Annotated in this window: 54 protein-coding genes and 1 pseudogene (2 of these 55 running past the window's edge); 30 read left to right on the top strand and 25 right to left on the bottom strand. The window is 66.4% G+C overall.

Translation table 11 applies throughout. From position 1 onward, the window contains the following. The 6 genes in view from AC5Y49_RS00815 to bfr are tightly spaced (at most 29 nt apart) and all read right to left on the bottom strand, a layout consistent with a single transcriptional unit that may run on beyond the window. Positions 1 to 469, bottom strand: partial view of a lysophospholipid acyltransferase family protein gene (locus AC5Y49_RS00815; protein ID WP_499883949.1) — the 5' portion only. It extends 365 nt beyond the left edge of the window; the window shows 469 of its 834 coding nt (coding positions 1–469); its start codon is at positions 467 to 469; the stop codon falls past the left edge of the window. A 29-nt stretch (positions 470 to 498) separates the two neighbouring features. Continuing rightward, entirely contained in the window at positions 499 to 1632 is a 1134-nt protein-coding gene (locus tag AC5Y49_RS00810; protein ID WP_499883948.1) for an amidohydrolase family protein, read from the bottom strand. A gap of 2 nt (positions 1633 to 1634) precedes the next feature. After that, entirely contained in the window at positions 1635 to 2987 is a 1353-nt protein-coding gene (locus tag AC5Y49_RS00805; protein WP_499884598.1) for a type I glutamate--ammonia ligase, read from the bottom strand. Positions 2988 to 2995: 8 nt separating this feature from the next. Continuing rightward, positions 2996 to 3490 (bottom strand): carboxymuconolactone decarboxylase family protein, encoded by a 495-nt coding sequence (locus AC5Y49_RS00800; protein WP_499883947.1) that lies wholly within the window; start codon positions 3488 to 3490, stop codon positions 2996 to 2998. Next, positions 3487 to 5547, bottom strand: a complete 2061-nt coding sequence (locus AC5Y49_RS00795; RefSeq protein WP_499883946.1) for an MDR family MFS transporter — start codon at positions 5545 to 5547, stop codon at positions 3487 to 3489. The genes AC5Y49_RS00800 and AC5Y49_RS00795 overlap by 4 nt, the downstream gene beginning before the upstream one ends. A gap of 15 nt (positions 5548 to 5562) precedes the next feature. Beyond that, the gene (gene bfr, locus AC5Y49_RS00790; RefSeq protein ID WP_499883945.1) at positions 5563 to 6045 is read right to left on the bottom strand and encodes a bacterioferritin; all 483 of its coding nucleotides are present in this window, start codon (positions 6043 to 6045) and stop codon (positions 5563 to 5565) included. A 302-nt stretch (positions 6046 to 6347) separates the two neighbouring features. Between bfr and AC5Y49_RS00785 the strand changes: the two genes are divergently transcribed. Next, positions 6348 to 6533, top strand: coding sequence for a (2Fe-2S)-binding protein (locus AC5Y49_RS00785; protein ID WP_499883944.1), 186 nt, complete (start codon positions 6348 to 6350; stop codon positions 6531 to 6533). A gap of 1 nt (position 6534) precedes the next feature. Here AC5Y49_RS00785 and AC5Y49_RS00780 read toward each other — a convergent pair whose 3' ends face one another. The 4 genes from AC5Y49_RS00780 to AC5Y49_RS00765 form a co-directional block, all read right to left on the bottom strand. Continuing rightward, entirely contained in the window at positions 6535 to 7293 is a 759-nt protein-coding gene (locus AC5Y49_RS00780; protein WP_499883943.1) for an enoyl-CoA hydratase/isomerase family protein, read from the bottom strand. An 88-nt stretch (positions 7294 to 7381) separates the two neighbouring features. Next, positions 7382 to 8077, bottom strand: coding sequence for an EthD domain-containing protein (locus AC5Y49_RS00775; RefSeq protein WP_499883942.1), 696 nt, complete (start codon positions 8075 to 8077; stop codon positions 7382 to 7384). Between the two features lie 2 nt (positions 8078 to 8079). Beyond that, positions 8080 to 8706 (bottom strand): PaaI family thioesterase, encoded by a 627-nt coding sequence (locus AC5Y49_RS00770; protein WP_499883941.1) that lies wholly within the window; start codon positions 8704 to 8706, stop codon positions 8080 to 8082. 24 nt (positions 8707 to 8730) lie between these two features. Next, a complete protein-coding gene (locus tag AC5Y49_RS00765; RefSeq protein WP_499883940.1) occupies positions 8731 to 9684 on the bottom strand; it encodes a hydrogen peroxide-inducible genes activator in 954 nt (317 codons plus the stop codon). A 115-nt stretch (positions 9685 to 9799) separates the two neighbouring features. Here AC5Y49_RS00765 and AC5Y49_RS00760 point away from each other — a divergent pair, with 115 nt between their 5' ends. The 3 genes from AC5Y49_RS00760 to AC5Y49_RS00750 are packed head-to-tail and all read left to right on the top strand — an operon-like array spanning position 9800 to position 12192. After that, positions 9800 to 10387 (top strand): peroxiredoxin, encoded by a 588-nt coding sequence (locus AC5Y49_RS00760; RefSeq protein ID WP_499883939.1) that lies wholly within the window; start codon positions 9800 to 9802, stop codon positions 10385 to 10387. Positions 10388 to 10397: 10 nt separating this feature from the next. After that, on the top strand, positions 10398 to 10934 hold the full coding sequence (locus AC5Y49_RS00755) for an alkyl hydroperoxide reductase (RefSeq protein ID WP_499883938.1): 537 nt from the start codon (positions 10398 to 10400) through the stop codon (positions 10932 to 10934). A 10-nt stretch (positions 10935 to 10944) separates the two neighbouring features. Beyond that, positions 10945 to 12192, top strand: a complete 1248-nt coding sequence (locus AC5Y49_RS00750; RefSeq protein ID WP_499883937.1) for an alpha-amylase family protein — start codon at positions 10945 to 10947, stop codon at positions 12190 to 12192. On the opposite strand, the gene AC5Y49_RS00745 is transcribed toward AC5Y49_RS00750, so the two are convergent. Continuing rightward, a complete protein-coding gene (locus AC5Y49_RS00745; protein ID WP_499883936.1) occupies positions 12185 to 12616 on the bottom strand; it encodes a DUF1810 domain-containing protein in 432 nt (143 codons plus the stop codon). The two genes, AC5Y49_RS00750 and AC5Y49_RS00745, sit on opposite strands and share 8 nt — an antisense overlap. Between AC5Y49_RS00745 and AC5Y49_RS00740 the strand changes: the two genes are divergently transcribed. Both AC5Y49_RS00740 and AC5Y49_RS00735 read left to right on the top strand, forming a co-directional pair. After that, on the top strand, positions 12604 to 13881 hold the full coding sequence (locus AC5Y49_RS00740; protein ID WP_499883935.1) for an alpha-hydroxy acid oxidase: 1278 nt from the start codon (positions 12604 to 12606) through the stop codon (positions 13879 to 13881). The genes AC5Y49_RS00745 and AC5Y49_RS00740 overlap by 13 nt on opposite strands. An 18-nt stretch (positions 13882 to 13899) precedes the next feature. Beyond that, a complete protein-coding gene (locus AC5Y49_RS00735; RefSeq protein WP_499883934.1) occupies positions 13900 to 15411 on the top strand; it encodes an HNH endonuclease signature motif containing protein in 1512 nt (503 codons plus the stop codon). Positions 15412 to 15429: 18 nt separating this feature from the next. Here the strand turns inward: AC5Y49_RS00735 and AC5Y49_RS00730 are convergent, their stop codons facing one another. Further along, the gene (locus AC5Y49_RS00730; RefSeq protein WP_499883933.1) at positions 15430 to 15786 is read right to left on the bottom strand and encodes a hypothetical protein; all 357 of its coding nucleotides are present in this window, start codon (positions 15784 to 15786) and stop codon (positions 15430 to 15432) included. A 164-nt stretch (positions 15787 to 15950) separates the two neighbouring features. Here AC5Y49_RS00730 and lon point away from each other — a divergent pair, with 164 nt between their 5' ends. Both lon and AC5Y49_RS00720 read left to right on the top strand, forming a co-directional pair. Continuing rightward, positions 15951 to 18272, top strand: coding sequence for an endopeptidase La (lon, locus tag AC5Y49_RS00725; protein ID WP_499883932.1), 2322 nt, complete (start codon positions 15951 to 15953; stop codon positions 18270 to 18272). 11 nt (positions 18273 to 18283) lie between these two features. Further along, entirely contained in the window at positions 18284 to 18664 is a 381-nt protein-coding gene (locus AC5Y49_RS00720) for a nitroreductase family deazaflavin-dependent oxidoreductase (RefSeq protein WP_499883931.1), read from the top strand. A gap of 20 nt (positions 18665 to 18684) precedes the next feature. Here AC5Y49_RS00720 and AC5Y49_RS00715 read toward each other — a convergent pair whose 3' ends face one another. Further along, a complete protein-coding gene (locus AC5Y49_RS00715; protein ID WP_499883930.1) occupies positions 18685 to 19470 on the bottom strand; it encodes a CHAP domain-containing protein in 786 nt (261 codons plus the stop codon). A gap of 191 nt (positions 19471 to 19661) precedes the next feature. Here AC5Y49_RS00715 and AC5Y49_RS00710 point away from each other — a divergent pair. The 3 genes and pseudogenes from AC5Y49_RS00710 to AC5Y49_RS00700 all read left to right on the top strand — a co-directional run bounded on the left by AC5Y49_RS00710 (position 19662) and on the right by AC5Y49_RS00700 (position 22286). Continuing rightward, a pseudogene (locus AC5Y49_RS00710) lies at positions 19662 to 20298 on the top strand (HhH-GDP family DNA glycosylase). 6 nt (positions 20299 to 20304) lie between these two features. Further along, the gene (locus tag AC5Y49_RS00705; RefSeq protein ID WP_499883929.1) at positions 20305 to 21030 is read left to right on the top strand and encodes a DUF72 domain-containing protein; all 726 of its coding nucleotides are present in this window, start codon (positions 20305 to 20307) and stop codon (positions 21028 to 21030) included. Between the two features lie 23 nt (positions 21031 to 21053). Then, positions 21054 to 22286, top strand: a complete 1233-nt coding sequence (locus AC5Y49_RS00700; RefSeq protein WP_499883928.1) for an NAD(P)/FAD-dependent oxidoreductase — start codon at positions 21054 to 21056, stop codon at positions 22284 to 22286. A gap of 6 nt (positions 22287 to 22292) precedes the next feature. Here AC5Y49_RS00700 and AC5Y49_RS00695 read toward each other — a convergent pair whose 3' ends face one another. The 3 genes from AC5Y49_RS00695 to AC5Y49_RS00685 all read right to left on the bottom strand — a co-directional run bounded on the left by AC5Y49_RS00695 (position 22293) and on the right by AC5Y49_RS00685 (position 28347). After that, positions 22293 to 24383, bottom strand: a complete 2091-nt coding sequence (locus AC5Y49_RS00695; protein WP_499883927.1) for an NAD-dependent epimerase/dehydratase family protein — start codon at positions 24381 to 24383, stop codon at positions 22293 to 22295. Positions 24384 to 24475: 92 nt separating this feature from the next. Further along, positions 24476 to 25951 carry an acetyl-CoA acetyltransferase gene (locus AC5Y49_RS00690; RefSeq protein WP_499883926.1) on the bottom strand — a complete coding sequence of 492 codons (1476 nt, stop codon included), beginning with the start codon at positions 25949 to 25951 and terminating at the stop codon, positions 24476 to 24478. Between the two features lie 29 nt (positions 25952 to 25980). Next, positions 25981 to 28347, bottom strand: a complete 2367-nt coding sequence (locus AC5Y49_RS00685; RefSeq protein WP_499883925.1) for a CoA transferase — start codon at positions 28345 to 28347, stop codon at positions 25981 to 25983. Between the two features lie 89 nt (positions 28348 to 28436). Here AC5Y49_RS00685 and AC5Y49_RS00680 point away from each other — a divergent pair, with 89 nt between their 5' ends. From AC5Y49_RS00680 to AC5Y49_RS00665, 4 genes are read left to right on the top strand one after another with little or no spacing between them, the layout of a single operon-like run. Further along, positions 28437 to 29126, top strand: a complete 690-nt coding sequence (locus AC5Y49_RS00680; protein WP_499883924.1) for an Abi-alpha family protein — start codon at positions 28437 to 28439, stop codon at positions 29124 to 29126. Continuing rightward, a complete protein-coding gene (locus AC5Y49_RS00675) occupies positions 29123 to 30388 on the top strand; it encodes a DUF445 domain-containing protein (RefSeq protein WP_499883923.1) in 1266 nt (421 codons plus the stop codon). Before AC5Y49_RS00680 ends, AC5Y49_RS00675 begins: the two co-directional genes overlap by 4 nt. 27 nt (positions 30389 to 30415) lie before the next feature. Beyond that, the gene (locus AC5Y49_RS00670; RefSeq protein ID WP_499883922.1) at positions 30416 to 32791 is read left to right on the top strand and encodes a phosphoketolase family protein; all 2376 of its coding nucleotides are present in this window, start codon (positions 30416 to 30418) and stop codon (positions 32789 to 32791) included. 9 nt (positions 32792 to 32800) lie between these two features. Continuing rightward, positions 32801 to 33562: a CPBP family intramembrane glutamic endopeptidase gene (locus tag AC5Y49_RS00665; RefSeq protein WP_499883921.1), complete on the top strand. Its 762-nt coding sequence runs from the start codon at positions 32801 to 32803 to the stop codon at positions 33560 to 33562. 7 nt (positions 33563 to 33569) lie between these two features. Here the strand turns inward: AC5Y49_RS00665 and AC5Y49_RS00660 are convergent, their stop codons facing one another. The 6 genes from AC5Y49_RS00660 to modA form a co-directional block, all read right to left on the bottom strand. Then, a complete protein-coding gene (locus AC5Y49_RS00660; RefSeq protein ID WP_499883920.1) occupies positions 33570 to 34571 on the bottom strand; it encodes a zinc-binding alcohol dehydrogenase family protein in 1002 nt (333 codons plus the stop codon). 48 nt (positions 34572 to 34619) lie between these two features. After that, entirely contained in the window at positions 34620 to 34922 is a 303-nt protein-coding gene (locus AC5Y49_RS00655) for a GlsB/YeaQ/YmgE family stress response membrane protein (RefSeq protein WP_499883919.1), read from the bottom strand. A 133-nt stretch (positions 34923 to 35055) separates the two neighbouring features. After that, a complete protein-coding gene (locus AC5Y49_RS00650; protein WP_499883918.1) occupies positions 35056 to 36132 on the bottom strand; it encodes an alanine and proline-rich secreted protein Apa in 1077 nt (358 codons plus the stop codon). Between the two features lie 72 nt (positions 36133 to 36204). Continuing rightward, on the bottom strand, positions 36205 to 37314 hold the full coding sequence (locus AC5Y49_RS00645; RefSeq protein WP_499883917.1) for a sulfate/molybdate ABC transporter ATP-binding protein: 1110 nt from the start codon (positions 37312 to 37314) through the stop codon (positions 36205 to 36207). A gap of 6 nt (positions 37315 to 37320) precedes the next feature. Further along, the gene (locus tag AC5Y49_RS00640; protein ID WP_499883916.1) at positions 37321 to 38115 is read right to left on the bottom strand and encodes an ABC transporter permease; all 795 of its coding nucleotides are present in this window, start codon (positions 38113 to 38115) and stop codon (positions 37321 to 37323) included. Between the two features lie 9 nt (positions 38116 to 38124). Beyond that, complete coding sequence (gene modA / locus AC5Y49_RS00635) at positions 38125 to 38919, bottom strand: molybdate ABC transporter substrate-binding protein (RefSeq protein WP_499883915.1); 795 nt, start codon at positions 38917 to 38919, stop codon at positions 38125 to 38127. Between the two features lie 187 nt (positions 38920 to 39106). On the opposite strand from modA, the gene AC5Y49_RS00630 reads away from it, so the two are divergent. After that, positions 39107 to 39784, top strand: a complete 678-nt coding sequence (locus tag AC5Y49_RS00630; RefSeq protein WP_499883914.1) for an SDR family oxidoreductase — start codon at positions 39107 to 39109, stop codon at positions 39782 to 39784. Positions 39785 to 39799: 15 nt separating this feature from the next. On the opposite strand, the gene AC5Y49_RS00625 is transcribed toward AC5Y49_RS00630, so the two are convergent. Beyond that, positions 39800 to 40033 carry a DUF7218 family protein gene (locus AC5Y49_RS00625; RefSeq protein ID WP_499883913.1) on the bottom strand — a complete coding sequence of 78 codons (234 nt, stop codon included), beginning with the start codon at positions 40031 to 40033 and terminating at the stop codon, positions 39800 to 39802. Positions 40034 to 40231: 198 nt separating this feature from the next. Here AC5Y49_RS00625 and AC5Y49_RS00620 point away from each other — a divergent pair, with 198 nt between their 5' ends. From AC5Y49_RS00620 to AC5Y49_RS00600, 5 genes are all read left to right on the top strand, one after another. Then, positions 40232 to 41620 (top strand): NAD(P)/FAD-dependent oxidoreductase, encoded by a 1389-nt coding sequence (locus AC5Y49_RS00620; protein WP_499884597.1) that lies wholly within the window; start codon positions 40232 to 40234, stop codon positions 41618 to 41620. Positions 41621 to 42112: 492 nt separating this feature from the next. Beyond that, positions 42113 to 42412, top strand: coding sequence for a PE family protein (locus AC5Y49_RS00615; RefSeq protein WP_499883912.1), 300 nt, complete (start codon positions 42113 to 42115; stop codon positions 42410 to 42412). 18 nt (positions 42413 to 42430) lie between these two features. Beyond that, a complete protein-coding gene (locus AC5Y49_RS00610; RefSeq protein ID WP_499883911.1) occupies positions 42431 to 43573 on the top strand; it encodes a PPE family protein in 1143 nt (380 codons plus the stop codon). 51 nt (positions 43574 to 43624) lie between these two features. Then, positions 43625 to 43921, top strand: a complete 297-nt coding sequence (locus AC5Y49_RS00605) for a WXG100 family type VII secretion target (RefSeq protein ID WP_499883910.1) — start codon at positions 43625 to 43627, stop codon at positions 43919 to 43921. An 11-nt stretch (positions 43922 to 43932) separates the two neighbouring features. Continuing rightward, on the top strand, positions 43933 to 44217 hold the full coding sequence (locus AC5Y49_RS00600; protein WP_499883909.1) for a WXG100 family type VII secretion target: 285 nt from the start codon (positions 43933 to 43935) through the stop codon (positions 44215 to 44217). 20 nt (positions 44218 to 44237) lie between these two features. On the opposite strand, the gene AC5Y49_RS00595 is transcribed toward AC5Y49_RS00600, so the two are convergent. Together AC5Y49_RS00595 and AC5Y49_RS00590 are read right to left on the bottom strand one after the other, a co-directional pair. After that, positions 44238 to 44651 carry a PaaI family thioesterase gene (locus AC5Y49_RS00595; RefSeq protein WP_499883908.1) on the bottom strand — a complete coding sequence of 138 codons (414 nt, stop codon included), beginning with the start codon at positions 44649 to 44651 and terminating at the stop codon, positions 44238 to 44240. Between the two features lie 142 nt (positions 44652 to 44793). Then, complete coding sequence (locus AC5Y49_RS00590) at positions 44794 to 45576, bottom strand: iron reductase (protein WP_499883907.1); 783 nt, start codon at positions 45574 to 45576, stop codon at positions 44794 to 44796. Between the two features lie 237 nt (positions 45577 to 45813). On the opposite strand from AC5Y49_RS00590, the gene AC5Y49_RS00585 reads away from it, so the two are divergent. The 9 genes from AC5Y49_RS00585 to AC5Y49_RS00545 form a co-directional block, all read left to right on the top strand. Then, entirely contained in the window at positions 45814 to 46242 is a 429-nt protein-coding gene (locus AC5Y49_RS00585) for a BlaI/MecI/CopY family transcriptional regulator (RefSeq protein WP_499883906.1), read from the top strand. Between the two features lie 14 nt (positions 46243 to 46256). Further along, positions 46257 to 47204, top strand: coding sequence for a M56 family metallopeptidase (locus AC5Y49_RS00580; RefSeq protein WP_499883905.1), 948 nt, complete (start codon positions 46257 to 46259; stop codon positions 47202 to 47204). Between the two features lie 105 nt (positions 47205 to 47309). Beyond that, positions 47310 to 48767: an NADP-dependent phosphogluconate dehydrogenase gene (gnd, locus tag AC5Y49_RS00575; RefSeq protein ID WP_499883904.1), complete on the top strand. Its 1458-nt coding sequence runs from the start codon at positions 47310 to 47312 to the stop codon at positions 48765 to 48767. 17 nt (positions 48768 to 48784) lie between these two features. Next, the gene (locus AC5Y49_RS00570) at positions 48785 to 50221 is read left to right on the top strand and encodes a GuaB1 family IMP dehydrogenase-related protein (RefSeq protein ID WP_499883903.1); all 1437 of its coding nucleotides are present in this window, start codon (positions 48785 to 48787) and stop codon (positions 50219 to 50221) included. Between the two features lie 193 nt (positions 50222 to 50414). After that, positions 50415 to 51791 (top strand): hemolysin family protein, encoded by a 1377-nt coding sequence (locus AC5Y49_RS00565; RefSeq protein WP_499883902.1) that lies wholly within the window; start codon positions 50415 to 50417, stop codon positions 51789 to 51791. Beyond that, positions 51784 to 52836, top strand: coding sequence for a hemolysin family protein (locus tag AC5Y49_RS00560; RefSeq protein ID WP_499883901.1), 1053 nt, complete (start codon positions 51784 to 51786; stop codon positions 52834 to 52836). The genes AC5Y49_RS00565 and AC5Y49_RS00560 overlap by 8 nt, the downstream gene beginning before the upstream one ends. Further along, positions 52829 to 53701: a 3-methyladenine DNA glycosylase gene (locus AC5Y49_RS00555; protein ID WP_499883900.1), complete on the top strand. Its 873-nt coding sequence runs from the start codon at positions 52829 to 52831 to the stop codon at positions 53699 to 53701. Before AC5Y49_RS00560 ends, AC5Y49_RS00555 begins: the two co-directional genes overlap by 8 nt. Before the next feature lie 59 nt (positions 53702 to 53760). Beyond that, positions 53761 to 55950, top strand: a complete 2190-nt coding sequence (locus AC5Y49_RS00550) for a malate synthase G (protein ID WP_499883899.1) — start codon at positions 53761 to 53763, stop codon at positions 55948 to 55950. After that, positions 55950 to 56526 carry the 5' end (the start) of a substrate-binding domain-containing protein gene (locus AC5Y49_RS00545; RefSeq protein ID WP_499883898.1) on the top strand. It continues 1412 nt past the right edge of the window, so 577 of the gene's 1989 nt are visible here — the first part of the coding sequence; it begins with the start codon at positions 55950 to 55952; its stop codon lies off the right edge, out of view. Before AC5Y49_RS00550 ends, AC5Y49_RS00545 begins: the two co-directional genes overlap by 1 nt.

Here is a 56526-nt window from a genome sequence, read left to right as displayed (position 1 = left end):
AATCGACGCTGTGCCGCTCCCACGACGGTCGGAAGACCTCGTAGTCGCCACCGGGATAGACCAACAGCGCCGCGCCAGTTTCCAAGGCCAGTCGCGCGTTTTCGTGATTGGCGGCGACGGTGCCGAACTTGCGCAGCCAACCCAACGGGGGCGCGGAAACGACGAGGTTGTGCGCCAGCTGGTAAAACGGCCGCTCGACGCCGAAGTAGGAGCAAAACGCCAGGGTGAACACGAACGTGTCGGGTGGCACGTTGCCGCCGCTGTGATTGCCGACCAGCAGCACCGGTCCCTCCGCGGGAATCCGATCCAGGCCCCGCACGTCGGCGCGAAAGTACAGCGATGCCAGCAGCCACGTCCCGGGCAGCTGGTCGCGGATGTAATCAGGGTCGCGCTGGTCGAGGTCGGCCTTGGGCACCCGCGACGCCACTTGCGTGCGGGCCCACTCCAGCACCTCGCCTAGGCCGGCCACCTCGGGTTTATACCCCGGGTCGCGGATTCTTATACCTCGACAGGATCAAGCTGGTAGATGCGGGCGGCGTTGGCGTGTGCGATCACATCGACCACCCGGGTGGCATCGGACTCGCTCCAGTCGTCGTCGGATACAAAACGGCTGAGTACCCGATGAATACCGTTGCGCCACAGCATCGCGCCGAGAAAATGCAGCTCTGCCGGCCCGAAGGCATCCGAGGAATAGACGATCTTGCGGAATGGCGCCAACTCCAGCAGCCGGGCGATGAACGCCGGGCCCCGGGCACCCAGATGATTGATGCTCAGCCCGCCGTCGAGGTACACGTTGTTGAAGGCCTGTGCGAGATAGCCGGCTTCTCGCTCGTAGGGATAGCAGTGCAGCAGCACGACCGGTGTGTCACCGGACTGGCGGAGGAAGTCGAGCAGATACAGCGGATTGGCTTTGTGCAGATCACAGTCGCGGTCGCCGAGGCCGACGTGGAACTGCAACGGCTTACCCAGCCGCAGCGCCTGGTGCAGCCCGAAGCGCAGCAGCACCCGGTCAGACAGCCGAACACCGCCGCTGTCCCGCCACCGGGCGGCGGCCTCGGCGACCTGTGCCGCCGTCGGCTCAGTCAGGTCCCCGTCGAATCCGCCGCGGTAAGCCAGCACGGACTTGGTGCCGACGGCGTTCGCTGCGCGTCGAAGCAGAATCTCCTCGAATGCCGTCGCATAGTCACCCGGTGCCTGCGCTGCCTGCTCGGCTACCTGCTCGAGGCGAACCACCTCACGTGCGCGACCCGCGGACAGCTCGGCGAGTTCCTCGACGCCGGCTACTCCCCGATCCAACCCGGTGTCTACCAGCCAGTGGGTGACCCCGGCGGCGGGTAGGAAAAGCCGGGCCAGGTCGAGTTCGCCGAAGCGGCTGCGGCGCCGCCAATAGTCTTCTGCCTCAGCATGTTTGGCCAAGCCAAGAAGCGGCGCGCAGTGGGCGCGGACAGCAAATCCGAGTTGCGAGTCGAATCCCGAATCGAACTCGGCAAGCGGTTCGGTGTTGGCCTCGTTGAGACCGTTCTCAAATCGCCGCCGGTCCCCTGCCGCCAGCCAGCAGCCATGGACATGCTGATCGATCAACGGCACCTCGGCGATATGACGTGCCAGCGCAGAGTCGCCGGCAGCTGGCATTGTCAGACGCTCCAGGCCATGCGGAACTTGGCCGTCAGCTCTTCGGGACCCAGGTCGGCGTAGCGTTGGTCCTCCAAGCGGCGCACCGCAACAATCAGGTCCACGGCCAGATCGCCGAGAATTTTCCGTAAGCGAGATGAACTATCAAGTGCTGCAATCGCTTCCGTCTGTGATTCGGGCAGCCGAACGATACCCGCGTGGTCGCGGTACGCCTCGGACAGCGTCGCCGGGTCCACGGTCGTTTCCGCCGGCAGTGCAGCCTTTTTTCTGATTCCGTTCAGTGCCAACCCGAGGATCGCGGCCGAGGCAAAGTACGGGTTGGCCGACGGGTCGACGACCTTCACCTCCACGTTGCCGCCGGACGGGTTGGCCGGGCCGCCGCTGATGAATCGAACAGCCGCTTCCCGGTTCTCGGCGCCCCAGCACGCGTACGCGCCGGCCCAGTTCCCTGGCCGCATCCGCAGCCCGGACACGATCGATCCGCACAGGATGGCCTGGGCATCCGGTAGGCCACGAAGCAGGCCTGCCAACGCGTTTTCGCCCGTCGGCGTCATGCCGTGGGCAGCAGAACCGTCGGAGAACAGCGGCCCGTCGGAGTTGGTTAACGAGAAATGTTGGTGGGCACCAGATCCCACGCTGTCGGCGAATGGTGCCGGCGACAGGCTGACCCGAAGTCCGTGTCGGCGCGCCACCCGGCCAATGATGATGCGGCACAGCGCCAGTTGGTCGGCCGCTTCCACCGGCGATTGCGGAGCCAGCGAAATCTCGAACTGGTTCACCCCGTACTCGGGGTGAAACTGCTCGATTCCGACACCGGCCGTCGTCGCGGTCGCGATGACGTCGTGAACGAATGCCTCGAACTCGAGCACACCGGCAAGCCCGTACTGTGCCCACAGCGTCGACGGCAGCCGGTTGCCGTCGGGCGTGACCAGAACGAATTCGATTTCATGGCCCACGGCCGCCTCGATACCGGCCTCGGCAAGCGCGGCCTCGACCCGGCCCAGCGTGCCGCGGCTGCACCCGGGAAACGGTGTGCCGTCCTGCTCGAAAAACCCCGCGGGTGCCCACGCCAACCCGTCGCCGATGACGCGTAAGGCGGAGAGGTCGATTCTGACGCGGTGATCACCGACCACCCCGATGTTTTCGCTGAATGCGATGCCGCTGTGGTCGATAGCGAATGCATGCCAGACCAGGCTGGCGCCCAAGCCAGGGTCGGCGAAGGCGTTGGACCGCCGGATCGGCACCGCCTTGGCCTGCATCAGCCCGGCCGGGTTGACGGCGGTGCCGATCACGACGTCCACCCCTTTGGCCTCCAATTGGGCGATCGCCGCGGCGGCAAGCGGGGTGGTGGGCACGTCTTGGGTCAAGCCCGACTGGGCAAGGTGAACTTGCAAGTCTGGCCGATGTCCAAGGTGCGCAGCACCCGTCCCATACCGACCCACAGCGCGCACGACAGCGCCAGGTCGGCCAGCAGCTCCTCGGAGAAGTGCTCGCTGGCGCGGGCCCAGAAGTCTTCGTCGTCGCGCAGCACGGTGTGCTCGGTGGCGAATCGGTGCGCGAATTCGGCCGCCAGTCGCTCCTGTTCGCTGTAGCCCGGCCAGGTGCGCCACTCCAGCGCGTGGTCGTAGAGCTCTTCGTCCACACCGGCGGTCGGCCCGTCGCCGTCGCGGGTGTTGAGGCACACCGCGCATTCGTTGTCATGGGCGATCACGACGCGCGCGAGCTCGCGGGTGCGCATGGGCAGGCGATTGCGGTTGTAGACAGCGTCGCTGAACGCGCCGATGGCGCCGCCGAGTTCGGGGGATTTCACGAACCAGCCGGCCAGGTCGTCGTCAGCGAATTCTCCGATTCGGCTCATGGCGAGATCCTAGCGCCAATAGCGGGCTGCCCCCGACCTTCGTGCCAATCACGTTGAGCGACAACCCAGTGGGTGATCCGGTCGAGGGCCGCCTCGACCTGGGCCCGGTCGGGTCGGCCCTGGAACCCGGGAGCCCGGGTCAGTTTGTCGATGATCCAGTCGCGGATCAGATTGGACACGAAGTCGACCTGCCGGACACCAGACGCGGTCAGCCACAAGCGGTCGATGTTGCGCGCCGCGTAGCCGGCGCGGACCACACCGTCGAAGACGGGTTCGAGGACTTCGTATGGCACCCCCACGTCGTCGCCGATATCGGTCAACCGTGCCGACCCGAACAGTCGCGTGTAGCGGTGGATCCGCAGCACGGCCCACAGCCCGGCCGCATCCAGCGGGCAATCGGGCCGCATGGCGATGCTGCGCAGTCGCATTCCGGGAGCGCCCTGCAGCATGCGCCCGATGGCTGCCTCCAGTAGCTCGTCGGGTGACTGCGCGGTCGGCATCGCAAAGCCGTCGCCGAGGTCGGCGGCGTTATTTCCGATGTCCCGCAACGGAATCTCACGTAGGAAAAGCGCCAGCACAAACCCCACCACCGCGACCGGCGCCGCCCACAAAAAGACCATGGACAGTGAATCGGAATAGGCCGCCACGATCGGCGCAGCGACCTCAGGCGGCAGACGATGCAGAACCTCCGGGGAACTGGCCGCCACAGCGGGTGCCCCGCTCGCCGCCAGCGCCGGGCCTAACCGGCTGTCCAGGAAGTTCATGAACAGCGAGCCGAAGATGGCAGCGCCGAACGAACTGCCGATCGTGCGGAAGAATGTCACACCCGAGGTGGCGACGCCGAGGTCGTCGAAACTCGAGGTGTTCTGCACGATGAGCGTCAGCACCTGCATACACAATCCGATACCGGCTCCCAGGATGACCAGGTAAAGCGACTGCAGCAGAGTCGATGTCGACGGGCCCATCCGGGACAGCAACACGAATGCCACCGCCATCACCGCCGTGCCGGCGATCGGAAACACCTTGTACCGCCCGGTGCGGCCGACCAGGATGCCGCTGGTCATCGACGTGGTCAACATGCCTACCACCATCGGCAGCGTACGAAGCCCCGATTCCGTCGCGGAGACGCCGTTCACGAACTGCATATAAGTAGGAAGGAAGGTCAGCGCGCCCAGCATCGCGAACCCGACGACGAACGACAGGATGCAGCACACCGTGAAGACCGGACTGGCGAAGAGCCGGGCCGGCAGGATCGGCGCGGCGGTCCGGCTTTCCACCCACACGAAAACGCCCAGCGCGACCGCGGAGCCAACGAACAGGCCGATGATCGTCGCGGACCCCCACGGGTAAGTGGTGCCGCCCCAACTGGTGGCCAGCGTCAACCCCGCGGCGCCGAGACCGACGAAAACGATGCCGATGTAGTCGATAACGGGTTTGGCGCGTTCGACCAGCGCGGGGATGGTTGCGGCTGCCACGAAGAACACCACCACCGATACCGGCACGTTGATCCAAAATGCCCATCGCCAGGTCAGGTGGTCGGTGAAATAGCCGCCGAGCAACGGTCCGACGACGGTGGTGACACCGAATACCGCCCCCAGTGCGCCCTGGTAGCGGCCGCGTTCGCGCAGCGGGATGACTTCACCGATGAGCGCGGTGGCGGTGACGGTCAGACCGCCGCCCCCGATGCCCTGCAGCGCCCTTGAGAGCACCAGCATCACCATCGTGTGCGACAGGCCGCACAACACCGAGCCGACGACGAAAAACACCACGGCGGCTTGGAACACCGCTTTGCGGCCGAACAGGTCGCCCAGTTTGCCCACCAGCGCGGTGACGATGGTGGAGGCCAGCAGATAGCTGGTGACCACCCACGACTGGTGGCCGGCTCCGCCGAGATCGGCGACGATAGTCGGCAGCGCGGTCGCCACGATGGTCTGGTCGAGCGCTGCCAGCAGCATCCCGAGCACGATCGCCAAAAAGATCAGATTGCGTCGTTGCGGGCTGATCAGACTGCTGCCCTGCGCCGCTTCCGCGGCCGGCGTCGCCGTCGCTGCGGTCATACCCGCTTTCTTACCTCAGGTGGTGGGCGGGCGGGCGACGCACTGCGCGGCGTAAAGCGCCTCGCCGAGCTTATCCATCAACTCCAGCTGCGTTTGCAGGTAGTCGATGTGGTCTTCTTCGTCGGCGACGATCTTCTCCAGAATTTGCGCGCTGGTGCTGTCTTGACGCTCGCGGCACATGATGATGCCCGGCTTGAGACGGTTCAGCACATCGAATTCGATTGCCAAGTCACTCTCGAATTGCTCGCGCAGCGTCTGGCCGACCCGCAGCGACCCGATGCGCTGGTAGTTCGGTAAACCGTCGAGCAGCAGAATGCGATCCGTCACCATTTCCGCATGGCGCATTTCGTCGAACGACTCTTCGCGGGTGTGGGCCGCCAGCTCGGTAAAGCCCCAGTTTTCCTGCATCTTCGAATGCAGAAAGTACTGGTTTATCGCGGTGAGCTCACTGGTCAATTGTTCGTTGAGCAGGCGCAAAACGTCGGGATCACCTTGCATGATCGCTCCTCATTTCAAGCTGTCAGGTGTCGGACTGCGGGATGCTGTCAGGGGTTGGGCTGTAACCCCCGACGTGTCATGCCGGATTCAATCTAATGCAGCGCGGAGCCGCCGGTGCGATGATTCGTCCGGCGTCGGCGCGTCGCGGTGGGCCACCGGCGGCGACGGCGTTTCCGGGGGCAAAAGCGCAGCTCAACACGCCTGCAGGTTAGGTTAGACTCCACTAACCAAGTTAGGTTAGACTTCACTAACATGAGGCCTGTTCAGTCCGGTCCTTCCGTCGGTTCGGCGGGGGTTGGTTGATGTACGTGTGCCTGTGCGTCGGGGCCACCAGCCAAACCGTGGCCGACGCCGTCGCGTGCGGCGCGTCGACCTCCAAAGAAGTTGCCGCCGCCTGCGGGGCCGGCGCGGACTGCGGGCGTTGCCGACACAACTTACGGGCGATCATCGAGTCCGCCACGCAGTTCGAAACCAGCGCCGCGCGGTAACTCAGCCGCTTCGGCGACCGGTGAAATCCGCCAGCGCCGCGGCGTTGGCCTGGGTACCCATCAGCTCGGCGAAGTGAGCGTTCTCCCGGGCGCTTGCCGCTGCGATCTCCGGACGGACCGGTTCGACGATGGTGTGCTTGACCGCCATCAGACTCGAAATCGGCCGCGACGCAAGGATTTGCGCGTGCCGACGCGCATCCGCGAGCAGATCTGACGGCTCGCACACTTTCCAGACCAGGCCCATCCGCAGCGCCTCCTGGGCGTCCACCCATTCCGAGGACATCAGTAGCCAGGCCGCGTTCTGCCGGCCGACCAACTGCGGCAGCAGATACGACGAGGCGGCCTCTGGTGCCACGCCTAGGCTGGTGAACGGGCATTTCAGCCGCGCAGTTGAGGACATGAACGCCAGGTCGGCGTAGCCCAGGATGGTGGCGCCGATCCCGACCCCGACGCCGTTGACCGCGCAGATCAGTGGTTTGGGGAACGCGCTCAGCGCGTCGATCAGCCCGGTGAAGCCGTGCTTTCCCGGCACGAAGTCCGGGTCGGTGACCCGTGCCTGCATCTCCCCCAGATCGGTCCCGGCGCTGAAGGCGCGCCCCACCCCGGTCAGCAGAACCACCGCGACTTCCGGGTCGTCGGCGGCGGCTAACAGCGCCTCGGCAGTGGCGTCGTAGAGCGCCTCGTTGAAGGCGTTGAGCGCCTCGGGCCGGTTCAAGGTCAGCGTGCGGACCTTGTTCTCGTCGTCGATCTGCAATGTCACGGCTGCAGCGTAACCGGGGAGCATCCGCGAGACAGAAGCCATGGTTGTGGCATCGCCGTCGGCGACAGCCCTGGCTTCTGTTTCGCGGTCAAACAAATGGCGATCGGAGCACATACCGACTCGTCGGCACGGTGTCGATGTTCTCGTTGGCCCCGAACGCCGAGGTGCTGGCGATCATCCGGGTCAACCGGTCCTGCAAATCGCTGTCATCGACGGCGCCGAAGAAGGCCGTCAGATCGGTGACCGCCTCGATCGGGAACAACTCCTCGACGATGCCCGAGATGGGCGGCGCGTCTGGGGTCAGGGCACGCACCACCGCATTCTGGGTATAGCCGAAAGTGGCCTGCGTCTCGATCGCGACCGGTGTGTGGTCGCGCTGCCAGCGAGCCAGCCAGCTGTCCTGATCCAGCCCGGCCGGTCTGCGCAGTAGCGCAAGGTTGGCCAAACCCGTTGTGCGAGAGCCGAGCTCCAGTGGCGACGCCAACGGGACCGACTCGGTGACCAGATACCCGGCAAGCTCTTCACATTCGGCCTCCAGCCGCGCCAGCGCGGCGGTGATCTGGTCGCCGTAGCACTGCTGGGCCCAGATGCTCACGACTGCGGCCACCGGCGGGTCGAATGTCGTGAGCGTCATCAGTGAGTCACGCACCACGCTGTCCCGCACATTGACGGCCAGACCGGCAACACCAAGACCCAGGATGGCGTCAGCGACCGATCCCCGCTGCCGGGCGCACCAGTCGTCGTCGCGATCGGCAGCCCGCAGCACCGCCACTACCTTTTCCATCGCTACGACTCCTGCGCCCACCGCGGCTGGATGAACACACCCTCGGCTTGCACGGTGACACCCTCGTCGTCGGCGAGGAAGCCCGCCGCGAAAGTCTTGACACCCTCTACGCGGGTGGCGGTCGCCTCGGCGTGCAATCGGCCCAGCCGGGTGGCCCGCACATAGCGCAAGGTGATGGTCCCGGTGAGCCGCGGGTTGGTGCCGTCGCTGGCGGCTTCGCCCAAAACATGATCGAGAACCAGGGCCGCGACGCCGCCGTGTACATGGCCGGGCGGCCCCTCGTAGGCGGCGCCGAGATCGAAGTCGCACCACGCCCGACCCGACGGGTCGTGCTGGATCTGCAGTGGCGGGGCGATCGGGTTGCGCGTCCCGATGACGACGTTTCCCCACGCCATCTGCTCACCGCTGGACAGGTAGCGCACACCGAAGGGGCCGTCCACCTGTTTGCTACGTAAACGCGCGGTGGCCGAATCGATTTCGTCCTTCGCCGCGGCGACGGCATCGGCGTCGACTTCGGTGCGGATAGTGGCGTCGATCAGCTCCCGTACCGACTGGGTCAGCGGCTCATAGATTGCCCGCAGCCGTTCGAGGTCCTCGACGCTGATGTTCTCCAGGGTGAAGTCCAGCATGACTGCAACTAGAACATGTTCCTGCTACGTCGTGGCGGCGGGGTGCCGAACGAGACGCACCGCGCTGTCGGCGCTGACCAACTCCCCGATGACCTGAGCCAGCTGCCGGTAGGGCGCTTCGCGACCGCTGGACGACCGGAACACCAGCCCGATCCGCCGTCCCGGGCGGGGATTTGCGAACTGTGCCAGTCCGAGCTGACTGCGGCTGGCCTCGACCGACACCGCGCTCTGCGGGATCAGAGTCACGCCCAATCCGCCGGTTACACACTGCACTGCCGTGGCCAGCGACGCGGCGCGGGTATTGGCCAACTCAGCGCGCACTCCGGCTTTGCGGCATACGTCGAGGGCCTGGTCACGCAGGCAGTGGCCCTCGTCGAGGAGCAGCAGCGGCAGTTGCGCCAGCGCCGTGGGCGGCACCCGCCGCTTGCCCGCCAACGGGTGACTCGGCGGCAGGGCGAGCACGAAGTCCTCGTCGTAGATTGGGATTTCGGTGACACCGCTGGTCTCGGCCGGCAACGCGATCAGCGCCGCATCCAGTGCGCCCTCGCGCAGTGACATCAGCAGTCGCTCGGTCTGGTCCTCGATCACTCGCAGGGACAGCGCGGGCAACCGCTCGGTCAATCCGGCCAGCACCGTCGGCAGCACGTACGGTGCCACCGTGGGGATCAGGCCCAGGCGCATGGTGCCCTGCAGCGGATCCACGGTGCCTGCCGCCGCTGCAGTGAACGCGGTCACCGCTTCGATCACGCTTTGAGCTTGCGGCAGCAGGTGCCGGCCCTCGGTTGTCAAGAAGACACGGCGGGTTGATCGCTCGACCAGCTGGACGCCGAGGCCGGCTTCCAGTGCCGACAAGGACTGTGACAGCGTCGACTGGCTGACACCGAGAGTGCCTGCGGCAGTGCCGAAGTGTTGCTTTTCCGCCACCGCGACGAAGGCCCGCAGGCCGGCGATGGTGGGTTGATAACTCTTATCGGTCATACCTATCAGTATAGTGGGAAATATCACCTTTACTTTAAGGTTTAATTAGGTCAAAATTGGATTGAGTCCAAAAAGTTGGAGAGTAAATCCGATCTTGATCAAAGAAGGAGTGACCATGGCACTGCTGACAATCGGCGATCAGTTTCCCGCCTACGAGCTCACCGCGCTGATCGGTGGCGATCTGTCGAAGGTCAACGCCAAGCAGCCGGAAGACTATTTCACCACGATCACCAACGAAGACGACCCGGGCAAGTGGCGAGTGATCTTCTTCTGGCCGAAGGACTTCACCTTCGTGTGCCCAACCGAGATCGCTGCGTTCGGCAAGCTGAACGACGAGTTCGAGGACCGCGACACCAAGGTACTGGGTGTGTCGGTGGACAGCGAGTTCGTCCACTTCCAGTGGCGCGCCCAGCACGAAGATCTCAAGAAGCTGCCGTTCCCGATGCTGTCGGACATCAAGCGTGAACTTGTCGAGGCCACCGGGGCGCTCAACGACGAGGGTGTCGCCGACCGGGTGACGTTCATCGTCGACCCCAACAACGAGATCCAGTTCGTCTCAGTGACCGCCGGCTCGGTGGGACGCAACGTCGACGAGGTGCTGCGGGTGCTCGATGCCTTGCAGTCCGACGAGCTGTGCGCCTGCAACTGGCGCAAGGGTGACCCCACCATCGACGCCGGCGAAGAGCTGAAGAAGTCTGCCTAAAGGAGGCACCATGGGCATCGAGAACCTCAAAACCGCGCTGCCGGAGTACGCCAAAGACCTCAAACTGAACCTGGGGTCGATCACCCGCACCACCGCGCTCACCGAAGAGCAGTTGTGGGGCACGCTGTTGGCCAGCGCGGCGGCAACACGGAATGCCGAGGTGCTGGGCGAGATCGGTGCTGAAGCCGCGGATTACCTGTCGGCCGAGGCCTACCAGGCGGCGTTGGGCGCCGCGTCGATCATGGGCATGAACAACGTCTTCTATCGTGGCCGCGGCTTCCTCGGCGGCGACTACGACGACCTGCGCCCCGGGCTGCGGATGAACATCATCGGCAATCCGGGCGTGGACAAAGCCAGCTTCGAGCTGTGGTCGTTCGCGGTCTCGTCGATCAACGGGTGTTCGCACTGCGTCACCGCGCACGAGCACACGCTGCGAGAGGCCGGGGTGGACCGAGAGGCGATTTTCGAGGCATTGAAGGCGGCTTCCATCGTCGCGGGCGTGGCTCAGGCGATCACTACCGCCCAGACGTTGGCCGCGGCCGGGTAGCTTTAACGACGTGGCCGACTGGGTCGAGCATGTGATCTGGTGGCAGCTCTACCCGCTGGGCTTCGTCGGCGCATTCCCGGGTGAGCAGCCGCCATTGCCGGACGAGCACCGGCTGCGACGGATCACCGAGTGGTTCGACCACGCCATCGAGCTGGGCGCGTCCGGGATTGCCCTGGGCCCGATTTTCGCCTCGTGTACCCACGGCTACGACACGACCGATCATTACCGCATCGATCCGCGCCTGGGCGACGACGACGATTTCGACGTCCTTGTCGCCGAGGCGCATCGGCGTGGTTTGCGGGTCCTGCTCGACGGGGTGTTCAACCACGTCGGGCCGGACTTCCCGCGCGATCACCAGGATTGGTTTCGTGACTACAGCTTCGAGGGCCACCGCGATCTCACCACGCTGAACCACGACAACCCCGATGTCGCCGACTACGTCGTCGATGTCATGTCGCACTGGCTGGAGCGCGGCGCCGACGGCTGGCGACTGGATGCGGCTTATGCTGTGCCGCCCGAGTTTTGGGCTGCTGTGCTCCCGCGAGTACGCCGGCGGCATCCGGAGGCGTGGTTCGTCGGAGAGCTCATTCACGGCGACTATGCCGCGGTGGTCGCCGAGGCCGGCTTTGACTCGGCCACCCAATACGAGCTGTGGAAAGCGATCTGGAGCAGCCTCAACGACGGCAACTTCTACGAGTTGGACTGGGCGCTACAGCGGCACAACGAGTTCCTGGGCAGTTTCGCGCCGCTGACCTTCATCGGCAACCACGACGTGACTCGGATTGCCAGTCAACTCGAGCATTCTGCTCACGTGGCCCAGGCGCTGGTGCTGCAGATGACCGTCGGCGGCATTCCCAGTGTGTACGCCGGTGACGAACTCGGCTACCGCGGGGTCAAAGAGGAGCGGTTCGGCGGCGACGACGCGGTGCGACCCGAATTCGCTTCTCCCCCAGTACCTCTGGATGATGATGGCGCGAGGTTGTGGGCGCTGCACCAGTACCTGATCGGGCTGCGACGCCGCCATGCGTGGCTGCACGCCGCAACCACGACCGCGCTATTGCTGGACAACCGGCACTACGTCTATCGGACCCAGCACGGTGACGACGCCCTGATCGTCGTGCTCAACATCGATGATGCGCCGCTGGAGGCGAGGGTGCCGCGCGCACAGGTGGTCGCCGGATCCGGAGCTCCGCCGGAAGAGATCGTCGACGTCGTGGTGGTCGAACCACAGGGCTGGCGAATCCTGCAGCCTATGTGAGCCGCTTGAGCGTCAGTGGATCCTGTTCCCCGCCGTAGTACTTCTCCAGCACCGCGACGAAATCCCGGCTGTCGTCGGTGGCGTGGGCGAACAGCGTCATCGACGAGCGGACTTTCAGATCGTCGGGTGATCCGAAAATCTCGGCGATCGAACGGCCGGCGATGCCGTTGACCAGCTGCGTGCATTCGCGCAGCCGCGGGCCGAGCACTTCGTGATGCAGGTAGGCCTGTGCTTCGTCCAGCGAAGAGATCGCATACCTTGCGGCCGTCGGGCTGCTGCCGAGTCCGGCCAGCTGCGGAAAGATGAACCAGATCCAGTGACTGCGTTTGCGGCCGGCACGCAGCTCCTCGACGACGGTGTGATAGACCCGAGCTTGCGCGTCGACGAAGCGCTGCAGATCGAAGGGATCACTTGCGGACGTCATCTAACCACCGTCGCACAGTTCAACGACGGGTGCCGAAGATCGGCGACCTCGCGCCGCTGATCCGGTTTCGCAAGCCCCGGCTCGACCGTGTTCAACGCCGACTCGACGCGGCAATGACCATCCACGATCTACGGCGTATCGCCCAGCGGCGTACCCCCAGGGCCGCGTTCGACTACACCGACGGCGCTGCCGAAGATGAGTTGTCGATCGAGCGCGCGCGGCAAGCCTTCCGCGACATCGAATTTCACCCGGCGATCCTGCGCGACGTCAGCAAGGTGCGCACCGGCTGGCCGGTGCTCGGTGCGCCGGTGGCGCTACCGTTCGGTATCGCGCCGACGGGGTTCACCCGGTTGATGCATACCTCGGGCGAGATCGCCGGTGCTCGCGCCGCGGCGCGGGTTGGTGTTCCGTTCTCACTGTCCACTCTGGGTACCGCCGCGATCGAAGATGTAGCCGCAGCCATCCCGCAGGGCCGCAAATGGTTTCAGCTCTACATGTGGCGGGATCGGGACCGGTCGATGGCGTTGGTGGACCGGGCCGCTCAGGCGGGTTTCGACACCCTGCTCGTCACCGTCGACGTTCCGGTTGCCGGTGCGCGGTTGCGCGACACCCGCAACGGAATGACGATCCCGCCAACCTTGACGCTGCGGACCGTGCTTGACGTGCTGCCGCGCCCGCACTGGTGGTTCGATCTGCTGACGACCGAGCCGCTGGCGTTCGCGTCGCTGGATCGGTGGTCGGGCACCGTCGGCGAATACCTGGACACCATGTTCGATCCCAGCGTCACCTTCGCGGATCTGGCATGGATCAAGACCCAGTGGCCGGGCAAGCTCGTCGTGAAAGGTATTCAGACGTTGGCCGACGCCCGTGCTGTCGTCGACGTCGGCGCCGACGGCATCGTGTTGTCCAATCACGGTGGCCGCCAACTTGATCGAGCACCAGTGCCGTTTCATCTATTGCCCGTGGTCGCGCGAGAGCTTGGCCGCGACACCGAAATTCTGCTGGACACCGGGATCATGTCCGGCGCGGACATCGTGGCCGCGGTGGCATTGGGTGCGCGCTGCACGCTGATCGGGCGGGCCTATTTGTATGGGCTGATGGCCGGTGGCGAAGCCGGCGTCGAGCGCGCCATCGAAATCCTGTCCGGCCAGTTGTTCCGGACCATGCGGCTCCTAGGCGTCACCTGCCTGGAGGAGCTATCCCCGTCCCATGTGACGCAATTGCGGCGGCTGGTCCCAGTTCGGCCACCGACGGTGTCGGAGTAGTCTGCTATACTCGAACGTATGTTCGATGAAGCGGCGCGGTTGGCGGTGATCGCCCGGTTTGATGAGCTGTTTGAGCGGCGCCATCCCTCGACCACACCAGAGTCGACCGCGCTGGTGGACCGGATCTGTGCGTCGGCGCGGGCGGAGAATCAGGCGGCGGCTGCCCAGCTGGTCGCGATTGGGGAGCTGTTCGGCTACCGGTTGTCGCGTTGTTCCAACACCGAAGAATGGGCCATCGATACCGAAGAGGCGGTGACTGCGGAGGTGGCCGCGGCGCTGCGGATCAGTCAGGGGTTGGCGGGAAGCCGGTTGCGGTATGCGCGGGCCATGCGCGAGCGGCTGCCGAAGCTGGCAGAGGTGTTCAAGGCCGGTGATATCGACTATCGGGTGTTTCAGACGATCGTGTTTCGCACCGATTTGATTACCGATCGCGACGTGTTGGCGACGGTGGATGGGCAACTTGCCGTCAATGTGCCGCGCTGGCCGTCGATGACCCAGGGGCGGCTGGCTGGGCAGATCGACAAGATCGTGGCGCGCGCCGACGCCGATGCTGTCCGGCGGCGCAATAAGCGTCAGGGTGATCGCGAGATTTGGATCGGCGACGCCGACTCGGGTATCTCCGAGATTCATGGCAGCCTGCTGACCTCCGATGCGCATGCGCTCGACAAGCAGCTGGATGCGATGGCGGCCACGGTGTGTGAGCATGATCCGCGTAGCCGCGATCAGCGTCGTGCTGATGCGTTGGGTGCGCTGGCGGCACACGCTGATCGACTGGGCTGTCGGTGTGGGCGATCTGATTGTGCTGCGGGAAAGCGGCCTGCTGCCACGCCGGTCGTGATCCACGTGATCGCCGAGCAGGCCGCGATCTGCGGCAGCGGCTCAGCGGTGGCGTCGGAGGTCGGTGCTGACGGGCTGATCCCGCCTGAATTGGTGGCGGAGTTGGCCACAACGGCCAAGCTGGTGCCGTTGGTTCATCCGGGCGATGCTTTACCCGAGTCGGGGTATGTGGCTTCGAAGGCGCTGGCGGATTTTGTGCGGTGCCGGGATTTGACGTGTCGCTGGCCGGGCTGCGACCGGCCGGCAGTCGACTGCGATCTTGATCATACGATCCCGTTCGCCGTTGGCGGGCCGACGCATGCGTCGAATCTCAAATGTTATTGCCGCACACATCATTTGGTGAAGACGTTCTGGGGTTGGCGTGATCAGCAGTTGCCCGACGGCACACTGATCTTGACCTCGCCTTCGGGGCAGACCTATGTCACCACGCCGGGCAGTGCGCTGCTGTTTCCCAGCTTGTGCCACTCCACCGGCGGCGTCCCGGCCATCGAAGCCGATCTCCCGGATGATTATTGCGGCGAGCGCACCGCGATGATGCCCAAACGCCGCCGCACCCGCGCCCAAAACCGAGCCCACCGCATCGCCGCCGAACGCCGAGCCAACCACGACGCCCGCGCCACACGGCGGAACGAGCGTATGAGCTACTTCGACCTGGCCCCGCGCGACGGCGACGACGAGCCGCCACCGTTCTGATTGCCGGGCAGCGCACGCCTAAGGTGCTGGTGTTCCGGGCGGTACCGGACACCAGAAGAGCCCGCAATTCACGGGAAGCAGCCTGCCCTCGACAACTGAGTTGGTTTTGGTCCCGTCCCCGTTGTCAACCATCTTGTGGTACCAGTCGTGGCAAACCGTCATATCCCAGTTGACGGCGCCCGGGACTGGGCCGGTCATGGATAGGCCACCATCCGGCGTGATTTGGAAGTTGTAGGCCTGCGGCAATGGTTGCCCGGGACACCAGGTACCACCGCCGTTGTCGGCGTCAGCGGGATTTGCTGCCAGTCCCACCGCCGCACCGCCGGCCAGTAGCGCCGACGTCATCAGTCGGGTGACCATGCGGGTGAAGTCCATCGGGCATTCCTTCCCATTCCCGCGGTCCCCGCAGGGCTTTCGCGGCCCTAACCGGAATGCGCTTATTGAACTCGGCGGATGCCCTACGTACACCGTTTTGAACGCCCGGGAACAAACCCCGAACCACCGAGGTTGAGCGCATCAGGCTTAACTTTGGAGGATTGATGGCTGAAGCCAAAACAGTTCCGGTCTTATTCGTCAGGGACCCGATCGTGCTGCCCGGCATGGTGGTGCCCGTCGCGCTGGACGAGGCCGCTCGCACGGCCGTCGACGTGGCCCGGGCCAGCGAGTCGGGCAAGTTGCTGATTGCGCCGCGGCTCGACGACCGCTACCCCTCCTACGGGGTGCTGGCGTCGATCCTGCAGGTCGGGCGCATCGCCGGCGGCGGCACCGCCGCGGTGGTGCGCGGCGAGCAACGGGCCCACATCGGTGCCGGGGCCACCGGCCCGGGTGCGGCGCTGTGGGTCGAGGTGACGGAGGTCGCCGAGGCCGAACCCGATGACGAGACCCGCGCCCTGGCCGCCGACTACAAGAAGCTGCTGCTGGGAATGCTGCAGCGCCGCGAGGCCTGGGAAATCGTGGACATGGTCAACCGGTTGACCGACGCGTCGGCGCTGGCAGACATGGCTGGTTACGCCTCGTATTTAACCGAGGTGCAGAAGCGCCAGCTGCTGGAGACCGAAGATGTCGCCGAGCGGCTGCGACTGCTGATCGATTGGACCGGCGATCACCTCGCTGAGGTCGAGGTCAACGACAAGATCGCCGAGGACGTGCGGTCCGGCATGGAAAAGCAGCAGAAGGAGTTTCTGTTGCGCCAGCAGCTGGCCGCGATTCGCAAGGAGCTCGGCGAAGGCGAACCGGACGGTTCCGATGACTATCGGGTCCGCGTCGAGGCCGCCGAGCTGCCCGACAAGGTGCGCGAAGCCGCGCTGCGTGAGGTCGGCAAACTGGAACGCGCTAGCGAGCAAAGCCCCGAGGGCGGCTGGATCCGCACGTGGCTGGACGCAGTGCTCGAGCTGCCGTGGAACACCACGACCGAAGACTCCGCCGATCTGAAGGCCGCCCGCCAGATCCTGGACGACGATCACCACGGCCTGGACGACGTCAAGGACCGCATCGTCGAATACCTGGCGGTGCGGGCCCGTCGCGCCCAGCGTGGGTTGCACGTTGTCGGTGGTCGCGGCTCCGGTGCGGTGATGGTGCTGGCCGGCCCGCCCGGCGTCGGCAAAACCTCGCTGGGCGAAAGCGTCGCCCGCGCCCTGGGCCGCAAGTTCGTCCGGGTTGCACTGGGTGGGGTGCGCGACGAGGCCGAGATCCGCGGCCACCGGCGCACCTACGTCGGCGCGCTGCCCGGCCGCATCGTGCGCGCCATCGGCGAAGCCGGCTCGATGAACCCCGTGGTGCTGCTCGACGAGATCGATAAGGTCGGCTCGGACTACCGGGGCGACCCGTCGGCGGCCTTGCTCGAGGTGCTCGACCCCGCGCAGAACCACACCTTCCGCGATCACTACCTGGATTTGGATCTGGACCTGTCCGACGTGGTGTTCCTCGCGACGGCCAACGTCATCGAGAACATCCCGTCGGCGCTGCTGGACCGCATGGAATTGGTGCAGATCGACGGCTACACCGAGGACGACAAGGTGGCCATCGCCCGCGACTTCCTGCTGCCCCGACAGCGTGACCGCGCCGGGCTGACCACCGACGAGGTCAGCGTGACCGAGGCCGCGCTGCGCAAGATCGCCGCCGACTACACCCGCGAACCCGGTGTGCGGCAGTTCGAACGGCTGCTGGCCAAGGCGTTACGCAAGGTCACCACCAAGCTCAGCGACGAAACTGAGCCGATGACCATCGACGAGCCGGATCTAGTCGGCTACCTGGGCCGGCCGCGGTTCACCCCGGAGTCGGCCGAACGCACCGCGGTGCCGGGCGTGGCAACCGGATTGGCGGTCACGGGGCTCGGTGGTGATGTGCTCTACATCGAGGCCGGCGCCAACGAGGGTGAGCCGGGCCTACAGCTGACCGGTCAGCTCGGTGACGTGATGAAGGAGTCGGCGCAGATCGCGCTGTCCTATGTGCGCTCGCACGCCACGGCGTTGGGTGTCGACCCGAAGACCCTGGACCGGCGCATCCACGTCCACGTGCCCGCCGGGGCGGTGCCCAAGGACGGCCCATCGGCCGGCGTCACGATGGTGACCGCGCTGGTGTCGATGGCCACCGGACGGCAGGTGCGCGCCGACGTCGGGATGACCGGCGAAGTGACGCTGAACGGCCGGGTCCTGCCGATCGGAGGCGTCAAGCAGAAGCTGCTCGCCGCCCAGCGCGCGGGTCTGTCGACCGTGTTCATCCCGCAGCGCAACGAGCCGGATCTCGACGATGTGCCCGCCGAGGTGCTCGACGCGCTGGATGTCAGGCCGATGACCGACGTCGCCGAAATCGTCGCGCTGGCGCTGGAACCGGCCGAGAAGGCGGTGGCCTCGGCGGCGTAACGTTCGCGGGCGTGAGCAACCTCAAACGGCGCATCGTCCACACTGCCCAGCGCCTGCTGGTCAACCCGGTTGGCCGGCAACTGCCGGTGACGATGCTGGAAACCATTGGACGAAAGTCCGGTCAACCGCGCCGCACCGCGGTCGGGGGCCGGGTGATCGACAACCAATTCTGGATGGTGTCCGAACACGGCGACCATTCCCACTACGTGCACAACATCAAGGCCAATCCCGCGGTGCGGGTGCGCGTTCACGGCCGCTGGCGCAGCGGAACCGCCCACCTGCTGCCCGAAGACGACCCGATCGAGCGACTGCGTGGCCTGCCCGGGCTCAACAGCGCCGTGGTCCGGCTGATGGGAAGCGACCTGCTGACCATCCGGGTGGACCTGGACTGACGTGGCCTAACGGCACCCTGTCACGGCGCCAGGATGTACGACATCCCCGGCATGTCCTTGGCATCACGGGTCCACCAGTGGAATGGACCGCCGTGTTGCGCATTGTTCATCTCGGTGAGGTTGATGTAGAGGCCGTCAGGCCGTCGCGAAGTCGAATTGACCCAGGCCACATGGCCAGTCACGGGATCGGCACCTTCCACGCCCGGCTGAAACACCACGATCGACCGCGGCTGCGCCTCATCAACGACTGTCCACCCTGCGGCGCTTGCCGAACTCGCCCAGTCTTTGGCGTCGCCATGGACGTCGGGATATCCGCCGGTGGCCTCGTGCCATTTCTGCATTGCCCCGTCGGTGCATTGGCCCGGCGCAGCCGTGTTGGAAGGCTGCGTTTGGCCCATCGCGCGGCCATCAGTCGATGAAGTCTGAACAGGTGGCGGGGGCTGATCGCTGCATGCTCCGGTGACCGTGTTCCGGGTGCCCGTCTGGATATCGACATCGGCGACGAAATGACTGTCGGATACCCGGTACCAAAGATTGTCCCAGCCGCCATTTGGGATGTTGGAACTGAAGTACCCTTTCACGGCTTCCCCGCGCTGGAAACACTCGAGTGTCAACGTGTCGTGCTTGTGGTACCAACCATCCTGTTGCGAATTCCGGCTGGGCTCAGACATGCGCTGGGTTTTCGCCATGACAACGGCGGTCGGATCCGCGTGCGCGGGCGCTGCGAACACCAGGGGCTGCAGGCCACTGCCGCTCAGCAGCGCCGCGATCGCCAATCTGGCTAAGCGGCTGCGATGGGTAATCATCCCCGTCCCCCATTACCCGTGGTCGTGCCGAAGAACTGATGGCGCAAATTAACACAATTTGACGGACATTGGTGGGAGTAATTGCACAATGGCAGTTCAGGCCGGTCTGAATGCCGGCCGAATTCGTGCTTGCCGGCGCCGAAGAAATGAACGACGGTTGCCGACCGAGACGCGCGGGTAATCGGTGCGCTATGGATGAGTCCAAGGAACGGGTGAAGCGACTGCTGAAGGTTGCCGGCACCACATACGCCACCGAGGCGGGAGTTCGCATCAGCGACAAACCCATGCCGCTGTTTCAACTACTGGTGCTGTGCATGCTGGCCAGCAAGCCGATCGACGCGTCGATCGCCATGCAGGCCGGGCGCGAACTTTTCAGAGCGGGCTTGCGCACCCCCAAAGCCGTGCTGGGCTCCGATCGCCGGACCATGATCGAGGCTATTCGGTCGCGCCCATTACGTGCGCTATGACGAAAGTTCGGCCACTCGGCTCACCGACATGGCGCGGCGGGCGAACGACGACTACTCGGGCGATCTGCGCGGAATCGCTTCGCGAAGCGGACAGGATGTCGGCGCAGCCGCACGAATGCTCAAGCAGTTCAAGGGTATCGGCGACACGGGCGCCGACATCTTCTTGCGGGAGGTGCAAGACGTGTGGACGTGGGTGCGGCCCTATTTCGACAAACGGGTCACTGCTGAAGCAAACCGGTTAGGACTGCCCACCGACCCCAAGAAACTCGGTTCCCTGGCGCCGCGCACCAACGCACGCCTGGCCGCCGCGCTCATGCGCTCATCGCTGGACCGCGATGTGCATGCGCAGGCGGCTGGTTGAGGCGGCGTGACCGCGCGAATCGGCACGTCCGGGTGGTCCTACGATCATTGGACCGACGTGCTGTACCGGCCCGGCCTGCCATCCGCACGCCGGTTGGCCCGCTACATCGAGGAATTCGACACCGTCGAACTCAACGCCAGCTTCTATCGGTGGCCCAAGGATTCAACGTTCGCGGGGTGGCGCGCGCAGTTGCCGGACGGCTTCACGATGTCGGTGAAGGCGCATCGCGGCTTGACGCACTACCGCCGACTGGGCACGCCGCAGCCCTGGATTGAGCGTTTCGAACAGTGCTGGCACACGCTGGGCGACCGCCACGGCGTGCTGCTGGTTCAACTGCATCCCGAACAGCGCCGCGACGACGACCGGTTGGACAGTTTCCTCGCCGCCATGCCGGATTGGCTACGGGTAGCCGTCGAATTGCGACATCCGTCCTGGAACGATCCGGTGGTGTATGGGCTGCTGGAACGCCGCCACGCCGCCTACGTGGTGATGAGCGGGGCCGGCCTGCCGTGTATCCCTCGCGCCACGACCGATTTGGTGTACATCCGGATGCACGGCCCGGATCCGGAGGCGATGTACGCCGGCTCCTACCCGCCCGACGAACTGGAGCAGTGGGCGGAGCGGATCGCCGAATGGGGCGGCGAAGGCCGCGACGTCTGGATGTACTTCAACAACGACCCACACGGTCACGCGGTACGCAATGCGCGTTTCCTGAAGGCACTTTTGAGCTGAACCCAGCACAGTAGGCTGGACTTATGGGCAGCTCAAATACATTTGTCATCGTCGGCGGTGGACTCGCCGGCGCCAAAGCGGCAGAAGCATTGCGCGACAAGAACTTCGATGGGCAGATCGTGCTCGTCGCCGAGGAGGAGCACCTCCCCTACGAGCGTCCGCCGCTGTCCAAGGAGTTTTTGGCCGGCAAGAAGACGCTGACCGATTTCACTGTGCACGACTCGGCCTGGTACAGCGACCACGACGTCGATTTGCGACTGGGAGTCCGGGCCGCCGCTGTGGACCCGGCCGGTCACCATGTCGCTCTGCCCGACGGCACCACCCTCGACTACGACAAGCTACTGCTGGCCACCGGATCCCGGTCCCGGCACCTGCCGATACCGGGATCCGATGCCGCCGGCGTCCATTATCTGCGGACCTTCGAGGACGCGTCGGCGCTCAATTCGGTGCTGTCCGAAGGCTCCTCGCTGGCAGTAGTGGGCGCCGGGTGGATCGGCCTGGAAGTGGCGGCCAGCGCCCGTCAGCGCGGGGTCGACGTCGCCGTTGTCGAGACCGCCAAACTGCCGCTGATGGCCGCGCTGGGCGAAGAGGTCGGCACGGTGTTCGCCAACCTGCACCGCGAGCATGGTGTCGACCTGCGCCTGCAGTCCCAGGTCCAAGAGATCACTACCGATGGCGGGAAGGCCACCGGCCTCAAGCTGCAGGACGGGTCCACGGTCACCGCGGACGCAGTGCTGGTGGCAGTCGGTGCCCAACCCAACATCGAACTCGCCGAGCAAGCCGGACTGTCGATGGGCGACGGCGGGGTGCTGGTCGACGCGTCACTGCGTACCAGCGATGCCGACATCTACGCGGTCGGCGATATCGCCGCCGCTGACCATCCGCTCTACAGCACCCGCATCCGCACCGAACACTGGGCCAATGCGCTCAAGCAGCCCGCAGTGGCGGTGGCCGGCATGCTCGGCGAACCCACCCAATACGCCGAGTTGCCGTACTTCTTCACCGACCAGTACGACCTGGGCATGGAGTACGCCGGCCACGCGCCCAGATACGACCGCGTGGTGTTCCGCGGCGACGTCGACGGCCGCGAGTTCGTCGCGTTCTGGCTCGATGCCGAAAAACGCGTACTGGCCGGAATGAACGTCAACATCTGGGATGTGCTCGACGACGTCAAGGAACTGATCCGGTCTCAGAGCCCGGTGGATCCCGACCGACTGGCCGACCCGCAGGTGCCGTTGGGTGATTTGCTGACCTGACCCGCGCTATCCGCCGATCGCCTCGAGCGGGTGCCAACTGTGGTCGATGACGTCTGGCATACACACACCCTGCAACCGTTCTCGTTCGGCGCGCCGACGTTTGATCCGCAGCCGGGCGTCGCTGGGCCAGCTGAGCAGTTCCTCGCAGGTCAGGTAATACACGTCGGCGACGACGTCGACGAGCTCTGCGGCAACCAGCCGAGTCCCCGACTCGCGCAAGGCCATTCGCAATTCATGGGTGAACCGCATGGTGGTGTTGTGTGCCAGTTCGCGAGACACGCGAGCGTTGGTCGCGATCCGCTCGAAAACGGTCTCCGGTGGTGAGGCGGGGGCGGTCGACGTCGCCGACGCGGCGGCCACCAGCAACGCTGCCGGATCGTCGCTGAACACGCAGTGGGCCAGTTCGGCCTCACCGACGCCGCGGTGGCCGATCCGGGCCACCGTCGCGTCGAGTTCCGCAGCGACACCCGGGCACACGTCGCGGATGCCAGGCAGGTCACCGTCGGCGGCTAGCGCACCAGCCCGCGGATCACGTCGCAGCAACGCCGCCAGCGCAGCAATCTCAGCCGCGACGTGGCCACTGTCCAGCAGCGTGCCGATTCCCGAGATCGGCGCACACGCGCCGGTGCGCTCCAGTGTCGCGGCGGTGACGCCGGTGTCGATCACCCAGAGCGCCGTCAGGCTCCACCCCTGGTGTATCCGGTCGCGTAACAGTCGGATCCGCACCTGCAGACCGGCCTCCGACAGCGAGCCCAACTGCGCCGCGTCAAGGTGCTCAGCGGTCGCGGCAGCGCGGTAGGACTGCGTGTCGGTTTTCAGGTGGCGCAGCATGGCCAGTGCTCGCGTCAGCACGGCAGCTTTTGCCGCCTTGGCACCCAGCGGCGGACGGCCCAGCGGCAACAGCTCGACGACCGGCGAGTTGCCCACTGCCTGCTCGACGACGGCTTGCCCGTCCCAGCCGGGCAGCCGACTGGCGGCGATCACGCCGGCCGACACCCCGACATAGGGGCGATGACCGAACACCGCGATGGCCCGGTCTTCCCACTCCTCGGCCGCCGCACCTCCCAACGCCATCGCTTGGCCCAGGATTCGGCTGGCGCCGCGTAAGCCACCCAGCTGAACGTCGAGGGTCATCGGAGTCAACGGGCCCGGCAGCGCCGCAGCAAACGTGCCCGTGCCGAAGACCGGGAATCGCGGATCGATCCGGTCGTCGAACTCGCCCTCCAATCCGTCCGGGGCCGCACAGCGCAACCCCGGGCTGCCCAGCGGCCCGAAGCGCGGCATGGTCTCCCGCGGCAACGGCGAACGCCCGGACAGGTCGATCGCGCCGCCGGTGCCGAGCTTGCGACCGGCGACCCCCCGCGCGGTGTCGGCCACCGCGCCCGTCGCGGACCAACCGAACTCGAAGTGCCAATCCTCTTGCAGCGCAGAGGTGTCCATCGGCGGTGTCAGCTCTGCCCACGTGCCGAGTCGATAAGGTCGCGACCGCTGGCCCGCGGAGCGCAGCAGCTGCCGCGCGGTGGCCGCATCGGCGGTATCCGGTGTCGCCAGATCCACCGCACCGGTGGTGTCGGTTGCGACGGCCAAAGTCAGGAAGCGGACCAAATCCTCGAGATGCACCAGGCGCACCGACGGCTGTGTCGACGTGGCGTGCAGCAGGGTGGCCACCGTGCGGCATACCGACCAGTCGAGCTGACGGCCCACCGGCGGTGCGGTCCGGATGATCAGGCTGGGCGCCCACCCCGTGGCGACCAGCGTCTCGGCCTGGCCATACAGCCTGGGTGCTCCGGCCGCCTGGGACACGAAAACCAGCCGTGCGCCGGCGCATGCCGCAGCGTGGGCGACGTGCACCACGCCGTTGATGCCGGCGTTGCCGGGTGCCGGCTCGATGGGCGCCAGATGTACCACCACATGCGATTCGTCGGCCATTTGCTGTAGAACAGGCCCGCCGAGCGGCCCGCACACGAATTCGACCTCGGGATCCAGACAGGCATGCGGATACCGGGCGATGCCGCTGACCGTGTGGCCGGCGGCCACCAGTTGGCGGGCCAGCGCACGTCCCACGACTCCGGTGACGCCGGTTAGCAGGATCCGCATGCGGTGCTCCCCTCCCCCGGTGCCTTCCCCGACAATAGGCGCGCCGAGGCAGTCCTCAAGAGGCTTTTGACCCGAACGTAAGAATTGGCTCGCTAGCGCAGGGTGGCGGTGCCGTCCGGGCGGATCGCGACCTTGGCGCCGGCGATGTCCTCTCGCGCGGTGACCGCAGCCGACGAGGCGTCGGGGATTACGGCCAAGGTGCGTGAGTCGTCAGGTGTGCGCACCGCCAGGAACGCCTTCTCGGGCTCGCCGTCCCGGTTGAACGGCGTTGTCCAGGACTCGACGGTGCCGACGCCCTCCCATTCGACCACCGCCGGCCGGGTCGGCTCCTGATCGACGGCCGATTGCACGTCCTCCCAACGGAATTGCGATGTCGGTGGCTCGGTGCCGTACACACCGAAACTGTGCTTGGTCAGGTACCCGCCGTTGGCGCTGATCAGCCCACGCCGACCCGGATCGGCGGTCAGCAGCTCGGCCATCGTCGCGATCGAGTGGGTCACGTAGTTGCTCCACGGTCCGCCGGCGAAGGTCAGCCCGCCGGTGACGGTGAGCGGCCGACTGGGGTCGGCGACCGGCAGCCCCAGTTCGGTGGCGGCGATCTGAACCGCCGACGGAAAGCACGAGTACAGGTCGACGTGGTCGACATCATCGATACCCAGGCCGGCCAGCTCCAGCACGCGCGCGCCGGCGATTCGGATGGCCGGTGAGCGATGCAGTTCGGCACGCTCGCTGATCGCATAAGTGTCGTGTGCGTCGGTGCCGGCATACGGGTAAACCCAGCGGTCGGCCGGGATCTGCAGGCGCGTCGCGGTCTGTACCGATGTCAGCACCAGTGCGGCGCCCTGGTCGACCATGTTGTTGGAGTTCATCAACTTGGTGTAGGGCCAGCTGACCATCCGGTTAGTCGGTCCAGGGCGCCAGATCTCTTCCGCTTCAATAGGTTTGCGAATCCACGCGTGCGGGTTGGTCACCGCGACGGCGTTGAACCGCGCCCACAGTTCGCCCAGGCGCTTGCGGTGGTCGTCGATCGACTCGCCGGTGCTGATGCGCAGCGCCTGCTCGAACATCGGATAGACATGGGCCGGCCTTGCGAGCTCGATGCGTTCCTCGGCCGGCCCGGCCATCGGGACGTTGTCCTCGCCGCCCGGCGCTATCGGAACCGATTCGTCCTGTTCGGTCCAGGTGAGCTTGTTGCCTTGGGCCTTTAGCTGCATGCGTGTCCGCCAGGTTTCCGCGCCGGCCACCAGGACCACGTCCGCGCGGCCGCGCTGGATGTCCAGGCACGCCTGGTTCACCAGCGTCTGCGGCACGTTGCCGCCCACACCGCTGTAGCGGGTGGCCGGATTGTCGATACCCAGCCGCTGGCCGAGCAGCAGGCCGGGGTCGCGGTAACGCGCCGAGAGCAGGTTCACCACCCGGATGGAGTCGACCGCCGCGAGCACCTGCGCGTCGGCGGCCTCGCGGGCGGCCGCCGTCATCAGGTCGACCGGCTCGATGCCGGGGGTGTCTTCGCGGTGGTTGACCTGGCCGTAGCCGATCAGCACCGGTGTCCGTGGGTCGACGGGCATGCAGGAGACCTTTCGCGATCGACGGTGGCTTAGACGTTGTCAGTGAACAGCACGCCGTCGCTGATCAGTTGCTCGACTTCCTCACTGGCCATTCCAAGGATCTTGCGGCAGATCTCGCGGGTGTGCTGGCCAGGCAGCGGTGCGGGCCGCTGCGGCGCCGGCGGGATATTGCGAAACGGCGCCGGGCCGGTTTCGGACGGCAGCGGGTGGTCGAACAGCGGATGGTTCATGTCGCTGAACAACTTTCGGTGCACAAGCTGCGGGTCTTCGAGGATGTCGGGCGGGCGGTTCATCTGGCCGGCGGGGACTCCGGCCGATTGCAGCGCCTCGGCAACCTGCGCCGGTGAGCGGGTGACCGTCCACGCCGAGACGATCGCCGCCAACTCGTCGGCATGGGGCATTTCCGCTTCGGGGTGTCCGAAAACCGTTGTGGCAGAGCGCCAATCCTCATCGTCGCGGATTGAGACCGCGCACCATTCGTCGTCGCCGGCGCATGGGTAGACGGCGTGCACGCTGGTGTCATCGCGCAGCTCTGTCCGGCCGGCATCCCGTGCGGCCTCGACGACGTAAAGGGTGTCGAGTTGGTTGACGACGGCCTCGGCCTGGGAGACGTGGACTCGGGCTCCCGCACCGGTCCGGTCACGGTGGATGAGCGCGGCCAGCGCCCCGATGGCGGTGATCCGCCCGACCACATGGTCGGGGAAGACCGTCGTCGCGTCGTAGAACGGGTGCCGTGAGCTGTCGGCGGCGGCCTCCTCGGAGGTCCACAGTTTGGTCACCCCGGTGGTAGCGCGGACCAACGGCCCATACCCCATCCGGGTGCTCCAGGGACCGGTGTCGCCGAACGCGCTGCTTTCGGCGAGCACGATCCGCGGATTGAGGGCATGCAAGGCTTCGTATGGAAAGCCCAGCGCGGCAAGCGTTCCCGGTTTGAAGTTGGCGAAAACCGCGTCGGCGTCGGCGACCAGGCGGCTGAAGATGCGTTTGCCTTCCGCGGTGCGCAAATCGACGCCGAATGCCAGATTGTTGCGATGTGTCCAGGCGAATGACTCGCTCATCGCATCGCCGGCGCGGGCTTGCCGCAATCCATCGGGGTAGGCGGCACTTTCGACCTTGATGACCTCGGCGCCCAGGTCGGCGAACAGCCGGCTGCATTCGCCACCGGCGACGATGATGCCCAGGTCGACGATCCGCAGTCCGTCGAACGGGCGTTGCCCGACGGCGTCAGCTGCTGGCGGAGTCGCCGGATCCGCGACCCAGGAAGCCGCGTGGTGTCCCGCCGCCGGCGCCGGCGTGCGAAAACCGATGTGCTGCCCGTCGACGGAGAAATAGCCGACCGGGACGGTGGCATGCACACCGGCGACCAGCTCGGCATCGGCAACGGCGTCCGCTGCACTGAAATGCTCCGAGGTTAGGAGCTGCGACGGGGACAGCACCGCGGCGATCGGCACCCCGTTGGCTTGTCCGGCTGACACCAGTTCCGTCATGGTCTGCCCGGCGAACAAGTCCGCGATCAGCATGCTGATCTGCGGCCAGGCCGCGAACCGGGCGGCGATCACGTCGTAGCGCGGGTCTTGGAGTTCCTCCGGCTCGCCCAACCAGCGGCGCAGGCCGCGCCACTGCCGGGGCGACATCACGCAGATCCGGACATGACCGTCGTGGCAGCGGTAGATCGGGTAGGCGTCCTGGTTCTTCGGACGCCCGCGCCATCGGTTGGGCTTGCGGACGCCGGCCGCGGCCTGCCCGTGCGCGCCGAAAGCGGGATCCAGTGCCATCACCACAGCGTCGAACCGGGAGAAGTCAATGTAATCGCCGGTGCCGCAACGTAGCCGGTGGTAATAGGCGACAAGCGCTGACCAGGCGGCTTGGACTGCGGCGGTGGCCGAGGCAATGCCGTCCGGTGGCAACACCGGCGTTCCGGTGGTGGGGCCGGAGCGCGCCAGAGAACCGGACAACGCGTAGAGCACCGGATCGGTGGCGCGCCAGGACGACCGCGGTCCCGTCGTTCCGAAATCGGTGATCGACATTGCGACCAGCTGCGGATACCGATCGGCGAGCTCGGCGCACGACGTTCCGTATGCGGCGGCGCGCCCCGGTACCCCGCTGTCCACGACGATGTCAGCGCTGCCCGCGAGCTCGTCGAACCGAATCCGATCCTGGTCGTCGGCCGGGTCGAGCACCGTGCTGCGCTTATTGGCGTTGTGCAGCGCAAACGGCAGGCTGGCCCCGCCCAGCGCGGGCAACCGGCGCCGCGCGGGGCTGCCACCGGGCGGTTCCACCTTGAGCACGTCGGCGCCAAGATCGGCGAGCAGCCGGCCGACCGCGTCGCCGTCATCGTCGGACAGGTCAAGCACCCGCACCGACGCCAGCAACTCACTGCCGTCGACACCGACCATGGCGTTGAGCGTAGTTGGCGGGTGCGCGGCGGTCGGATACCCAGGTCAATCCGCAATAACGACGGCAGCGGTTAATTACGGTTTAGCGCATGTCTTCCCTTTTCGGCCCTGCCGGGTTAGTGGACTTGGCAGAGCAGACGGTGCGCACGTCCATCAAGGTCGCAAGCTGGGGCGAAAGGCGCCTCTTCGAGCTCATTCGGTCGGGGATGCGCGCGCCGGCTGCGGCCCCAACGGCACCGCCCCTCTCCAACGGCGAGATCGAGAAGCGTTCCGATGCCGACTCCGAAACTCTTGACGTCAAGATGCACGGCCTGCTCGACCGCGCAATCGAGCAGAACACGGCGTCGAGCCGCCACGAGCTGTTCCACAAGATCCTCGACCAGATCGTGCCGGACGAGGCACGCATTATCAGCGCACTCTCCGACGGCTCCACGTCCCCGTTGCTCAACGTCCACGCCCGCACCCGTGCCGGACTGGCAAGTGACGTGGTGCTGGAAAACATGTCGCTGATCGGCAAGAGCGCTAACCTCGCGCTGCCGCAGTTGACCCCGATGTACGTCAGTCACCTTCTGTCGCTCGGGCTCGTCGAGTCCGGCCCCGAGGACTCCGCTTTGAAAGACGAGTACGAGATCCTCGCCGCCGACACCGCCGTGCTCGAAGCCGTCAAGCGCGCGACCCGCGGACCGATCCCGGCGCGCGTCGAAAAGTACATCCTGCGATTGTCGGGGCTCGGGCTGGAACTGTGGGCTGCGGCGAGCATGCCGCAGGAGCGGGAGTGACGACGTCGGCCATAGCCTCGATTCAATCCTGGGGCGAGATCACCGCCGACATCAAGCTGAACTGGTTCATTTACCTGTCGATGCCACTGGTCGCGGCCTTCGTCGGCTACACCACAAAGCTTGTCGCGCTGCAGATGCTCTACCGCCCAATCGAATTCGTGGGCATCGGGCCGATCGGATGGCAGGGCGTAGTTCCGCGCCGCGCAGGCAAAACGGCAGCGCTGACCATCCAGATGCTCACTGACAAACTGCTACGACCGGAGGAGATCCTCGACAAGATCGACGCCAGGCAAGCCGTGGACGATCTCCGCGAGCCGCTTACTCGGACCATCGACGCGATGGCTCGCGAGCTCGCCGAGCAGGTGCGCCCCGGCCTGTGGGACTCGATCCCGGCCGCCGGCCGCATAGCCGTGCTGTCGCGGATGCAGGCCGCCGCCCCGGAAGTTGTCGACAACCTGCTTACGGAAATGAAGACCGACTTGCCGCGGTTCGTCGATCTGCAATACCTCGCCGTCACGATCCTGGTGAAAAACAAGACCCAGCTCAACGAGCTGATGCAGGGCATGGGTGGGGCGGCAATGAAGTTCATCCGCCGCAGCGGCATCTACTTCGGCTTCGCGATCGGCCTCGTGCAGATGGTCGCCTGGGGTCTGCTCCACAATCCCTGGATCATGCCCGGGTTCGGGTTCGTGACCGGGTTCGCCAGCGACTGGCTGGCTCTGAACCTCATCTTCATCCCCCGCGAGCCGAAGAAGCTGCTCGGCGTCATCCCGGCGCATGGCGTGCTGCACGCGGAACGGGACAACGTGACCCGCGACTACGCCCGCATTTTGGCGAACGACCTCTTCTCCCCCGATGTGCTCCTCGAAGCGATCCTGCACGGACCCACTGCCGAACGGCTGTTCGCGGCCATCGAAAAAGAAGTCTCGGCAGCAGTCGACGCCCAGGTCGGGATGGCGCAACCACTCATCACGCTTGCGATCGGGACCCAGCGGTATCGCCAGGCCAAAGACGCCATCATCCAGATGCTCCTCGAGCGGCTACCGGGAACGATGCAGGAGGCCAAGGACTACACCGCCAAGACGCTCGACATCGAAAATCTCATCGTCGACAAGATGAACAAGCTGTCGCCGGATCAGTACGAAGCCATCCTCCGCCCCGTCTTCAAAGACGACGAGATGCTCATGGTGATGGTCGGCGCCGTACTCGGCTTCCTGGTAGGCGAGCTGCAAGTGGTCCTCGTCGAGCAGTTCGCCCGCTAGCCGCTCGGGCAGGGAACAATCGGAGTGATGAGCGTGCAAACCGCAACCCCAGCAGCCTTATCCGATGACGAACGTGACCGCATCCACGCCTACTGGCGCGCCGCCAACTATTTATCGGTCGGCCAGATCTATCTGCTGGACAACCCGCTGCTGCGCGAGCCGTTGACACCCGAGCACGTCAAGCCGCGGCTGCTGGGGCACTGGGGCACCACCCCGGGACTCAACCTCGTCTATGCACACCTGAACCGGATCATCCGCAACCGCGACGCCAACGTCATCTTCGTCACCGGGCCAGGCCATGGCGGTCCCGGACTGGTCGCCAACGCGTATCTGGAAGGTACGTACAGCGAGGTGTACACCGGGATCGAAGAAGACACCGAGGGGCTGCGAAAACTGTTCCGCCAGTTCTCGTTTCCCGGCGGTATCCCCAGCCATGTCGCGGCGCAGACTCCGGGCTCCATCCACGAGGGCGGCGAGTTGGGCTACGCCCTGGTACACGCCTACGGTGCGGCGTTCGACAACCCCGACCTGGTGGTGGCCTGCGTGATCGGCGACGGCGAAGCCGAAACTGGGCCGCTGGCCGCCAGCTGGCACTCCAACAAGTTCCTCAACCCTGCCAGCGACGGCGCGGTGCTACCGATCCTGCACCTCAACGGCTACAAGATCGCCAATCCGACTGTGCTGGCCCGTATTCCGCACACCGAACTCGAGTCGTTACTGCGCGGCTACGGGTATCGGCCGATCACCGTGGCCGGCGACGACCCGGCCAATGTGCACCAGCAGCTGGCCGCTGCGCTCGATGACGCCTTCGACGACATTGCGGCCATTCAGCGCGCCGCCCGCAGCAGCGAGACGGTCGAACGGCCGGTGTGGCCGATGATCGTGCTGCGCACCCCGAAGGGCTGGACCGGACCCAAGATGGTGGAAGGCAAACGTGTGGAGGGCACCTGGCGCTCGCATCAGGTTCCACTGGCCGAGACCCACGACAACCCGTCTCACCGCACCCAATTGGAGGAGTGGCTGCGCAGCTACCGTCCCGAGGAATTGTTCGACGACGACGGCAGGTTGCGGCCCGAGCTACGCGCAGAGGCGCCCGACGGTGACCGTCGGATGAGCGCCAACCCGCACGCCAACGGCGGCCTGTTGCTCCACGACCTGGACGTGCCGGACTTCCGCGACTATGCGGTGGAGGTCCCGCAGCCCGGCGCCGTCGTCCATGAAGCCACCCGACTGCTGGGCACCTTCCTGTGTGACGTGATCGCCCGCAACTCCGACCGGTTCCGGTTGATGGGTCCCGACGAGACCGCCTCCAACCGGTTGTCTGCGGTCTACGAGTCCACCGACAAGGTGTGGCTGTCGGAAACGACGCCCGACGACGAGAACCTGGCACCCGACGGCCGGGTGATGGAAGTGCTCTCCGAGCATCTGTGCCAGGGCTGGCTGGAGGGCTATCTGCTGACCGGCCGGCACGGGCTGTTCAACTGCTACGAGGCGTTCGTGCACATCGTCGACTCGATGTTCAACCAGCACGCCAAGTGGCTGGCCACCAGCCGTGAGCTGCCGTGGCGGCGGCCGATCGCGTCGCTGAACTACCTGCTGACCTCGCATGTGTGGCGCCAGGACCACAACGGCGCGTCGCACCAGGACCCGGGATTCATCGACCTGGTCGCAAACAAGCGTGCCGAAATCGTGCGGGTCTACCTGCCCCCGGACGGCAATACGCTGCTGTCGGTGGCCGATCACTGCCTGCGCAGCCGCGACTACGTCAACGTGATCGTCGCCGGCAAGCAGCCCGCGCTGGCCTACCTCGACATGGAGCAGGCGATCGCGCACTGCACCCGCGGCCTGGGCATCTGGCAATGGGCGAGCACCGCCACGGCCGATCCCGATGTGGTGCTGGCCTGCGCCGGCGACATCCCGACACTGGAGACGCTGGCCGCCGCCGACATCTTGCGCAAAGAGCTGCCCGACCTGGCTGTGCGGGTGATCAACGTCGTCGACATCATGCGGCTGCAGCCCGAATCCGAGCATCCGCATGGCATGCACGACCGCGAGTTCGATGCGTTGTTCGGCACCGACACCCCGGTGATCTTCGCCTACCACGGCTATCCCTGGCTGATTCACCGGCTGACGTATCGGCGCGCCAACCACGACCACATGCACGTGCGCGGCTACGACGAGCGCGGCACCACGACGACGCCGTTCGACATGGTGATGCTCAATGACCTCGACCGCTTCCATCTGGTGATGGATGTCGTCGACCGGGTCGACGGGCTGGGTAGTCGCGCCGCCGAGCTGCGCCAACGGATGGCCGACGCCCGGCTGGCTGCCCGCCGCTATACGCGCGAGCACGGGGAGGACGACCCGCAGATCTCTGGCTGGACCTGGGAGCCGAGTGGGTAACCTAGGAAAATGGCCGGTCAAGAGGCGGTGATTCAACCGCACCCGTTGGCGTCGCAGCTCTCGGCGCTGCACCGGTTCCGGGTCTACGTCGACGTCGCCGTCGTCGTCGTGGTGTTGGCGCTGACCAACCTGATCGCGCATTTCACCACTACGTGGGCGGGTATTGCCACCGTTCCCGCGGCGGCTGTCGGCCTGCTGATCCTGCTGCGCTGCAACGGCCTTGGTTGGGCCGAACTCGGCCTCGGCCGCGAGCACTGGAAATCCGGCATCGGGTATGCGCTGGCTGCGGTGCTGCTGGTGGTGTCGGTGGTTGCGGTCGGAGCGCTGCTGCCGGTGACTCGGCCGATGTTTTTGAACAACCACTACGCGACCATCTCGGGTGCGCTGGTGGCGTCGATGATCATCATTCCGCTGCAAACCGTCATCCCCGAGGAACTGGCGTTTCGCGGCGTGCTGCACGGCGCGCTGAACCGGGCCTGGGGCTTCCGCGGTGTCGCGGTGGCGGGCTCGCTGCTGTTCGGCCTCTGGCACATCGCGACATCGTTAGGTCTGACCAGCAGCAATGTCGGCTTCACCCGGTTGTTCGGCGGTGGCGTGGTCGGCATGCTGGCCGGTGTCACCCTGGCCGTGTTCGCCACCGGGATGGCCGGGTTCGTGTTCAGCTGGCTGCGCCGGCGCAGCGGCAGCCTGATCGCTCCGATCGCCTTGCACTGGTCGCTGAACGGGTTGGGGGCGCTGGCCGCCGCGTTGGTGTGGCAGCTGTCCACCTGACGGGCGATCACACCAGCAGCACGGCGGCGCCGGCGATGCGGCCCTCGGCGAGGTCACTGAGGGCCCGATCGGCTTGTGCCAGCGGGTATTCGGGGCTGGTGACTTGAATGTGGTGCTGCCCGGCGAAGTCGAGGAAGGCCCTCGCGTCGGCGCGGGTGTTCGACGTCACTGACCGGATCTGGCGTTCCTGGAAGAGGTGCCGCTGGTAGTTCAGGCCGGGGATATCGCTCAGATGGATGCCGGCGACCGCCAGTGTGCCGCCACGATCCAGCGCTTCCAGCGCGGGCAGCACCAACTCGCCGACCGGAGCGAACAGAATCGCGGCGTCCAACCGTATCGGCGGCGGCTCGGCGGCGCCTTGGGCTGAGGCGGCGCCCAGATCCAGGGCCAGCTTTTGGGCGCGTTCGCCGCGGGTCATCACATGCAGCTCGGCCCCTTGCGCCAGCGCGACCTGGGCGGTGATGTGGGCGCTACCGCCGAAGCCGTATAGCCCCAGTCGGCCCCCGGGCGGCAGCTCGGCGCGCAGCAAAGAGCGGTAGCCGATTATGCCGGCGCACAACAATGGAGCCAGCTCGCTGTCGCGGTAACCGCTGGGCAGGTGATGCGCGAACGCCGCAGGAACCGTGGCGAATTCCGCGTAGCCGCCGTCGGCGTCCCAACCGGTGTAGCGCGACTGCGGGCACAGGTTCTCGTCGCCGCGGCGACAGTACTGACACACGCCGCAGGTATGCCGCAGCCACGCGATTCCGACTCGGTCGCCGACAGCGAACTCATCGCCGGCATCGGGACCGGCTTCGACGACCTCCCCCACCACCTCATGCCCCGGCGTCACCCGCTCACGGTGCACGGGCAGGTCGCCTTCAGCGACGTGCAGATCGGTACGGCACACCCCGCACGCTTGCACCGCGACCAGCAACTCGGACGGGCCCGGACGCGGGACCGCGGCGGTAACCCGTTCCAGCGGCCCGGTGTTCATCGGGCCGGGTTGGCGCACCCGCCATGCGATCATCGCGGTGTCAGCGTGTCGGTTCCCCACGGCTGCAACGGGTTTACCGCGCTAGCTCCCTCGGCGGACCAGTCCGACGATCCACAGCAGGATCACTGAACCCAGGATGGCGGTGAATAACGTGAACCACCAGCCGCCCGACGCGGTGTCGACGAAGAAGCTCAACACAAAGCCGCCGATCAACGCTCCGACGACGCCGATCACGATGTTCATCAGGATGCCTGCGCCGCCGCCCCGCATGATCTTGCCGGCGATCCAGCCGGCGATGGCGCCGATGATGATGTAGCCGATCCATCCGACGCTGGTCAGCGTCGATGAGCGAGCCAGAATTTCGGTAGCTGCCGTGACGTCCATCCGGATCTCCTTGCCTCAGCTCGGTCAAGCCCTCTGCTGGACTGTCAATTCGGTATACCGCGCCAGCGTAACGATTCGGACGCCCTAACGGACACGGTCGTTTAACTCAGGAAACCACCTGGTGAACTGCTGCTCAGGTCGAGACCGTGCCCCCCGTCGACGCGGCAGTGACGGGACCCGGTCCGGCGGCGGGCGCAGGAGCCGGTTGCGCCGGAGCGGGCGCAGGTGCGGGCGCTGGTGCTGGCGCTCCCGGAGCCGGTGCCGGTGCCGGCGCCGGTGCGGGAGCTGGTGCGGGTGCGGGTGCTCCTGGAGCGGGCGCGGGCGCCGGGGCTCCCGGGGCGGGTGCCGGAGCCGGAGCTGCCGGAGGCGGCGCCAGCGGGCGGATCGATTCGGCCAGGATCTTCGCCGCGTTCTGGTCCACCGGGTTGTTGGCAGTCCCCAGCCACACCACAAACCACCGCTGGCTCTGGGTGCCCTGCGCTGCGTTCGCGGGCGCACCGACCACGCCGGTCCAGATCTGGCCGTTGGGCTTGGCCGCGTCGCTGAACTTGACCTCGTAGTAGGACGCGCTGCCGGCCACACCATTGGCGTTCAGCGGAGTGGTTGCCTGGTTGATCCGGGTACCGGGATATGGCATGAAGAACTCGCCCATATCGGATGCCAGGCGTGTCGCGGCCTTGGTGTTGTCGGCTTCGGAACTGGCATAAAGCTTTTGGTCCAACCGGCCCAAAACGATGCGGGTGTCATTGGCCACTGCGGGCGGCTGGTCCGGTGCGGGGGGCGGGGCGGTCTCCTTGCTGAGCAGCGCCGACCCGTAGTCGAGGTGGGTGGCATCCGACTCCACCCAGCCGGCCGGAATGACGTAGCTGAACCCGCCGGCCGGGTTGTCGACCCGCCCCGGTTGGGGCGCGTTCGGGTCGGCCACCGGCGGCGGCGCGTTCGGATCGGTTCCGGGCGGCGCCGCTACCGGGTCGGCGGCCGGCGGCGCCGCTACCGGCCCAGCCGGGCCCGGTGCTGCATCCGCCGGCGGGTTAGCCCCGGCCGGGGGCGGCACCGGCTGCCCGGGCCCCGGCGGCGGCTGCACTGGATCGGCGCTTGCTGTGAACGTCGGCATCGCGAGGGCCACCGCGCTGGCGCCGGTCACCGCAGCGATCGCCAGCTTTGCCCAGAACCCCCTAGGCCGAGTCGGAGTTGAATCCACCTGCCTCATGGCGACGAACCTACCGTGTTACAGCCGTGACGCAAGTGTGGATTGCTGACATTGTGATTTGTTTGCCAGCCGTTATGAACGCGGCCGGCCATGCGGGGCGGCGTGCAGCGCCAATTCCTGGGCCTTGACGATGAACCACACGCGCTGCCCAGGGGTCAAGCGAAGCTCAGCGGCAGCGTCGACCGTGATGTCGGCGGCCAATCCTGGCGCGCCGTCTGATTGCTCCTCGCCGCGCACCCGGACCACCGGACCGCGGATATCCAGCTCGGCGACCGTCACTGCAACGCTGTTGCGCGGGCTACCATGCGGCGACTCGCTAAACACCGCGACCGCAGCCGGGTTGAACACCGCCACCGCGTGCTGTCCGGTGGCCAGATCGTCGACCGCGTTGCCGTGCCACTGCGAGCCCGAGCGGTCCAGCAGCGTTCCTTCGGCGCAGATCGTTCCGTTGACCAAATTCACGCCGGCGATGCGGGCGCCGAAGTGGCTGCGTGGCGCGGCCAGCACCTCGGCCGCCGGGCCGATTTCGGCAACATGGCCCGATTCGAGCACCAATACCCGATCGGCCAGCGTGACCACATCGAGCAGGTCGTGAGTCACCAAGATGGTGGCACGCCGGTTTCGAGCGACCACTTTGCGAAGCAGCACGCGGATCCCGGCGGCCGCCGCGACGTCGAGCCCGGACAGCGGCTCGTCGAGAAGCAGCACATCGGGTTCGGCGGCCAGCGCCCGCGCGATCGCCACCCGCTGACCCTGACCGCCGGAAAGCTGGCTCGGCCGACGATCAGCCAGGTGCTCGGCATCCACCTCGCCTAGCCAGTGCAACGCCGCCGCGCGTCCACTGCGGCGGCCGGCCCACAACGTGCGATGACGGCTGCGCGGTCCGAACGCCACATTGGCGGCCACGCTCATGTGCGGGAACAGCAGTGGATCCTGAAGCAGCAATCCGACGTGGCGTTGATACGTCGCCACATGCACATCGGCCGCGGTGTCGGTAAGCACACGGTCACCCAGGCGTACCGCACCCTGATCGGGCCGCACCAGCCCCGCGATCACGTGCAGCGCGGTCGACTTGCCCGCTCCGTTGGGCCCCAACACCGCCAGGACCTCGCCTGCGGCCACCGAGAACTGCACGTCCAACTGGCGGTCGGCGACGACGGCGCGGAGCTGCAGTTCGCTCATGCTCAACTAACCGGCGCCCACTGAGGACAACCTGCGCGTTCCCACGCCGAGCACGACGACAGCCGCGACCGCCACCAACAGGATCGACAGCGCCACCGCTGCGTCGGCGTCGGCGACTCGTTGTAAATAAATCTCCAACGGCAGCGTGCGGGTGATGCCCTGGCGCGAACCGGCGAATGTCAGCGTCGCCCCGAACTCCCCCAGCGAACGCGCAAACGCCAGTACAGCACCGGAAACCAAGCCGGGCACCAACAGCGGCAAGCTCACCCGCCACCACACCGTGCTCGGCCGTGCCCCCAACGTCGCTGCCACAATTTCGTAGTCGGCGCCCGCGGTGCGAGCCGCGCCCTCAAGCGCGATGACCAGAAACGGCAACGACACGAAGGTCTGCGCCAAAACCACTGCGGCGGTAGTGAATGCGATGTTGAGACCCGCGGCGTCCAGATACCGTCCGATCAGTCCGAGCCGGCCGAATGCGTACAGCAGCGCGATGCCACCGACCACCGGCGGCAGCACCAGCGGCAGCAGGATGACCGGTCGCAGCCATCGCACCAGTCGCATGCGGCTGCGCGCGAGCACCAACGCCATCGGCACACCGAGCACTACGCACAAGCCGGTGCTGGCGGCCGCGGTCTTCACGCTCAGCAGCAGCGCAGTGCGCGACGACGTGCTGGTGATCAGCGACCAGAAGTGCGGCCAATCGACTTTGACCGCAACCGCCACCAGCGGCGTCAGCACGAAAATCGTGCCAACCGCAGCGGGCACGTAAACCCAGCGCGGCAGCCCGGATGGCGTTTTCAACGCTGCTCGTCAGGGCTTCTTGAAGCCCGCCTGATCCAAGATCTTCTGGCCGGGCTCACCTGTTACCAGATCCACGAACTTCTGCGCCAACGAAGGCTGCGGCGCCTTCTTGAGCACCGCAATGGGATAGACGTTCACGGCGTCCGCAGCCTCAGGAAAGTCGACGGTGGTGACCTTGTCGGCGGCATTGGCCGCGTCAGTGAGGTAGACCAGGCCGGCGTCGGCCTGGCCGGCGGTGACTTTGTTCAGCACGTCGGTCACATTCGGTTCCTCGCTGACCGGGTTGAGCCGCACGCCCGTTTTGTCTTCGATGCGCCGGGCCGCGGCTCCGCAGGGCACCGGTTGCTGGCACACCACCACGTTCAATCCCGGCTTGGTGAGGTCGGCGAACGACATCACACCCTTCGGATTGCCCGGAGCCGTGACGATCACCAGGGTGTTGGATGCGAAATTGACCGGTGTGCCGGCGGTCAATCCGGCTCCGGCGACAGTATCCATTTGCGCGGTGTCTGCCGACGCGAAAACGTCTGCGCTGGCCCCCTGCGTCAATTGGGTGGCCAGATCCGAGGACCCGGCGAAATTGAAATCGACGTTCGCGTCGGGATTGTCGGTCTTGAAGCGCTCGCCGATCTCAGTGAACGTCGGCTTCAGCGAGGCTGCGGCGAACACCACGATCGATTGAGTTGCCGGAGCCGGCGACTTCGACTCCGACGGCGCCGGCGATGGGGTTCTCGAGCCACAGCCGGTCAGGCTCGCTACCAGGGTCAGCACAACACAACAGGCCATCAGCCATATCCGACGCATGCGTCAAACCCTAACCCGGCCTGCCGGGAAGAACCGGGGTGCGACGGGGCGACGCGCAACCGTTACCCAAATGGTGTGCGAGTTGTTCCGCGTCTGGAGTTCCACCGCTAGCTACCGTCCAGTAACATCGACTGAAATCGAGGCGGAGTGCCCGCAAGCCGGGCTCAGCGTTGAACACAAGGAGGTCATGGCAGTGGAGGTGCTAGTCACCGGAGGCGACACCGAACTGGGTCGCGTCGTTGCCGAGGGCTTTCGGGATGCTGGCCACCAGGTCACGATCGCCGGTGCACGGCGCGACGACCTCGAGGTGGCCGCCAAGGAGCTCGATGTCGACGCGATCGTCTGTGACACCACCGATCCGGCCAGTCTGACCGAGGTTCGCGGGTTGTTCCCCCATCACCTCGACACGATTGTCAACGTGCCGGCGCCGAGCTGGGACGCCGGTGACCCCCGCACCTACTCAATTGCCGATCTGGCCGCAGCCTGGCGCAACGCGCTGGACGCCACCGTGCTCTCGGCGGTGCTGACCGTGCAGGCGGTGGGCGATCATCTGCGCTCCGGCGGCTCGATTGTCAGCGTGGTGCCGGAGAACCCGCCGGCCGGCAGCGCCGACGCCGCCATCAAGGCGGCACTGGCCAACTGGGCCGCCGGCCAGGCGACCGTTTTCGGCACGCGCGGAATCACCGTCAACGCTGTCGCGGCCGGCCGCGGCGCCCAAGCGGGGTATGAGGGCCTGACCAGCATGCCGCCGACGGTTGCCGCTGAGGTCGCCCGGATGGCGTTGTTCTTGACCACGCCGGCGGCTCGGCACATCACCGGTCAACTGCTGCACGTCAGCCACGGCGCGCTGGCTCACTTCGGGTAGGCGATTCGCCCGCCTTTAGCTCGACTTCTTGCCGCCTTTTCGGCCGGCGGCCTTTTTCTGAGACTGGTTTCCGCCGCTGCCGCTACCGCTGCTGCGTTTGCTTTGACTGCTGCCAGAACTTTTACCGCCGCGACTGGATGAACCCGGGGAATTCGAAATCGCCGCGGCCCGCGACTTGCTCATCCCCTTCTTGCGCAAACCCTCGTATTGTTTGTCGTTCTTGACGCTGGAACCGTGATCCTTTGCCACTGTGTCCTCCTCTGGCTTCCTTTGCTGCGATTACCCGATTGCGGTCCCGGGCACACCAGCAAGTGCGGCCGCCAGGGCGGCGCGTCACACCAGATGGTTGCGGTGTGGCTGATCACACAGCGTCGGCGTCGATCAGCGCCCGGGCGGGCGACTACCGTGTTAATGAACGCAGCCGCCGTCGAGGAGCGACCCAAACCCATGAGTGCCCAACCCGAAGACACTGCTGCATCAGGTCGTCGCCACCAGGTCGTCGTCATCGGATCAGGATTCGGCGGGCTCAACGCGGTCAAGAAACTGAAAAGGGCCGACGTCGACATCAAGCTGATCGCCCGCACTACCCATCATCTGTTCCAGCCGATGCTGTACCAGGTGGCGACGGGCATCATCGCCGAGGGAGCAATCGCCCCGCCCACCCGCGTGGTGCTGCGCAAGCAGCGCAATGCGCAGGTGCTGCTCGGGGACGTCACGCACATCGACTTGGCCGGCAAGTTCGTCGTCTCGGAATTGTTCGGCCACACCTACCAGACGCCCTACGACAGCCTGATCATCGCCGCCGGCGCCGGTCAGTCCTATTTCGGCAATGACCATTTCGCCGAATTCGCGCCTGGCATGAAATCGATCGACGATGCCTTGGAGTTGCGGGGACGGATCCTGAGTGCGTTCGAGCAGGCCGAGCGGTCGAACGACCCGGAGCGGCGGAAGAAGCTGCTGACCTTCACCGTCGTCGGGGCGGGCCCGACGGGCGTGGAAATGGCCGGGCAGATCGCCGAGCTGGCCGAGTACACGCTCAAGGGCGCCTATCGCCACATCGACCCGACCACGGCGCGGGTGATTCTGCTCGACGCCGCCCCAGCGGTGTTGCCGCCGATGGGCGACAAGCTGGGCAAGAAGGCGGCGGCGCGACTGGAGAAGATGGGTGTCGAGATTCAGCTCGGCGCAATGGTCACCGATGTCGACCGCAACGGCATCACCGTGAAGGACTCCGACGGCACCATCCGACGCATCGAATCGGCCTGCAAGGTGTGGTCGGCCGGTGTCTCGGCCAGTCCTCTGGGCAGAGACTTGGCCCGGCAGTCGACGGTCGAACTCGACCGGGCAGGCCGGGTGAAGGTGTTGCCCGATCTGTCGGTTCCCGGACATCCGAACGTGTTCGTGGTCGGCGACATGGCAGCTGTCGACGGTGTGCCGGGTGTGGCGCAGGGCGCCATCCAGGGCGCCAAGTACGCGGCGAGCACGATCAAAGCCGAACTCGCCGGTGCCGATCCGGCAGAACGCGAGCCGTTTCAGTACTTCGACAAGGGTTCGATGGCCGCGGTGTCGCGGTTTTCCGCCGTGGCCAAGATCGGCCCGCTGGAGTTCGGCGGCCTGATCGCCTGGTTGGCTTGGTTGATGCTGCACTTGGTGTATCTGATCGGATTCAAGACCAAGCTCACCACGGTGCTCTCCTGGACGGTCACCTTCCTGAGTGGCCGTCGCGGGCAGCTGACCATTACCGAGCAGCAGGCCTTCGCGCGCACCCGCCTCGAACAGCTGGCCGTATTGGCCGCCGAGGCCCACCAGGGCGAGGCCGCCAAGGCGGCCAGTTAACCCTTACTCCGCGTAGCTGATGACACGCCGCGAGTCCGCTAATGGCTGGTCCATTAGCAAAGCGGATGGGATTTTGTGAAATCAGATCGGTTGTATTGGCGTTAAATTCACGTTACATATCTTTCACCGCTCGGTGCGGCCGCAAGGTTAACTCTGGTTGCCCCACGGCGCCTTTCGCTGTGACGCAAGGTGCTTGAGTGCACGTTGTGTACTCGTGCCACAACGGCGGCCACCCGTGGAATTTCGCATGTCATATCGCGTGTCTTGGCTCGTCAGAGACCCCTCGGCGCTTCGGGCGACATCGCCACAGCGGTGGGGGCTGCGGTCAGCTGCGCCGCTGACGACCTCTCGCACAGCGACGTTAAAACGCCGTTAACCAAGTTAAGAAACGGTTAACGCACTTTCACAACTGCCGTCCGGCTAGGTAGTTATTGGAGCCGTTGTCTGTAGTCGGCGCCATATGACCCGGCTTGTTTTCGTAAGGAGAAGTCATTGTCTTTCGTAACCACACAGCCCGAGGCGCTGATGGCGGCAGCCGGCAACTTAAGCGGTATCGCGTCCGGGCTGGCGGCCCGGAATGCGGCGGCAGCTGCGCCGACGACCGGGGTGGTTCCGGCAGCCGCCGACGAAGTATCGGTGCTGACCGCGGCACGGTTCGCCGCGCAAGCCCAGATGTACCAGTCCGTCGGTGCTCACGCTGCGGCCATCCAGCAGATGTTCGCGGAAAACCTCAATGGCAGTGCGGCCACCTACGCGGCCACCGAGGCAGCCAACGCAATCGCTGCCGGCTGACGTAGAGACGGCACAGGCATGGATTTCGCAGCGTTGCCACCGGAGATCAACTCCGGCCGCATGTATGCCGGTCCCGGCTCGGCGCCGATGTTGGCCGCCGCGGTCGCCTGGGACGAATTGGCCAACGACCTCTACGCCACCGCGGCGAACTACGAGTCGGTGGTCTCGGGGCTGACCAGCGGACCGTGGGTGGGTGCCTCATCCGCGTCGATGGCCGCAGCGGCCGCACCGCACACGGCGTGGCTGAGCGCTACCGCCGCACAGGCTCAACAAACCGGCGTCCAAGCCAAGGCCGCGGCGGCCGCGCACGCGGCCGCGTTTGCCATGACGGTGCCCCCGCCGGTGATTGCCACCAACCGGACTGAGCTGGTGACGTTGGTAGCCACCAACATCCTCGGGCAAAACGCCCCGGCCATCGCGGCCAACGAGGCTGATTACGCCGAGATGTGGGCCCAGGATGCTGCCGCGATGTATGGCTACGCCGCCGCCTCTCAGACCGCTTCACAGGTGACACCGTTCACGGCACCTCAGCAAACCACCAATCCCGGTGGGATGGCTGCGCAGAACGCGGCGGTCGCCCAGGCTACCGGTACGTCGGCCGGGCACGCCTCGGTCTCGCAGGCGCTGCAGGCAGCAGCGCCCGCGGCGCCAACGGGGTCGATTCCGGGTCTCGATACTTTGGGGTCACTCTCGGATATTTGGGCGCTGCCTCAGGACGCGCTTTTCGATACCGCGATCATTGCCGCGTTCTTTCCCGAATATGCGATTGCCGGCACCGCGCTGCCGTCTCCCTTTGGTCTGGGGGCAGCGGCGCCCGCCGCGATAGCGGCGGCTCAGCCATTGGGCCTGGCGCCGGTCATGGAGGCGCCCGTCGGCTTGGCAGGGGCGTCGGTGTCCGCCGGTGTGGGCCAGGCGACCTCCCTGAGCGGCATGTCGGTGCCGCAGGGCTGGGCCACCGCGGCCCCGGAGATGCGGCTGGCCGCCGCCGAGTTACCCATTGCCAATGTGGTTGCGACAGAAGGGGGCATGGTCGGCGGCATGCCGCTGTTCGGCGGGGCGCCGCTGATGACGATGTCCGGGCGTGGCATGGCTGACTCCCGCCGCCGGGACCCGGAGGACGCCAAACGCAAGGCCAAGGGACGACGATCAACCATGCGGTGACTCGATCACCGCAACAATCTCATTCACTGACATTTGAAGGAGGAGACTTCAATGACCACTCGGTTCATGACCGACCCGCACGCCATGCGCGACATGGCCGGCCGCTTTGACGTGCACGCCCAGACCGTCGAAGACGAAGCCCGCAAAATGTGGGCCTCGTCCCAAAACATCGCCGGAGCCGGCTGGAGCGGAACCGCCCAGCTGACCTCGCACGACACCATGGGCCAGATGAACACCGCGTTTCGCAACATCGTCAACATGCTGCACGGCGTGCGCGACGGACTGATCCGCGACGCCAACAACTACGAGCAGCAAGAACAAGCATCCCAGCAGATCCTGAGCAGCTAGGAGAACCCGCGATGACCATCAACTACCAATTCGGTGACGTCGATGCCCACGGCGCGCTGATCCGCGCCCAGGCTGCCTCCCTAGAAGCCGAGCACCAGGCCATCATCCGCGATGTGCTTGCCGCCGGCGACTTTTGGGGCGGCGCGGGCTCGGTGGCCTGCCAGGAATTCATCACCCAGTTGGGCCGCAACTTCCAAGTCATCTACGAACAAGCCAACACCCACGGCCAAAAAGTCCAAACCGCCGGCAACAACATGGCCTCCACCGACTCCGCCGTCGGCTCCAGCTGGGCCTGACCGCGCGGAGCCGCTCGGACTCAACTCGGCGGTGCCGCCAGGTTCTGCAGCCGCACCTGACCCCGGGCGACCACCCGGCCATCGTCGCCGGTCACGGTGACCACCCATAGTTGCTGAAGCCGGCCGCGGTGCAGCGGCTCGGCAACCCCGTACACCGTGCCGCTGCCGATGGCCCGCAGGAAGTCGGTGTTGTTGTTGACGCCGACGACAGCACCGCCGCCGTGGGCGGCCAGCCAGGTGTAGGCGGCCACACTGGCCATGCTCTCGACCATCGAGCAGTAGACGCCGCCGTGCACGATTCCGAACGGCTGCAACAGCTTTGGCTGAACTTCTAGCTGCGCGCGAGCACCATCGGGGCTCAGCTCGGTGAACACCAGCCCGATTTCCTTATCGAACGGTGCGTCGGCGTCGGTGAGGCCTGGCACGGGTTCCACGTCCTTGTGTCTACACCATTCGATGCTCGACTCCCGGAAACGGGCGAGCCCCGCGCACCAGGCACGGGGCTCGCCGATCGAGTAGACCGGGGGTCACTGCAGCCCTCAGGACTCTGCCGCGGTCATCATCGCTCGATGAAAGTCAGCATAGGCAAGGCTGCCCTAATTTTGCAAGGGCTCCACGCCGGCGGTTGGAATGGCCACGCACCGGTAGGCCGAAACCAAGGAGTGCGTCGAGCACCGCTTGGCCGCGCCGCATCCCGGTCATCTCGCTGCCCGCGGCCAGTCGGGGCACCTGTGTCGCTGCCGTCACCACGGTCGTTCCGACGATGTGCCACATTGCCGCCACCGACAGCACCCCGTCGCTGACCGTGTGCAGCTTGGCGAACAGCGGCGCCAGTGTGCGGTGGCAGCGATGTGCGACCCAGGTGGCCAACGCAGCCTCGCTGGGAAACTGCACCACCGTGTCTCGTTGCCGGCATTGGTCAGCCCGGGTGAAGCAGGCGTCGTCGGACAGCGCCCGCACCGTCGGGTCGACCACGGCCACCCAGTCGATAGCGCCCTCGGCGTCGCTGTGGACCCACAAGTTCTCCAGGCCGATGTCCCACGCCCGCCCCTCGAGCACCAGCAGCGCGACTACCCGCCCGATCACGGTATGAACCAGCGCAGCGGCCAGGTCGCGAGCGGCGGAGTGGCCGTCCATCTCGGACGCGGCACCGTCGAACATCACCTGCAGCCGATCGGTGGTGACGGCCGACTCCAATGGCCACCACCGGCGCAGCGAGATGTCGGCAAGCACTGCGACGCCGTACACCCGTGGCGAGTGCGGATACAGTTCCCGAAGCCGCCGGCTGGACTCATGCAGCGGCAGCGTCCGGCGGATGGCCATCCTCGCGATCAGTGGGTCGTCTACCGCAATGGCCACCCGCGCCCTCCTGTTAGTTTGGTTAGGCTAACCATACTAATCCGCGACCAGCCGAGGTGAGACCCTGTGATGACACTCACATACCCAAAATGCCGGCGATTCCGCGGCCGTTCCCGCCGGTCGATAGGTCGGGTCACGATAAATCCGGCTGGCGCCGGGCGTTCTCTCAGCGGTTCGGTACGACAGCCGGTAGTAAGCGGGGGTACGCTTACGTCATTGCTCAGGAGATGAACCTATATGGCTAAGCAAACGCGTTTAGGTGACCTCGAACGTGCGGTGATGGACCATCTGTGGTCCGCGCCCGAACCCCAAACCGTTCGCCAGGTACATGAAGCGTTGTCTGTCCGCCGCGACCTGGCCTACACCACGGTCATGACGGTGCTGCAACGGTTGGCCAAGAAGAACTTGGTGTCCCAAATCCGCGACGACCGCGCGCACCGCTATGCACCGGTGCACAGTCGCGATGAACTTGTCGCCGGACTCATGGTCGATGCGCTCGACCAAGCCGCGGACTCCGGCAGTCGTCAAGCCGCGTTGGTGCATTTCGTTGAACGTGTCGGTGCCGACGAGGCAGACGCGCTGCGGCGGGCGCTCGACGAGTTGGAGTCCAGTCACCGTTCCGCGTCCCCATCTGGCCGATCGGCTGGCATTCCACCCGAGAACTGAGGGACACTGGCAGCGTGTCCGCGCTGGCCTTCACTCTCCTCGCGCTGCTGCTGGTCGGCCCCATACCGGCCCTGCTGGCGCGAGCGACCTGGCCATTGCGCGCGCCCCGGGCCGCCGTCGTGCTCTGGCAAGCCATCGCCGTGGCAGGTGTGCTCTCGGCGTTCAGCGCGGGTATCGCGATTGCCAGCCGGCTGCTGGTGCCCGGACCCGACGGGTGGCCGACGGCTACCTTGGCCGGTGACATCGGGCGATTCGGCTGGCCGCTGTGGGTGCTGGACGTTGCCGTTCTCGCCCTCACACTGTTGATCGGCGCCCGATTGGTGGTCGCCGTAATCCGAGTGGCGGTGACCACCCGTCGTCGGCGGTCCCATCACCGCATGCTTGTCGACCTGCTCGGCGTCGCACCCGACACGGTTTCCGCGCCGGCCTGCACCCGGGCCCACGGGCTGCGCATCCTGGAGGTCGCCCAACCGTTGGCCTATTGCCTGCCCGGCGTCCGCAGTCGCGTGGTGGTCAGCGAGGGAGCGCTGGATTCGCTGACCGAGACCGAAGTGGCCGCCATCATCAGCCACGAGCGGGCCCACCTGCGCGCCCGCCATGACCTGGTGCTCGAGGCGTTCACCGCTGTGCACGCCGCCTTTCCGCGCTTTGTCCGCAGTGCCAGCGCGCTGGACGCGGTGCAGCTGCTGGTGGAGCTGCTGGCAGACGACGCCGCGGTACGCGCAGCGGGTCGCACTCCCCTGGCCCGGGCCTTGGTGACCTGCGCGGCGGGCCGCACACCACTGGGTGCATTGGCCGCCGGAGGCCCGCACACCGTGCTGCGGGTACGCCGGTTGTGCGGGCGAGGCAACAGCCTGTTGCTGGCGACGAGCGCCTATCTGGCCGCAGCCGCGCTGCTGGTGGTGCCCACCGTGGCCCTGGCCGTACCGTGGCTCACCGAACTGCACCGGCTGTTCGCCTAGCCCGAACCCCCGCCTTCGGCGAATACGCTGCGGCTACCCGAATCCTGCTGTGCCACAGTGTGTGATGAAACACTTGGACAGGGTCCCGACTTGAGAGGCGAACACATGAGCTCGTCACCATCGAACGCTGCTGCCGGCACTGCGCAGATCGGAGTCACCGGCTTGGCGGTGATGGGTTCGAACATCGCCCGCAACTTCGCCCGGCACGGCTACACCGTGGCGCTGCACAACCGCTCGATCGCCAAGACCGACGCGCTGCTGGCCGAGCACGGCGCCGACGGCAACTTTGTGCGCAGCGAATCGATTCCGGAGTTTCTGGCCGCGCTGGAAAGACCGCGTCGGGTGCTGATCATGGTCAAGGCCGGTGAGGCCACCGACGCCGTCATCAACGAGCTCGCCGACGCCATGGCGGAAGGCGACATCATCATCGACGGCGGCAACGCGCTCTACACCGACACCATTCGTCGCGAGCACGCGATGGCCGAGCGCGGATTGCACTTCGTCGGGGCCGGCATCTCCGGCGGCGAAGAAGGTGCGCTCAACGGGCCGTCGATCATGCCGGGTGGGCCGGCCGAGTCCTACACATCGCTGGGCCCGCTGCTCGAGGAGATCTCCGCCCATGTCGACGGCGTGCCGTGCTGCACCCACATCGGCCCCGACGGGTCCGGGCACTTCGTCAAGATGGTGCACAACGGCATCGAATACTCCGATATGCAGCTCATCGGCGAGGCCTACCAGCTGCTGCGCGACGGGCTGGGCCTGGCGGCACCGCAGATCGCCGACATTTTCACCGACTGGAACGGTGGCGACCTGGACAGCTACCTGGTGGAGATCACCGCCGAGGTGCTGCGACAAAAGGACGCCAAGAGCGGCAAAGCGCTGGTGGACGTCATCCTCGACGAGGCCGAGCAGAAGGGCACTGGCCGCTGGACCGTCAAATCCGCTCTGGATCTCGGTGTTCCGGTAACCGGTATTGCCGAGGCGGTGTTCGCCCGCGCCCTGTCGGGTTCGGTGGCTCAGCGCAAGGCCGCCGTCGGTCTGGCGTCGGGCCGGCTCGGCGAGCGACCCGCTGACCCGGACACCTTCACCGAAGATGTCCGTCAAGCGCTGTACGCGTCCAAGATCATCGCGTATTCGCAGGGCTTCAACCAGATTCAGGCCGGCAGCGCCGAGTACGACTGGAATATCACCCCCGGCGATCTGGCGACCATCTGGCGTGGCGGCTGCATCATCCGGGCGAAGTTCCTCAACCGCATCAAGGAAGCCTTCGACGCCGAACCCGATCTGGCCAGTCTGGTTGTCGCGCCGTATTTCCGTAGTGCCATCGAGTCGGCGATCGACAGCTGGCGCCGGGTGGTGTCCACGGCAACCCAGTTGGGTATTCCGATTCCGGGCTTTTCCTCGGCACTGTCGTATTACGACGCGCTGCGCACCGAACGGCTGCCGGCCGCACTCACCCAGGCCCAGCGTGACTTTTTCGGCGCGCACACCTACGGACGAATCGATGAGCCGGGCAAGTTCCACACGCTGTGGAGCGGCGACCGCAACGAAGTAACCGCCTAAATTAAGCGAAAGCAGCAATGAGGTTTCTGGACGGGCACCGACCCGCGTATGACCTGACCTACGACGACGTCTTCATCGTGCCGAACCGTTCGGACGTGGCGTCGCGGTTCGACGTCGATCTGTCCACCGACGACGGCTCGGGTACCACGATCCCGGTGGTGGTGGCCAACATGACCGCGGTGGCCGGCCGGCGGATGGCCGAAACGGTGGCCCGCCGGGGCGGGATTGTGGTGCTGCCGCAGGATCTTCCGATTACCGCCGTGCAACAGACGGTTGCGTTCGTCAAAAGCCGCGACTTGATCGTCGACACCCCGGTGATGCTGGGCCCCGATGATTCGGTGTCGGATGCGACTGCGCTGATCCACAAGCGGGCTCACGGCGCGGCGGTGGTCGTCTTCGAGGGCCGCCCGATCGGCCTGGTCACCGAATCCTCTTGCGAGGGCGTGGATCGGTTCACCCGGGTGCGCGACGTGGTCACCACCGACTTCGTCAGCGCCCCGGTGGGCACCGACCCCCGCAAGGTCTTCGATCTGCTCGAGCACGCGCCGGTCGGCGTCGCGGTGCTGACCGGCGCGGACGGCACGCTGGCGGGTGTCTTGACCCGTACCGGCGCGATCAGGGCCGGTATCTACACGCCGGCCACCGATGCTGCGAACCGGCTGCGCATCGGCGCAGCGGTGGGCATTACCGGCGACGTGGCCACCAAGGCGCAGGCGCTCGCCGAGGCCGGTGTGGACCTGTTGGTCATCGACACCGCGCACGGCCATCAGCTCAAGGCGGTGGACGCCATCAAGGCGGTGTCGTCGCTGGAACTGGGTGTGCCGCTGGTTGCCGGCAACGTGGTGTCGGCCGAGGGCACCCGGGATCTGCTCAGCGCGGGTGCGGCCATCGTCAAGGTCGGGGTGGGTCCGGGCGCCATGTGCACCACGCGGATGATGACCGGCGTCGGCCGTCCCCAATTCTCGGCTGTGCTCGAATGTGCTTCGGCGGCAAGACAACTCGGAGGTCATGTGTGGGCCGATGGCGGGGTGCGGCACCCGCGGGACGTGGCGTTGGCGCTGGCGGCCGGTGCGTCGAACGTGATGATCGGATCTTGGTTCGCCGGCACTTACGAATCGCCCGGCGACCTGATGCGTGACCGCGACGACCAGGCCTACAAGGAGAGCTACGGAATGGCCTCCAAGCGGGCGGTGGTCGCCCGCAGCGCCGCCGACACCGCGTTCGACCGGGCCCGCAAGGCGCTGTTCGAGGAAGGGATATCGACGTCGCGCATGGGCTTGGACCCGCATCGCGGCGGCGTCGAGGATCTCATCGACCACATCACCTCCGGGGTGCGCAGCACGTGCACCTACGTCGGCGCGTCGACGCTGGCGGAGTTGCACGAACGTGCGGTCGTCGGGGTGCAGTCGGCGGCAGGATTTGCCGAGGGCCATCCGCTGCCGTTCGGCTGGTGACCGAAAGTGATTACCACTTTCGCTACCATGTGAACTTCAAACACGCAGCTACATCGAGGGAAAGGTACGACGTGCCGCAGGCACCCGTCGAGGCCGTTGGCTTCCGGGCCGAGCCGTCGTGTGCCGACTCCGAAGAGCCCGTTTCTAGCCGGCCGGGCACCGCGCCCGGCGCCCTGCGACGGCAGCACCGCCGATGAACCATCTCGTCGTGACCCTGCTCAGCCTGCTGGCCATCGTGGTCCTCACCGTAGGCACTGCGCTGTTCGTGGCCGCGGAGTTCTCGCTGACCACACTCGAGCGCAGCACCGTGGAGGCCCACGCGCGCAAGGGGACCCGCCGCGATCGCTACGTGCAGCGCGCCCACCACACGTTGTCGTTCCAGCTGTCCGGAGCTCAGCTGGGCATCTCGATCACCACGCTGGGCACCGGTTACCTGACCGAACCGCTGGTGGCGGATTTGCCGCACCCCGCGTTGGATGCCCTCGGGGTGCCGGATCGGATCGCCCACGGAATCACCGTGTTCGTGTCGCTGGTGATCGTGACGTCGGTGTCGATGGTGTTCGGCGAGTTGGTGCCCAAATACCTCGCGATAGCGCGTCCGCTGGCCACCGCGCGCGCGGTCGCCGGCCCGCAGCTGTTGTTCTCGCTGGTGTTCACCCTGGCCATCCGGCTGACCAACGGCACGGCGAACTGGATCCTGCGCCAGCTGGGCATCGAGCCGGCCCAGGAATTGCGCTCGGCACGCTCACCGGCCGAACTGGTGTCGCTGGTCCGCACCTCGGCGCGCAGCGGCTCACTGGACCCGGCCACCGCTGCGCTGGTGCATCGATCGCTGCAGTTCGGCACGCTGACCGCCGAGGAGTTGATGACCCCGCGCTCGAAAATCGTTGCGCTGCAGAAGGACGACACCGTGGCCGACCTGGTCGCTACCGCCACCGAGACAGGATTTTCCCGGTTCCCGATCGTCGACGGCGACCTCGACGAGACCGTCGGCATCGTGCACGTCAAGCAGGTCTTCGAGGTGCCCTCCGCCGAACGGGCGAACACCCTGCTGACCGCTGTCACCCAGCCGGTTGCCGTGGTGCCGTCGACGCTGGACGGCGACGCGGTGATGGCCCAGATCCGCGCCAACGGGCTGCAGACCGCGCTGGTCGTCGACGAATACGGCGGCACCGCGGGCATGGTCACCGTTGAAGACCTGATCGAGGAGATCGTCGGTGACGTGCGCGATGAACATGACGACGCCACCCCGCACGTGGTGGCCGCCGGTAACGGGTGGCGGGTGTCCGGGCTGCTGCGCATCGACGAGGTGGCCAGCGCGACGGGATACCGTGCTCCGGAGGGCGAATACGAGACGATCGGCGGCCTGGTGCTCCAGGAGCTTGGCCACATTCCGGTTGCCGGTGAAGCGGTCGAACTGGCCGCGTTCGAGCCCGAGGGCCTGTCGCGAGGGTCGACTCGCTGGCAGGCCCGAGTGGTGGGCATGGACGGCCGCCGCATCGACGTGCTGGAGTTGACCGAGGTGGCCGGAGGTAGCGACCCGACCCCCGGCGGGGGCAGCGATGGTTGATCTCCTGTGGGTACTGGCGACCCTGTTTCTGATCGGTGCCAATGCGTTCTTCGTGGGCGCCGAGTTTTCGCTCATCTCAGCGCGCCGCGACCGGCTCGAAGCGTTGGCCGAGCAGGGCAGGTCCAGTGCGGTCACCGTGATCCGGGCCGGCGAGCGGCTGCCGCTGATGTTCGCCGGCGCCCAGCTGGGCATCACCGTGTCGTCGATCCTGCTCGGCCGAATCGGCGAGCCGGCCGTCGCCGACCTGCTGCGGGCGCCGTTGGACCTGCTGGGCATCTCCCATGCCGTGTTGCACACCGTGTCGTTCGTGGTCGCGCTGGGGATCGTGGTGACGCTGCACGTGCTGCTCGGCGAGATGGTGCCGAAAAACATCGCGATCGCAGGGCCGGAACGGGCGGCAATGCTGCTGGTCCCGCCGTATCTGGTGTACGTGCGGGCGGCGCGGCCATTCATCGCGTTGTACAACTGGTGCGCCGGCGTGATTCTGCGGATGCTGCGAGTGCCGCTGCGCGACGAACTCGACGTCACAGTGTCCACCGTCGAGCTGAGCGAGATGATCGCCGAATCGGTGTCGGAAGGTCTGCTGGACCGCGAAGAGCACACCCGGCTGACCCGGGCGCTGCAGATTCGCACCCGCGTCGTCGCCGACGTCGCGGTGCCCGTCGCCGCCATCCGCGCTGTGCCGGTCGCCGAGAAGGGTTGCGGGCCAACGATTCAGGCGGTTGAACAAGCCCTGGCCGACACCGGTTACTCCCGGTTTCCGGTCGCCGATGTGGACGGCGGCTTCATCGGCTACCTGCACATCAAAGACCTGCTGTCGCTCGGCGACGATCCGCGGGCGGTGATCGACCTGGCGGTAGTGCGCCCGCTGCCGGAGTTTCCCGCGTCGATGCCGCTGCCCGAGGCGCTGTCGCGAATGCGCCGCAGCAACAGCCACCTCGCGCTGGCCACCGCCGAGGACGGAGCCGTGGCGGCGATGGTGGCGCTGGAGGATCTGGTCGAAGATCTGGTCGGCACCGTGCGCGACGGGACACATCGTGTCTGAGGTCCTCGATCCCCAGCAGTGGCGGGAACGGGCCGATGCCTATCGCGACCGCGTCGGAGGCTTCCTGGGCTCCCACCGCGCCGGCGAGCCGCACCCGGTGTGGGACTTCTTGTTCAGCTACTACAACTTGCGGCCCAGACAACTGCGGTGTTGGCATCCCGGCTACGGCGTGGTGCTGGCCGGCGCAGACGCGATTCGCCACTACCGCGGCCGGCGCGGCTACACCGTCGGCACCGACGGTGTCACGGTCAGCGACGCCCATCTGCGCAGCCGTTTGGACACGCTTGGGTTTGTGGCGCGGCTGCTGCGGGCGACCGCGCAGCGGCCGGCCCGGCTGAACTGCTTCGGGCTGCACGAATGGGCGATGGTCTACCGGAGCGACGCCGTCCGCCATGACCGGGTACCGCTGCGGCTGGGCGCCGAGGGCACCGACGCCGTTGTCGATTCCGAGATCGCCGGGCCGCTGCGCTGCAGTCATTTCGACGCGTTCCGCTTCTTCACCAGCGACGCGGCGCCGCGAAACGCCGGGGCGCCCAGCCGCGCGACGCAGCAGGACACCGAACAGCCCGGTTGCCTCCACACCAACATGGATTTGTATAAATGGTGCTACAAGCTGAGCCCGTTGATCGACTCCGAGCTGCTGCTGGACTGCCTGGAACTGGCCGCCGCCGCCCGCGAAGTCGATATGCGGGCCAGCCCGTATGACTTGCACAGTTACGGGTACACACCTATCGCCGTCGAGCAACCCACCGGCCGTGCCGAGTATGTGCGTTGCCAGAGCGCCATTGCGCAACGCGCCGCGCCGCTGCGGTCCGCGCTGCTGGGGCGGTGTGACCTGCTGCTGCGAGTCGCCGGGTGTCGGTAACCAGGGTGCAGGCCGGTAGGCTGAGCACGAATTTAATTTAGCCAGTGCGGAGGAGAATGATGACAGATCGCGTGCCGGTGGGGAACCTGCGCGTCGCCCGGGTGCTGTACGACTTCATCAACACCGAGGCTTTGCCCGGCACCGATATCGACCCGGACAGCTTCTGGACCGGTGTCGACAAGGTGGTCGCGGACCTGACCCCGCAGAACCGGGAGCTGCTGGCGCGCCGGGACGACCTGCAGGCCCAGATCGACAAATGGCACCGTCATCGTGTCATCGAGCCGCACGACGCCGAGGCGTATCGCCAGTTCCTCACCGACATCGGCTACCTGCTTCCCGAACCGGACGATTTCAGGATTACGACCGCGGATGTCGATCCCGAAATCACCACCACCGCGGGGCCGCAGTTGGTGGTGCCGGTGACCAACGCGCGCTTTGCGCTGAACGCCGCCAACGCCCGGTGGGGTTCGCTCTACGACGCGCTCTACGGCACTGACGTCATCCCGGAGTCCGACGGCGCCGAACAGGGCACCAGTTACAACAAAGTGCGCGGTGACAAGGTGATCGCGTTTGCCCGCAAGTTCCTCGACGACGCGGTGCCGCTGTCATCCGGCTCGTATACCGACGCCACCGCGTTCAAGGTCGACGACGGCCGGCTGCTGGTGAGTCTGCAGGGCGAGGATCATGATCGTGGCCTGGCCGACCCCGGCCAGTTCGCCGGCTACACCGGCGACGCCGAGTCGCCGACGTCGGTGTTGCTGGTCAACAACGGGCTGCACGTCGAGATCCTGATCGACCCGGATTCGCCGATCGGCAAGACCGACGCCGCCGGTGTCAAGGATGTCGTCCTGGAGTCGGCCGTCACCACGATCATCGACTTCGAGGACGCGGTGTCCGCCGTCGACGCAGACGACAAAACCGCCGCCTACCGCAACTGGCTGGGCCTGAACAGGGGCGACTTGTCCGCCGAGGTGAACAAGGACGGCGACACCTTCACCCGGGTGCTCAACGAGGACCGCAACTACACCGCTCCCGACGGCAGCGAGTTCACCCTGCCCGGCCGCAGCCTGCTCTTCGTCCGCAACGTCGGCCATCTGATGACCAACGACGCGATCGTCGACGCCGATGGCAACGAGATCTTCGAAGGCATTCAAGACGCGCTGTTTACCGGCCTGTGCGCCGTGCACGGAATGAAGACCGGCGACGCGAACGGGCCGCTGCCCAACAGTCGCACCGGCTCGACCTACATCGTCAAGCCGAAGATGCATGGCCCCGACGAGGTCGCCTTCACCGCCGAGTTGTTCAGCCGGGTCGAGGATGTGCTCGGGCTGCCGCAGGCCACCCTCAAGGTCGGTGTGATGGACGAGGAACGGCGCACCACCCTCAATTTGAAAGCCTGCATCAAGGCGGCAAGGGATCGTATCGTCTTTATTAACACCGGCTTTTTGGACCGCACCGGTGACGAGATCCACACCTCGATGGAGGCCGGCCCGATGGTGCGCAAAGGCACCATGAAGTCCCAGCCGTGGATCTTGGGCTACGAGGACAACAACGTCGACACCGGCCTGGCCGCCGGATTCGCCGGGCACGCTCAGATCGGCAAGGGCATGTGGACGATGACCGAACTGATGGCCGACATGGTCGAGCAGAAGATCGCCCAGCCGCGCGCCGGCGCCAGCACCGCCTGGGTGCCCTCACCGACCGCGGCCACCCTGCACGCGATGCACTACCACAAGGTCGACGTGGTGGCAGTGCAGAAGGAACTGGCCGGCGAGCAACGCACCAGCATCGACCAGTTGCTGACGATCCCGTTGGCCAAGGAGCTGGCCTGGGCTCCCGAGGAGATCCGCGAAGAGGTCGACAACAACTGCCAGTCCATCCTCGGCTATGTGGTGCGCTGGATCGACCAAGGTGTCGGATCCTCGAAAGTGCCCGACATCCACGACGTCGCGCTGATGGAAGACCGTGCCACACTGCGCATTTCCAGCCAGTTGCTGGCCAACTGGCTGCGGCACGGCGTGATCACAGCTGAGGATGTGCGGGCCAGCTTGGAGCGGATGGCGCCGATGGTGGACCAGCAGAACGCCGAAGATTCGGCGTACCTGCCGATGGCGCCTAACTTCGACGACAGCATCGCGTTCCTGGCTGCCGAGGAGCTGATCCTGTCCGGTGGGCAGCAGCCCAACGGTTACACCGAGCCGATTCTGCACCGGCGGCGTCGCGAGTTTAAGGCCCGCTCGAGTGGCTGATGGGTAGACACAGCATTCCGGATCCCGACGAGTCCGCGGGTGAGCCGCCCGAGGACCGATCGGACGACTACTTCGGCGGCGGGGCGCATTCCGATGCCGACGACTATCCCGACGAGTTCGTGGACGACCCCGGCTTCGCCGACTACGGCGAGGACTCCTCCGAGGACCAGAACTTTGAGGACTATCCCGATTTCGGGCGACGCGGAGAGCGGGCGGCGGCTGCGGCGCCGGCCGGTGGCGGCCACAGCGCCCGGGAATGGGTGCGGCGTCATCGCAGCGACGGCGGACCGCGCGGGGTCAGCATCGGCGTGATCGCGGCGCTGGTCGCGGTCGTGGTGGTGGTCGCCACCGTCATCCTGTGGCGCTTTTTCGGTGACGCGCTCTCCAACCGCTCACACACCGCCGCCGGGCGCTGTGTCGACGGCAAACAGACCGTCGCCGTCGTCGCCGATCCGTCGATCGCCGAGCCGGTGCGGCAGTTGGCCGACCGGTACAACGCGTCGGCGACGCCGGTCGGTGACCGCTGCGTGGCCGTCGACGTGAAGCCGGCCGGATCCGATGCCGTCGTCAACGGTT

The sequence above is a fragment of the Mycobacterium sp. NGS62 genome (assembly GCF_059812285.1).
This window is presented reverse-complemented; position numbering and strand designations above follow the sequence as displayed.

Coding starts and splice junctions, on each gene's coding strand:
- AC5Y49_RS00810 (WP_499883948.1), bottom strand. CDS start 1,632: ATGCCAGCTGCCGGCGACTCTGCGCTGGCACGTCATATCGCCGAGGTG.
- AC5Y49_RS00800 (WP_499883947.1), bottom strand. CDS start 3,490: ATGAGCCGAATCGGAGAATTCGCTGACGACGACCTGGCCGGCTGGTTC.
- AC5Y49_RS00795 (WP_499883946.1), bottom strand. CDS start 5,547: ATGACCGCAGCGACGGCGACGCCGGCCGCGGAAGCGGCGCAGGGCAGC.
- bfr (WP_499883945.1), bottom strand. CDS start 6,045: ATGCAAGGTGATCCCGACGTTTTGCGCCTGCTCAACGAACAATTGACC.
- AC5Y49_RS00785 (WP_499883944.1), top strand. CDS start 6,348: ATGTACGTGTGCCTGTGCGTCGGGGCCACCAGCCAAACCGTGGCCGAC.
- AC5Y49_RS00775 (WP_499883942.1), bottom strand. CDS start 8,077: ATGGAAAAGGTAGTGGCGGTGCTGCGGGCTGCCGATCGCGACGACGAC.
- AC5Y49_RS00770 (WP_499883941.1), bottom strand. CDS start 8,706: ATGCTGGACTTCACCCTGGAGAACATCAGCGTCGAGGACCTCGAACGG.
- AC5Y49_RS00765 (WP_499883940.1), bottom strand. CDS start 9,684: ATGACCGATAAGAGTTATCAACCCACCATCGCCGGCCTGCGGGCCTTC.
- AC5Y49_RS00760 (WP_499883939.1), top strand. CDS start 9,800: ATGGCACTGCTGACAATCGGCGATCAGTTTCCCGCCTACGAGCTCACC.
- AC5Y49_RS00755 (WP_499883938.1), top strand. CDS start 10,398: ATGGGCATCGAGAACCTCAAAACCGCGCTGCCGGAGTACGCCAAAGAC.
- AC5Y49_RS00745 (WP_499883936.1), bottom strand. CDS start 12,616: ATGACGTCCGCAAGTGATCCCTTCGATCTGCAGCGCTTCGTCGACGCG.
- AC5Y49_RS00735 (WP_499883934.1), top strand. CDS start 13,900: ATGTTCGATGAAGCGGCGCGGTTGGCGGTGATCGCCCGGTTTGATGAG.
- AC5Y49_RS00730 (WP_499883933.1), bottom strand. CDS start 15,786: ATGGACTTCACCCGCATGGTCACCCGACTGATGACGTCGGCGCTACTG.
- lon (WP_499883932.1), top strand. CDS start 15,951: ATGGCTGAAGCCAAAACAGTTCCGGTCTTATTCGTCAGGGACCCGATC.
- AC5Y49_RS00715 (WP_499883930.1), bottom strand. CDS start 19,470: ATGATTACCCATCGCAGCCGCTTAGCCAGATTGGCGATCGCGGCGCTG.
- AC5Y49_RS00700 (WP_499883928.1), top strand. CDS start 21,054: ATGGGCAGCTCAAATACATTTGTCATCGTCGGCGGTGGACTCGCCGGC.
- AC5Y49_RS00695 (WP_499883927.1), bottom strand. CDS start 24,383: ATGCGGATCCTGCTAACCGGCGTCACCGGAGTCGTGGGACGTGCGCTG.
- AC5Y49_RS00690 (WP_499883926.1), bottom strand. CDS start 25,951: ATGCCCGTCGACCCACGGACACCGGTGCTGATCGGCTACGGCCAGGTC.
- AC5Y49_RS00685 (WP_499883925.1), bottom strand. CDS start 28,347: ATGGTCGGTGTCGACGGCAGTGAGTTGCTGGCGTCGGTGCGGGTGCTT.
- AC5Y49_RS00680 (WP_499883924.1), top strand. CDS start 28,437: ATGTCTTCCCTTTTCGGCCCTGCCGGGTTAGTGGACTTGGCAGAGCAG.
- AC5Y49_RS00670 (WP_499883922.1), top strand. CDS start 30,416: ATGAGCGTGCAAACCGCAACCCCAGCAGCCTTATCCGATGACGAACGT.
- AC5Y49_RS00665 (WP_499883921.1), top strand. CDS start 32,801: ATGGCCGGTCAAGAGGCGGTGATTCAACCGCACCCGTTGGCGTCGCAG.
- AC5Y49_RS00660 (WP_499883920.1), bottom strand. CDS start 34,571: ATGATCGCATGGCGGGTGCGCCAACCCGGCCCGATGAACACCGGGCCG.
- AC5Y49_RS00655 (WP_499883919.1), bottom strand. CDS start 34,922: ATGGACGTCACGGCAGCTACCGAAATTCTGGCTCGCTCATCGACGCTG.
- AC5Y49_RS00650 (WP_499883918.1), bottom strand. CDS start 36,132: ATGAGGCAGGTGGATTCAACTCCGACTCGGCCTAGGGGGTTCTGGGCA.
- AC5Y49_RS00645 (WP_499883917.1), bottom strand. CDS start 37,314: ATGAGCGAACTGCAGCTCCGCGCCGTCGTCGCCGACCGCCAGTTGGAC.
- modA (WP_499883915.1), bottom strand. CDS start 38,919: ATGCGTCGGATATGGCTGATGGCCTGTTGTGTTGTGCTGACCCTGGTA.
- AC5Y49_RS00630 (WP_499883914.1), top strand. CDS start 39,107: ATGGCAGTGGAGGTGCTAGTCACCGGAGGCGACACCGAACTGGGTCGC.
- AC5Y49_RS00620 (WP_499884597.1), top strand. CDS start 40,232: ATGAGTGCCCAACCCGAAGACACTGCTGCATCAGGTCGTCGCCACCAG.
- AC5Y49_RS00610 (WP_499883911.1), top strand. CDS start 42,431: ATGGATTTCGCAGCGTTGCCACCGGAGATCAACTCCGGCCGCATGTAT.
- AC5Y49_RS00605 (WP_499883910.1), top strand. CDS start 43,625: ATGACCACTCGGTTCATGACCGACCCGCACGCCATGCGCGACATGGCC.
- AC5Y49_RS00600 (WP_499883909.1), top strand. CDS start 43,933: ATGACCATCAACTACCAATTCGGTGACGTCGATGCCCACGGCGCGCTG.
- AC5Y49_RS00585 (WP_499883906.1), top strand. CDS start 45,814: ATGGCTAAGCAAACGCGTTTAGGTGACCTCGAACGTGCGGTGATGGAC.
- gnd (WP_499883904.1), top strand. CDS start 47,310: ATGAGCTCGTCACCATCGAACGCTGCTGCCGGCACTGCGCAGATCGGA.
- AC5Y49_RS00570 (WP_499883903.1), top strand. CDS start 48,785: ATGAGGTTTCTGGACGGGCACCGACCCGCGTATGACCTGACCTACGAC.
- AC5Y49_RS00565 (WP_499883902.1), top strand. CDS start 50,415: ATGAACCATCTCGTCGTGACCCTGCTCAGCCTGCTGGCCATCGTGGTC.
- AC5Y49_RS00560 (WP_499883901.1), top strand. CDS start 51,784: ATGGTTGATCTCCTGTGGGTACTGGCGACCCTGTTTCTGATCGGTGCC.
- AC5Y49_RS00550 (WP_499883899.1), top strand. CDS start 53,761: ATGACAGATCGCGTGCCGGTGGGGAACCTGCGCGTCGCCCGGGTGCTG.